The organism is Novosphingobium rosa NBRC 15208, assembly GCF_001598555.1.
In the GTDB taxonomy this organism is placed as follows: Bacteria; Pseudomonadota; Alphaproteobacteria; order Sphingomonadales; family Sphingomonadaceae; genus Novosphingobium; species Novosphingobium rosa.
Genome location: NZ_BCZE01000024.1, coordinates 1 through 57671, shown reverse-complemented (window position 1 = coordinate 57671; position 57671 = coordinate 1). Strand labels below are relative to the sequence as shown.

The window sequence follows — 57671 nt, the reverse complement described above, 5'->3', positions numbered from 1 at the left end:
GCATCCGCGATGCCGCCGCCACAGGTCAACCGGCCGCGAACGCAGGCCAGACCATCGCCGCTGCGCAGCAAGTCCTCCATGGCGGGGGTCATGCGCAGAACATGCCCGCCTTCGCCCAGCAGCAGGCAAGGTTCCTGCCGCTTCGTGAGCAAGCCATCCCAATAGGCTGCCGTCAGCTTTTGATTGTGAAGGAAACCAAGTTCGAGCGCGCGATGCATGTCGGGCAACAGCCTTTCCATGATCCGGCGCGACAGGTCAGGCGTGACCCCGTCCTTGACATCGCGATGGACCGACAGGGCCACCACATGGCTGCCGCCGTTCAACCGGGCCGCCGCCGTGACATAATGCCTGATCAGAGCATTGGAGGCTTGCCATGCGAAATATTCTTTCGTGGCGGAATTCTCCAGATCGACATGATCGGTGTCTGTGTAGACTTTTGACCCGCGCAGGCCGGTCACGAAGGAAACCTGCGGATCGAAGCGCCAGATCTCTTCATCGCGATAGCGCGCCACCGCCTGAACATTGTCATGCAGTTGCGTCTGATGTTGCACACGGCCTGAAGCATCCACGACATGGAGCGCACCGCAGGCCCCGCCAAGCAGCTGCGCTGTGCGCCAGACCCAATCTTCCCAGAGCGTGTCGTCAAGCGCGGCCGCATAGGCGCCCGTCACCAGATCCTGAATGATGTCATCCATGCGCCCCCCGGTCACAACAGATTGCCTATGGGGTTTTTATACGCATGAATTGCAAAACATCAATGCTGCATTGCAATAATCTCGAAACATTCTACATGTAATTATTGCGACTATTTGGCACATTTAATGACATGTATTAGAAAATATATTCCCTTCACGAGTCTTTAAATATTTTGTTGATGGAATATTGTTGCGAATTTACTTCGATATGGGTGCAACGGCGCCCGGAGGTGACGGGCGCCGTTGCTTTCAGACGAAAACCGCCAGGGCAAATGGCGGAAGGCTTCGCCTGTAACTGAACTCATTCGATCCCGCAGTCACAGCCCGCAGTCAAACAGGGCGCATGCTCCGTGATCGCCGGGCCAGATCCCGCTCTCAACGGGTCGAGGAAACGTCCGCTCCCTTCGCCATAACAACAGCGAGACGTTGATCGACTTGCGCCCGCGCCGCCGCACGGCACTGGGCAATCTCTTCCGCTTCCTGCTCGCCTCCACTTGATTGCGTTCCGGCGAAAGAACCGCAGACCGCTTCCAACGCGGCAGCAATCCGCTGATGCAGCCTGCGTCTGCCCTCCGGCCGAGACAGATCGAGATCGCTATAATGTATGCTGCGCTCATGGCTTTCAGGCTGCGTGGCCGAAGCAGGCACCGCCCCCAGAGCGGCCACCATCGCTACGAGGACCAGCCCGGAAACACCACGCAAAGTCATGATACACGCTCCTTGGGCGACAAGCGGTTGATGGACCGAAAGCTGATCAATTTGGCTTATGGCTGGTCGGCGCAGGTGCATTGTAGGCATATTGCGTCGTTGCTTTCGCAGCCGCCAAAGCCTGTTGATGGAAGGCATCGACCTGAAGACGGCCTTGAGACAGAGCCTTGTAGACACAGGCATTACGCTGGATCGGGATTCCATCGACATCGACAACGCCGGCACAAACCGCGTGAGCGGCAAGGACGACTTGTCTGTGCGCCTGGTGCATCCCTTCCGGTGTTGTCAGATCGATGCCGGCAAGATTGATCTCCTTGCGCGGCGCCTGGTCCTCAGGATCGATGTCCCGGGCAAAGGAAGAGGATGTCGCAACATGCAGGGCAAGCACAAAGATCGCGGCGCGCGCCGCTGAACGGAAGGTTCGGCTCATGATTGCTCTCCTGAGAGATCGCACAGGGGATGAGGATGTCTCCGCCGCCCCCTGGCCAGTGCCTTGCAATCTAGCGGCCTTTACGCAGAGACATAATAATCAACTTTGATGGTTTTCTTTAACATTTATGACCGAGATCATCGCCCCCATGGCACGAATCAGTCGCAATCTCCTCCTGCCGGACGCAATCCGCGACACCTTGGCAAGACAGGATCCCGGAACGCCCTAGAAACGGCTGAGCAGGCGAACCATGTCCGCCTGGCGCGAGCAGCTCGTTTTCGCCAGAATGCGGCGCAGATGAATGCGCGCGGTGGGATTGGCAATCTCCATGGAAAAGGCGGCGCTGTCGACCGAATGTCCCTGCATCAGCAGAGCAGCCATTTCAGCCTCACGCGCGCTCAGACCGAAAGCTCCCTGCCAGCGCTCGGCACGCGCCGGCCGGCTCACGGCGGGATCGATCAATGTGAGCAGCGCTGCGGCCTCGCAGGGCGCAAACATCCGGATCGGCCTGGGCAAAGGTATGGCATTCACCAGATAGGATGCCCTGCCCGAGCGCCGCCTGATCGGCACCGTCCCCCCTTCCGGAAACTGCCGCGCCAGCACCCGGCCCAGCAGCAGGGCCAGTCGGTCCTGGCTGGGCGGATCTTGAGCCACAAGGCGCCCGTCCTGCAAGTCGAGACCATCACCTGCCAGCAGGATCGTTTCCGCAGCAGGCACGGCGCGCAGCAGTTGCCCACGCTCATCGAGCAGCACGGCAGGCTCCGCCCGGTCCGTCAGAACCCCGTCCCAATAGGCCGAAGCCAGCTTTTCCCCATGCAACAGGCTCAATTCCAGCGAACGTTCCAGATGCGGCAGCAAGGTCTCCATCAGGCGCCGGTTCTCATCCGGAGTCACCCCATCATCGGTCTTGCGATGCACCGATACCCCGCCGACATAACGGCCCTTTCTCAGAATGCTCACCCCCGACAGATAATGGCGCACATTGCCCACTGACGTTTGCCAGCGCAGGTAATCCTGGGTCGTGGTCTGAGACAGATCGAGATGATCGAGGTCCGTATAGACTTGCGACCTCTGCAAATGTGACACGTAATCGATCTGCGGATCGATATCACCGATGCATTCATCGATATAGCGCTCCACAATCCTTGCGCTGTCATGCCGCAGAATTCTCTGGCGAATGATGCCTTGCTGGCGATCGATGACATGGAAACTCATGGCGCGGCCATCGAACACATTACGGACACGATCCGCCCAATGCTCCCACCGCTCCGGTTCATAGACGGCGACATAGGCCTCCTCAGCCAGCCTTGCCAAATCCTCCACGCGTGACAAATCGCCCCCCTCTTTGACAATCGAATGCTGCAACGCCCCCCGGCATTGCAACATCCTATGACCACAAACTCCTTAGAGACACCCATGGAAATGCGAAAGTACTTCAGTGATATTTTACATAAACGCCGCAACAGGACAAAATAACCGAATCTCCGGAATAAATAACCTTTATTTTACATAAATATTTCCGGATAGGTTAACGACATAGCTCAAAAAACCCGATTCCAACCCATGCAAATCGTTATATTACAAACAAACCTCTCTCCAGCCTCACGACTTTGACGCCATCTATACTCCAACTGGATGATAGGCCTGAAAGACCCGCCAGCCCTATGCCCTTGCCGGCAACACGGCAGGCACGATCATGGCACCAATACCCAGGATCATGTCCTATTTCGTGGTGTAGCCTGGGGCACGAGCCACGATGAACTCTGGCAAGGCTGGGTTTGTCAGGCTGGCACGGCGACCGGCAGCGTGACGATGGCACCATCGATGACTTGGGCGACACTTTCCAGCGTCATGTAGCGCCCGCGCTGGACCGCCCACTCGTCGTTCATGTCGAGCAGGACGGCGTCGATCAGGCGGGAGATGCTGGCCTCGTTGGGAAAGATGCCGACGGCGTCGGCGCGACGTTTGATCTCTTTGTTGATCCTTTCGAGTGGGTTGGTGCTGTGCAGCTTGATCCGGTGCGAGGCCGGGAAGTGCATGTAAGCAAGCACATCGTCCTCGCTGCCATCCATCAGCGCGGCCAACTTGGGTACACCGGGTCGTAACTGGTCGGCGACCTTGCGCCATTGCGCCGTGGCATCCTCGGCACCTTCCTGCGCGAAGGCAGTGGCGATGAAGGCGGAGACGACGCGGCGCCCACCCTTGCCGGCATGGCCAGCGCATGGCAGGCGAAGTGGACGCGGCAGCGTTGCCGGGTCGCACTGAAGACGCGCGAGACCGCCGCCTTGATGCCTTCGTGGCTGTCGGAGATGACCAGTTTCACCCAGCGCAGGCCCCGGCGGGCCAGGTTGCGCAGGAATTCGGTCCAGAACGTCTCTGCCTCCGACGCGCCGATCGTCATGCCCAGAATCTCGCGCCGTCCCGCGCTGTTGGCGCCGACCGCGACGATCACCGCGACCGACACGACACGGCCAGCCTCGCGCACTTTGAGGTCGGTCGCATCGAGCCAAACGTATGGCCAGTCGCCTTCGAGCGGGCGATTGAGGAACGCTTCGATGCGCCCATCGATATCCTGGCATAGGCAGCTCACTTGGCTCTAGGACATGCCGGTGCCGCCCATCGCCTTGACCAGATCATCAACCGTGCGCGTCGAAACACCGTTGATCCAGGCCTCCTGGATCAACGCGACCAGCGCCTTCTCCACCATCCGGCACGGTTCCAGAAAGCTCGGGAAGTAGCTGCCGGTGCGAAGCCGCGGGACGCGCAATTCGACCGCCCCGGCGCGCGCGGTCGGTGCTCTTCTCGCCAAACGGCGCACCAGTCTGTGCGCCAACCTCCAGTTCCATCAATCGCTTGGCAGCGCACCCGATCGTCTCGCGCAGAAAATCCGCATCTCCGCTCTTGGCGAGAAGCGCAGTCAGGTCCATCCTGTCTTCGGTCATCGTGAAGTTTCTTGGATCGAGTGTGGTAACAAGTTCACGATGACCGCCCCCGCTGCTGGCCGGGCGCTACAGCGCAATAGCGAAAGCGCTCCATTGTAAGGCCATGCCGAAATACGTCCCCCTTGAGATAGGTACCCCGCTTCAGGCCAGTGCGAGCGACCTAATCGCCTTCAACTGGCGGGACAGAGGAATCTTGGCAGACTTTCTGCTACCGCATGATGGCAAGCATGTGCTTCGAGTTTCTTTCGGCTACCCCTGCATCGTGAACCGCGCCGGCTTTTCCGGAGGCTGTTTGGTTTTAGTTAGGCATCCATGGAGACGTCGTCCAGCATGGCGTAATAGAGTTCTTCGGCCTCGGCAGGTAGTATGTTGCCGATGGGCTCGAGCAGGCGGCGGTGATTGAACCAGTCCACCCATTCGAGCGTGGCAAATTCGACGGCTGCGAAGGATCGCCATGGCCCGCGCCTGTGGACCACCTCAGCTTTGTAGAGCCCGTTGATGGTCTAGCTGCGCTGGCCTTCGGGCGGCCGAAGCATTGTCATAGCTGTCACCCACGCTGCCGACTGAGGGTGCAATGCCCGCCTCTGCCAAGCACTCGGAATAGCGAATAGACACGTAGACGAAGCCTGCCCATGTCGCGACATAAGTGAAGTCTGACACCCAGAGCATGTTGGGCGCCGGGGCATGAAACTGCCGGTTCACATGATCCAACGGACATGGCGCGGCCTTGTTGCTGAGCGTTGTGCGCACGGGCTTGCCCCGGATCACGCCCTGCAGGCCCAGATCACGCATCAGGCGCGCAACGGTGCAGCGGGCGACAGCAACTCCGGATTGCTTCGCTGTGCCACGCGCGCCCGATAGGAGGATGGGGCAATTGGCAGAACCCTGCAGATCGGCTCGACCCCATACTCATCGCGATGCGCACCGCACGTGCGCGGACCTCAGACGCAAATTTGTTCGTCGTTTTGCTCATATCGGCTCCACTTCCTCAGAAGTTGGAGCCTCCGGCAAACCCCGCGCGGTTCAACAGCTTGCTAAATTTGCTCTTCACTGACCAAGCATGCTTGGAGTGATGCGATGTCTCACCCTCAAATTCACACCAATCTAACTTCGGAAGCATGCCAGGATTTATCTTGCCCGCAGCACCAGCGCGGTTTAGGGTTCCAAAACCCACAGATTTCTGCGGGTCTCGGTAAAGTTGAATTGCGTGGTCTGCACTCGGTATTTATTCCATGGATAACAACCAGACCACCACGCTGCGTCGCTTCCGCCCAACCTGTTATGATGTCGCCGAAAAGGCCGGGGTCAGCCAATCCACCGTCTCGCGGGCGCTGGCCGGGCACCATTCCGTCTCGCAGCGGACGCGTGAAAAAGTGGCCGAAATCGCCCGCGCGCTGGGCTATCAGACCGACAGCGTCGCCGCATCGGTGCGCACCGGGCGGATCGACCGGATCGCCGTCATCGTGCTGGCCCGCAAGGACGCCGCGCCGGAACATTGCAACCCGTTCCATCACACGCTGCTGGCGGCGATCTGTCAGGCTGCCTCGGCGCGGGGGCTGGAGACGCTGGTCTCCTTCCAGAGCGACCCCGAAACGCTGTACGGCAGGTATGAGGAAGCGCGCAAGGCCGCCGGGTTGATCGTGATCGGCACCAGCGAGAACCGCGCGGCATGGCGCTATTTTCGCCAGATCGCGCGAAGCGGCACCAACATCGTGGGCTGGGGCACCCCGCATGAGGATATGCGCTGGGTCCGCGCCGACAATGCCATGGGCGGCAGACTGGCGGCGCAGCATCTGCTGGAGGCGGGCTGCCGCACTATCGCCTTTCTGGGCGGCGGCCCCCATGCCCCGCCGCAATTCGCCGAGCGTTTCGCCGCCAGCCATGCCGCTCTGGCCGAGCGGGGGCTGGTGCTGCATGCGCTTGACATGCCCAAGGGCACGTCCCGTCTGCATCAGGGCGAGAAGGCGGGCCGCGCGCTGCTGGCGAAGCTGCCCGCTTGCGACGGGGTGATCGCCGCCAATGACAGTCTGGCGCTGGGCCTGCAGAACGCCCTGCGCGGCGGCGGCGCGCTCGAGCGCATCCGGCTGATCGGTTTCGACGGTTCTTACGAGGCGCGGCATGCCAATCCGCCGATCACCTCGATCGCGCCGGATTTCCAGATCGCGGGCGCCATCCTGCTCGATGCGGTGATGAACCGGCAGGGGGACACCGCGCCGGACCAGCCCAGACCGCCTGTCGGGATCATGATCTGACGGTGTAGCGGGCAGGCGCCGCGGCGCCTGCCCAGCCCGGTCTGATCCCTACCCCTTTCGGGGAGGATTGCGGCTACTTCCAATGACCGGTTGAGCCGAAAGGCAAACTGCGAAACCCTGCCGCCCGGTCGATGCCCGATGGAGGGTGAGGGCGGCAGGAGTCGCACAGGGCACGTCGGCCTGCGCGAGGTGCTGCGATGCAATTGACCTTCATCGGTCTCATTCAGCTGGTGATCGGGGCGTTCATCGTCTTTGGCGGCTCGCTGCGCCATGCCGTCACCTTCATGGTGATCTCCGGCCTGTTCGCGGGCAGCGCCGCCATCGTGCTGCCCGGGCTGGGCGGTTCCTCGATCCCGCCGATCCAGTTCGCCTGCCTGATCGTCTATCTGCGCATTCTGGCGCCGCGCGGCGGCTTTCTGGCCCTGCTGCCCGAAGCGGTGCGCGCCAACCGCTGGCTGGCGCTCTACACCTTCTACGGCGTGGCGACGGCCATGATCGCCCCGCGCCTCTTCGCCAATCAGGTGGATGTGACGCCGCTGCGTTCCGGGGATGCCAGCTCGCTCTTCGCCACGGCGGCGCTGGGGCCTTCCACCCAGAACATCACCACCAGCGTCTATATGCTGGGCACCTGCGCCATCGCCGTGGCGGCCTATCTGGTGGCGCGCCTGCGCGGCGGGGTGGCCACGCTGGTCACCGCCGCCATCGTCGTCAGCTGGCTGCATATCGTGCTGGGGCTGATGACCGCGCTGGCCGCCGGCACGCCGCTCAACGCCGTGTTCGAGGTGATGCGCAACGGCAGCTATGCCCAGCTCGACCAGTCGGTCAGCGGCTTCGTGCGGATCAGGGGCTTCTTCCCCGAAAGCTCCTCCTACGCCGATTTCGCCTTCGCCTATTTCACGCTCAATGCCGAGCTGTGGTATCGCTCGATCTGGCCGCGCGAGACAGGCGCCACCGCGCTGGCGCTGGCCATGCTGCTGGTGATCAGCACCTCGTCCACCGCCTATCTGGCGCTGGCGGCCTATCTGGGCTTCTTTGCCCTGCGCGTCATCATGATGCCGCATCTGGCGCAAATGGGGCGGGTCAAGCAGCTGGTGATGGCCACGCTGGCGGGAGGGCTGCTGATGGCGGTGGCCTGTCTGGTGGTGCCGCAATTGCTCTCCAGCATCTCGGACATGATCCTGCATATGACGGTGGACAAGTCGGGCTCCGACTCGGCGCAGCAGCGCCTGTTCTGGGCGATGCAGGGGCTGGAGGCCTTCAAGGCCTCCTATGGGCTGGGCATCGGGCCGGGCAGTTTCCGCTCGTCGAGTCTGGTCACCTCCATGATCGGCTCGACGGGCCTGGCGGGATGCGGCGCTTTTCTGGCCTATGCCTTTTCGGTGTTTCAACCCACGCGCCATTCCACCTTTGGCGTCAGCCCCGATCTCGGCCTGACCATCGGGGGGGCCTTTGCCACCGCTGCGCTGCTGGCCCTGATCCCGGCCTGCCTGATCGCGCCGAGCGCCGATCTGGGCGCCAATGTCGCGCTGTTCGCCGGGGTGGCTCTGGCGATGCGGCCCATGACAGCGCCGCGCCAGCAGGCAGAGGCGCCGGCATGGCCAGCGCCGCCGGCCGACGAACCGGAGCCCCCGGCCCTGCCTTCGCCCGCGATGAACGGCTAGCCCATGGACACGACCGCGCCCCATTTCAGCGTCATCATCGCCAATTTCAACTATGGCCGCTTCGTGGGTCGCGCCATCGAAAGCGCGCTCGACCTCGACTGGCCGCATATCGAGGTGATCGTCGTCGACGATGGATCGAGCGATGAATCCCGCCCGGTGATCGAGGGGTTCGGCACGCGCATCAAGGCGATCTTCCAGCCCAACAGCGGGCAGAGAGCCGCCAACAACGCCGGTTTCGCCGCCTCACACGGAGACATCGTGGTCTTCCTCGATGCCGACGACATTCTCGATCCCCATTTCGCCCGCGCCGTCGCTTCGGTGTGGCGCAAGGGGGTCAGCAAGGTGCAGGTGCAGATGCAGCGCGTCGATGCACAGGAGCGTTCGCTCGGCTCGATCCTTCCCGCCCTCGCTCAGGCCCCGGCCCCCGATGAGGTCCGCCGCTGGAGCGTGGAGATGACCGAATATCCCACGCCGCCCGGCTCGGGCAACGCCTATGCGCGCGATTTTTTGGAGCTTTTCTTCCCCATCGGCCCCGAGCATGACAGTTCCACCGATTCCACCTGTCTGGCGCTGGCGCCGCTGCTGGGCGATGTGGTGACCGTGCTGCAGCCGCTGGTGTTGTACCGCCAGCATGGCGAGAACGACAGCAACCTCTTCGCTTCCCCCGGCCGTTTCGGGCGCGAGGTGGCGCGGGCCATGTCGCGCCAGCGCAGCGCCGAAAGCATCTGCGACGCCCTGGGCACGCCGCCGCCGGACAAGGCAAGGCTGCGCTCCAGCCGCCATCTGCTGCAATTGCGCGTCGCCTCGCTGCGGATGGACCCTTCGGGGCATCCTCTGCCGGAGGACAACCGCAGAGTGGCGCTGATCGACGCCCTCCATTCGGTAACCCGGCGCGGTTTCGATCCCTTGTCCAAACGGCTGGTCGTCGCCCTCTGGTCCATCGCGACGCTGACAGCGCCCCGCCCGCTGGCCAACCGTCTGGTGCGCTGGCGTTTCCGCGCCGCGCCTTAGAGCGTTTTCAAGCTGGGTGGAATCACCCAGCGACTTGGAAAGCGCGGTAAAACAAGAATCTAGAGCGGTTGATCCGATGCGATCGGATCGTGAACCGCTCTAGACCACCGGAGTGACATCGCCGGGGTAGCTGCGCCTGTCAGGCGGAAAGGCCTGAGGCTGGTCAGGCAAAGAGCGGTCGAAGAAGGCGCGGATGATCTGCGCATGGGCCGATTGCCGCCACGCCAGCGCCTGCCGGTCCTCACCGAAAGCCGCAAAAGGATGCCGCCATGACCAGCCGGGCCAGGCCCCGGACAGATCGTCATGCCCGATGCCGGCGGCATGCAGCCAGACGAAATCCGCCCGGCCAAGGTAGGGAAGGTGGATCGCACGGTCTTTGGCGCAGCCCTGCGCCAGCGCCCTCTGTCCCGGATCGGCGGACTTGAACCAGCCATCGGGCGGAAAATCATCGTCGATGTAGAACAGCAGATAGGGCCGCGTCAGGACGCTGTGCGTGGCCTCGCCGAACAGCCAGCCGTCGAGATTGGCCACCGCCTTGATGCGCGGATCGGCGAGCGCCTGCTCCACCCCGGTCGCCCCGCCGAAGGAAAAGCCCAGAAAGCCGATCCGCGCCGGGTCGATCCGCCCGGCCAGTTCAGGCCGCGCCAGCACCGCATCGAGGATCGCCCTTCCCTTCTCCGCCGCCTTTCGCACCCTGCGCCCGGCCAGCACGAAAGAGATGGCATAGGCCTGCGGCGTCGCCTCATCGAATTGCGCGTGGCGCAGGGCCTTGTCATCCGCGCTTTCTGCGGGGCGGGGCGGATCATGCTCCACATCGTCGAACCCCACCGCGACATAGCCATGGCTGGCGAGATAGGCCAGCTGGCGCGATCCCGTCTCGACCTGCTGCCCCCATCCCGGCGCATAAAGGATCAAGGGCCGAAGGCCCGTCGTCCCCATGGGTTGCCAGACTTCGATACGGTAGGGGCCGTCGCGCGTGGCGATGGTAAAGCGCGCGGTCTGCACCCGCCATGGCCCCAGCGGCATATCGGGCACGCGCCGCCAGCCGAAGGCCAGAGCCACCGCGCATGCGATCAGCAGCGCCGCGCCAACCCATGCCAGGCGCATCTCAAAAGCCCAGCGCTTCCAGCCTGCGACGGATCGCGGGCCCCATCACCGCAGCGCCTTCCGGGCGGAAGATCGTGTCATGATTTCCCGGCACGTCGAGCAGGTCGAACCGCCCCGAGATATGACCCGCCCAGCCGAAGTCATAAGGGAACAGGCGCCCCGGCTGCATCTCCCGGTTGCGGAAGAACAGCACATCGCCGTCATAGGGCTCCAGATCGAACGCTGCCTGGCTGGGCAACAGCACCTCTTCGGGGAACCAGCGGTTGTTGTCCGCCATCGGATCATGCCGGGGGCCCGGCGTGGTCAGGCCCAGCCGCGCCAGCATGGCGGTGATGCGCAGGCGACGCGCCAATCGGTAATTGTCGATCCATTGCGCCATCGTCAGCTCGCCCGAGGCCACGCGCTGACGCAGATCGGCAAAGCTGCGCGCCCGCACCTGCCATGCCCTGATCTGGTGATCGAGAAAGGACATGTTTTCCCGATAACCGGGGCGATAGGTGTCCACCAGCACCACCAGCGGCACCTCTTCGCCCTCCGCGCGCAAGATCCGCGCCGCCTCCAGCGCGAGGGCGCCGAGGATGCACAGGCCGAACAGCACGTAAGGTCCACGAGGCCGCGCCAGCCGGATCATCTCCACCGCATCGCGCGCGTGGTCGGCAAAGTGGCGGCGCGGCAGGGCGACAGGCACCGGCGAGGGGCAGAACTGGATATCGTAAAAGGGATGCCCGCGCTCGATGGCGCGCGCCACCGGATAGAGCAGCGAGGCATTGTTGAGCGCCATGATCGGCACCCTGTCGCCTTCGGAGCGCAGCGGGACGATGCGCTGGCGCAAGGCCTCCAGCCGGGGGTTGCGGGGCGCGGGGCGGATGGCGGCCTGCTGCGGCGTCTTTTCCGGAGCGGGACTGCCCGGGCGGCGTTCATGGGGCTCGAGCACGGCAAGCTGCGCCAGCGGGGCTTGCGGATGCGCCACCGCCCCCTCCATCACCTTGCGCCAGACCGCGAGCAGCGCATCGATGGTGGCGCTGTCATAAAGCGCGCTGGCGCCCTCGCAGGAGAGCCGCCAGCCCTCCTCGCGCCCGACCATGAAGAGGCTGAGATCCCACAGCGCCCCCGCGGAATGGCTGGGGGCCGAAGCGATGCGGAAGCTGCCATACTGGCTGTCGGCATCGCGGGCGGTCGAGATATGGGTGTGCTGCACCACCAGATTGACGCTGTAGAGCGGCCTGTCGTCACCCTTGTCACCCGCCATCTTCGCCACTTCGGCAAAGGGGAGCATCTGGTTCTGCGTTGCCTCAAGCGTCACGCCGCGCACCCGCTCGGCAAAGCTCAGGAAGCTGTCGGCAGGCATCACCGGCAAACGCAGCAGAACGGTGTTGAGCAGCGGCCCGACGATGTTTTCCGCATCGGGATCCTCGCGCCCGGCGGTCTGGGTGCCCAGCACCACCTCGCCCTCGCCCGAAACGAGATGCAGCGCCGCCGCCGCCGCCGCCGTGGTCAGCGAGAAAAGCGTATGGCGGTTGGCGTGAGCCAGATGCTCGAAAGCCGTGGTGAGCGTCCTGGGCAGCAGGATCGAGCGGATCTGCCCCTCGCAATCGCCACGCGGCCCCGGGCGGTCTGGCGCGATGCCGAAATGCGGCAGGTCCGCAAGCTGGCCGCGCCAGTAATCGCGCTGCGCATCCAGCGCGCCGCTGGCCAGCACATCGCTTTGCCACAGCGCATAATCGCCGAACTGCATCGCAACCGGCGCCAGATCGGCGGGCGCTCCCCCGTCCGCCGCCGCCGCCAGCTGGCCCAATTCCTCATCCAGCACATCCACGGACCAGCCATCGATCACCAGCTGATGAAAGGTGAGATGGATATAGGCCAGATCCGCCGCCAGCCTGACGAGCAAGACCCGAAACAGCGGCGCCGCACCCTCCGCCACGGCGAAAGGTCTGCGCGCCTCCGTCACCCCCAGCCGGGCCAGCTCCGCCTCGCGTTGCGGCGCGGGCAGATGCCGCACATCGACCATATCGGGCTTGAACGGCAGCTTGCGCAGCACCTCCTGCACCAGCTGGTCATCCTCCCCCATCCGGAAACGGGTGCGCAGGATCTCGTGGCGGTCGACCAGCTCCTGCAGGGCCTTCGTCACCGCGCCGTCGGAAATGCTCCCTTCGAGGCGACGGCGGAAACTGGCGTTAAGCGCATCGCGGGTCAGCGGGCTGCCCATCTCGCGCCAGATGTGGCGCTGGTTGGCGGTGGCGGGAAAGCGGGCAAGAACCTCGGGTTCGGGCGCGCCGCCGCTCAGGGTGAGGTCGATGGCGTTCATCAGCGAATCTCCCTGTGCAACCCGCGCCGATAGGACGAGAGCGGGACGATAACGGAAGCCGGACGGGGGGCTGCAGCCTCACCGCTGGCCAGCATCGCCGCCACCTCGCCCAGAGTTGGGTTCGCCAGCAGGCTGCGGCTTTCCAGCGGCAGGCCAATGTCTGTCATGCGCGCCACGATGCGGAAAATCTGCAGCGACTCAGCGCCCAGATCGAACAGCGCGTCGCCAGTCGCCACCGAGTCGAGCCCCAGCACATCGGCCCAGATCGCGCCGATCTTCGCCTCGATCTCCAGCAGTTCCACCGCGCGATGCGGCGCGGGACGGGGCGCTTCCTCCACCGCTTCGGCAACAGGGCTGGCCCCCAAGATGGCCAGCAGGGCGCGATCGAGTTTGCCATTGGCGGTCAGCGGCAGTTGCCCGATGGTGCGGATGGTGCGGGGGTGCATCGGCCTGGGGAGCAGGCGGGCGACTTGCGCGCCTGCCTCCTCGATCAATCCGGGGCGCGGCTCCTCGGCCACAACAAAGGCGTGCAGCTGGCGCGTGCCATTGTCACTCTCCACCACCGTCACCGCCGCGTCGGCGATGCCGGGGACGTCGCGCAGCACGCTTTCGATCTCGCCCGGCTCGATGCGGTGGCCGTTGATCTTGACCTGCCCATCGACGCGACCGAGGAATTCCAGCACGCCATCATTGCGCCAGCGCGCCAGATCGCCGGTGCGATAGAGCCTTTCACCCGCCACGAAGGGATGCGGCACGAAGCGCTGCGCCGTCAGGTCGCTCTGGCCCAGATAGCCCAGCGCCAACCCTTCGCCGCCCACCAGCAACTCGCCCACCGCGCCGCGCGGAGCGAGGCGCTGATCGGCATCCATGATGTAGGCCGTGCTATGCGCGATGGCGGTGCCGATGGGCACGGCGCCCCGCCCCCAGCCCTCCGGCGGCAAGGGATAGCAGGCGGAAAATGTGGTGTTTTCCGTGGGTCCGTAACCATTGACGATCCGCGCGTGAGGCAGCGCCGCCTGCGCCTTGCGCAGGTGGGCGGGCGACAGCACATCGCCTCCCGCCAGAATTTGCCGCAAGGGCGTCAGCACCTGCACGCCTTCATCCACCAGCGCATGGAACAGCGCCGCGGTGAACCACGCCGTGGTGACGCCATGTTGCGCAATCGCCTGCCCGATCCGCGCCAGAGAGGGCTTGGCCTCCGCCACCACCGCCAGCGCGCCGCCGTGGAGCAGCGCCCCCCAGATCTCCAGCGTGCTGGCATCGAAGGCCAGCGGGGCGAGATGGAGAAACACCTGATCGGGGCCGAAAGCGATAAATTGCTGATCGCTCACCAGCCGCACCACCGCGCGATGCGGCACGACCACGCCCTTGGGCTGGCCCGTCGATCCGGAGGTGTACATGATGTAGGCCGGATCATCCGCCGAGACATTCACCTCGGGCGCGGTGGCGGGCTGATCGTCCGCCAGAGCGGCAAGAGCCGTGAAGGGCAAGATTGCCACCTCGCCGCCAAGTTCTTGCGCGGCCTCTTCACCTCCGGGGCCGATCAGCGCGAGCGCCGCCTTGGCATCGCGCAAAATATGCAGCTGGCGCGCCGCCGGGAAAGCCGGATCGAGCGGGACATAGGCCGCCCCCGCCTTCAGCACGCCCAGGATCGCCGCGATGGTGTCCATCGAACGGTCGGCCAGCAGGGCGACACTATCCCCCTTGCCGATCCCGCGCGCCGCCAGCGCCCGCGCCAGCCGGTTCGCGCGCCCATCGAGTTCGGCATAGCTCAGGGCATCCCCCTCGCAGACCACGGCCTGATGCGCGCCATGCCGGGCCACCGCTGCAGCAAAATGCTTCGGCAGGGTGGCGTCATCGGGCAGGCGCGGCATGGTTTCGCCCTGCGCCAGCAACCAGCGGCGCTCCTCCTCGCCCAGCAGATCCAGCGCGCCGATCGCGGTGCCCGGATCGGCGACCAGCGCGCGCAGCACTTGGCGCAGATTGTCCACCCAACGCGCGATGGTCGCTTCGTCAAAGAGGTCGGTGGCGTAATCGACATCGATCCTCAGGCCCTTCGTCGATTCCACCATGTTGAAAAACAGGTCGAAATTGCTCGCGGCCTTGGGATTGGGCAGCAACTGCGCCTTGGCGCCCGCGAAATCGATGTCCTCGCCCAGCCGCTCCAGATTGAACTGCACATCGCAGAGCGGCGTGCGGTTGGGATCGCGCGGCAGGCCCAGCGCGCGCACCAGCGCGCCATAGGTATAGTCCTGATGATCGAAGGCCTCCATCAGGATGGCGCCGACCGAGCGCAGATGCTCGCCCAGCGGGGCCGCCATGGAGAAGGGCGCGCGCAGCGGCAGGAAATTGACGCAATGCCCCGCCAGCGCCTTGCCCTCGACCAGCGACTGCCCCGCCATCGGGCAGCCGATCACCACATCCTCGCGCTCGGCCAGACGGCCCAGCGTCACCTGCAGGGCCCCGAGCAGCGTGGCGAACAGCGTGCAGCCCAGCTTCGCCCCGGCCTTGCGCGCATCGCGCATCAGCGCGGCATCGATCGAGGCGGTCATGGTGGCGCCGTTGAAGCTCTTGACTGCCGGGCGCGGCCGGTCGCCACGCAGATCGAGCGATGGGGGAAGCGTGGCATAGGTGTCGCGCCACCAGCCCTCATTGGCCGCCTTGGCGCCGGTGTCCCGCGCCTTGGCCAGGGCGTAATCGGCGAAGGACTGCACCGGGTCTAGCACCGGCGCGCTGCCCGTCACACGGGCGCGATAGAAGGCCGCCACCTCCTGCGCGAAGAGATTGGCCGTCCAGCCGTCAAAGACGATATGATGCGCCGTGACGATCAGCGCCGCGCCGCCATCCTCCTTCAGGAACAGGCAGGCGCGGATCAGCGGCCCTGCGGCCAGATCGAAAGGCGTTGCGGCTTCTTCGGCCTTGCAGGCGGCGATCATCGCGTCGTCGGCGCTTTCGATCACCGGCAGTGTGATGGTCAGGCCCGGAGCGATGGACAGCACCGTGCGCCCTGCCGGCACCGTGCCGCGCAGGGCATCATGCCGCGCGACGACATCGTCGATGGCGCCCTTCAGCCGTTCTGGATCGACCGCCCCGTCAAAGGCCAGCGTGATGGATTCATTGTAGGCGCAAGAGGCCTGCTCCCCCATCTGCGCCGAGAGCAGGATTTCCAGCTGCGGCTCGGTCAGCGGCACCTCGCGCGGTTCGGTGGAGGGGGGCACGTGCCCCTCGGTGACCAGAATGCCCGCCGTCTGAAGCAGATCGATGGTCTGGCGCGTAGCCTCGAAAATCTGCTCGATGTCCTCGTCGCTGTGCGCGGTGGTGAGGAAACAGGGATAGCCGTCCAGCACATGCACGCCCAGCAGGCGCATGTTGTAATGGAACAGCGCCCCCAGCTTATCCGCCCCGGAGAGATTGAGCATAAACCAGCTGGAATAGGTCTCGATGCGCGAGGGCACCCCCTTGCTGGCAAACAGCGCATTCATCCGCGCGACCAGCGCGGCGGTGCGGGCGGTCAACCGTTCCTGCAGCTGCGGCCCCTCGGCGTCCAGATGATCCAGCACCGCGCGGCAAGCGGCCATCACCAGCGGATGGCGCACGAAGGTTCCGGCAAAGAAGGTCGGGGCCACTTCAGGCGCGCTGTCGTCGCCGAAATTCCAGCCGCCGCCGTCGAGCGCGTCCATAAACCGCGCCGCGCCCGCCAGAATGCCCACCGGCATGCCGCCGCCCACCACCTTGCCATAGGTGGCCATATCGGCGCTGATGCCCAGCACCGCCTGCATGCCGCCGGGATGGGTGCGGAAGCCGGTCACCACTTCGTCGAAGACCAGCGCCGAGCCGCTGTCAGCGGTCAGCGCACGCAGGTCGCGCAGGAAGTCGAAGGGCAGCAGTTCGGGATGGCGGCTCTGCACCGGCTCGACGATCACCGCCGCCACATCATCGGCATGGTCGCGGATCCAGTCCAGCGCCTCGGGCGTGCCATAGGGCAGCACCACCATATTGCTGAGCGACTCTTGCGGAATGCCCGGGGCGATGGGGAAGGCCCGCCCCGGCTTGCTGCCCGCCTTCACCAGCACCTCGTCGAACTGGCCGTGATAGTCATTGTTGAAGACCACCACCGTCTCGCGCCCGGTGACGCAGCGGGCAAGGCGCATCGCCGCCATCACCGCCTCGGATCCGGTGTTGCAGAAGGTGACCCGCTCCATGGCGACCATGCGGGCGAATTGCGCCGCCACCACGCCCGCCAGCGGCGTCTGCGGGCCGATGGCAAAGCCTTCCTCCAGCTGGCGCGCCACGGCGGCCTGCACGAAATCGGGCGCATGGCCAAAGGCGGTCTGCCCATAGCCGTTCACCAGATCGACATAGGCATTGCCGTCGACATCCCAGATTTTCGATCCCTTGGACCGCTGCGCCACCACAGGGAAGACCATGTCCTTCCACACCGCGCGGAAGCCGGAGACCGAGCGCGGATCGGCGAAATAGGGGCGGTGCTGGGCCGTTTGCGCCATGGAACCGGGCATTTGGGCATGGGTGCGCGCGACCATCTGCGCGATCAGGGCCAGTTGGCTGTCAGTGACTGGCGCGGCGGGGGCCTTGCTGTTGAAGGGCCGGAAGCGGCTGGGCGCGTCATGGGCCGGTTCCGGCGAGGCCGCCACCGCCTGAGGCGCCGGGGTCGGTGCCGGAGTCAGGGCCGGAGCCGCAACCGGCGGCGCAGGCAAGGGCGCGGCGACGGTGCTGCCCTGCCCCTGCATCAGCGCCAGTTGCTGGGCGATCACCGCCTGCATCGCGGACAGCTGCGCCTGAAAGGTCGCGGCCATGCCCGTCGCGCCATCGCTCACCGCTGCGGGCATCGCCATGGCGGGCATGGCGATAGCAGGGGCCGCCTCGGCGACGACCGGGGCCACGGGCGCGGCCTGTTGCGGATCGGGCGGGCAGTTCTCGTCCAGATACAGCGCCAGCGCGGCAAGCGTGGTGATGTCGGACAGCAGCTGGCGGAACACCAGGCTGACGCCGAACGCCCGCTGCACCTTGGCCGCCACCTGGCCCAGGAACAGCGAATCGAACCCCAGTTCCAGAAAGGGCGTGTTACGGTCGGCCTCGCCGATCACCTCGCCGGAAAGGTCTTCGAACAGGGCGGTCAGGGTGCTGGTCAGGCGGGCAAGGCGGCCGGTGTCGGCCACAGGGGCAGTGCTGGTCATCGCTTGCTCACTTTCAAGGGTTTGAAGCTGGGGCGTGCCGGTCCGGGCGACGGGCGCCTCGATCCAGTGCAGCTGCCGCCGGAAGGGATAGGAGGGCAGCGCCACACGGCGTGCCTGATCGCCATAGAGGCCCGCCAGATCGACCGGCGCGCCCAGCGTCCAGAGCCGGGCGAGCGCCTCATGGAAACTCTGCACATCCCGGTCCGCCGCAACGGCATCGGGCAGCGAGGTGATGGCGGCGCGATAGCCATCGCGCGCCAGTCCCTGCGTGGCGAAGGTGGTCAGGGCGCGGCCCGGCCCCACTTCCAGCAGGATGGGCGGCGTATCGCCTGCCACCCCCTGACCTGCCACCTGCTGCAGCGCATCGGCGAAACGCACCGGCTGGCGGCAGTGGCGCGCCCAATAGGCCGCATCGGAAGCCTTGGAGACCCATTCGCCCGAAACGCTGGAGACATAGGGGATGGCCGGATCGACGAAACGCATCCCCTCGGCGAAGGTCTGCAGGCCCTCGACCACCGGGTCCATCATGCGCGAGTGAAAGGCATGCGAGGTGTGCAGACGGCGGGAGTCAATCCCGGCCTCTTGCAGCCTTGCCTCCAAGGCCGCGACGGCCTCGAAAGGCCCGGCAGCCACGCAGAGCTCCGGAGCATTGGCGGCGGCAAGGTCCAGATCATCGCCCAGCAGCGGCAGCAGCCGCGCCTCGGTGGCGCGGACGGCCAGCATCGCGCCCTCCGGCGCATTCTGCATCAGCGCCGCGCGCCGGGCGATCAGGGCCAGGCCGTCCTCGAAACGCATCACGCCGGCCAGACAGGCGGCCACCAGCTCGCCCACGCTGTGGCCGATCATCGCATCCGGCCTGATACCCTTGGCCATGAACAGCTGCGCCAGCGCATATTGCACAAGGAACAGCGCGGGCTGGGCAAAGACCGTCGAGCGGATGGGGTGCGGCGCATCATCGTCGCCGCTGGCCGTGGCATAGAGCAGATCGCGGATATCGAGCCCCAGCGACGGTTTCAGCGCGCCCGCGCCCCGATCGATCCAGAGGCGGAAGACGGGCTCGCCCTGATAGAGGCCCCGCGCCATTTGCGGATATTGCGAGCCCTGCCCCGGGAACATGAAGATCACCGGCGCGGTGTCCTTCGCCTGCCCTTTCAGCCCCTTGGCGGCGAAGGCGGACAAGCGCTCGGCGGCCTCCTGCGTCGACGCGGCAACGACAGCGCCGCGCGCTGCGCGCAGGCTGCGCCCCTGATCCAGCGTGAAGGCCACATCGCCCAGCGGCAGATCGGGATGGGCGCGCAGATGATCGGCCAGCTCGCCCGCCATGGCCTCCAGCGCTTCGGGATTGGCGGCGGAGAGAGGCAGGATCTGCATCCCGTCGCCAACACCGGTCGCGCCCCCACGGTGGGCGACAGGCGGCGCTTCCTCCAGCACGACATGGACATTGGTGCCCCCCACGCCAAAGGAGCTGACGCCCGCGCGGTGCGGTTCAGGCCCCGGCGCCCAGGGCGTGAGTTCCCGCTCGATGCGGAAGGGGCTGCCCTCCAGCGCGATATGCGGATTGGGCGCGGTGAAACCGGCCAGTGGCGGAATCTGCGCATGGCGCAAGGCCAGCGCCGCGCGGATCAGCCCCGTCACCCCGGCGGCGGCATCGAGATGGCCATTGTTGGCCTTGGCCGAGCCCAGCGCGCAGCCTCCCGGCGTTGCCGTCTGACCAAAGGCGCGCATCAGCCCGTCGAACTCGATGGGATCGCCCAGCGGCGTGGCGGTGCCATGCAGTTCGACATAGCCGATGCTCTCAGGCGCAACATCGGCCTGCGCCAAGGCGGCGGCGATGGCCTTGGCCTGCCCCTCGGCGCTGGGGGCGGTGAAGCCGATCTTGCTCGCGCCATCATTGTTGACGCCGGCGCCCCGGATCACGGCATGGATCTCGTCGCGGTCGGCCAGAGCATCCTCCAGCCGCTTGAGCATCACCACCCCCGCGCCCGAACCGAAGACCGTGCCACACGCCGCCGCATCGAAGGGGCGACAGCTGCCATCGCGCGATCCCATGCCGCCATCCTGCCAGAGATAGCCGCGCTTCTGGGGGAAGGTGATGGAGACGCCGCCCGCCAGCGCCGCATCGCACTGATAGGTCAGCAGGCTCTGACAAGCCTGCGCCACGGCCAGCAGCGAGGTCGAGCAGGCGCTCTGCACCGTCATCGCGGGGCCGCGCAGATCGAGCTTGTAGGCCACGCGGCTGGCCAGCACCTCGGGCAGCGATCCCACCAGCGTGGGCATGTCACCCAACTGATAGGTGCTGGCGAAACGGTCGACCGCAACGCGGTCGCCCAGCACATGGCGCATCAGATAGGTGGGCATGCTGGCCCCGGCGAAGACGCCGATCAGGCCGGGATAGCGCCTGGGGTCGATGCCCGCCTGATCCAGCGCTTCCTGCGCGATTTCCAGAAAGATGCGGTGCTGGGGATCGGTCAGCGCCGCTTCGCGCGGGTGCATGCCGAAAAACGGCGCATCGAACAGGCCGACATCCTCCAGCACGGCGCGGGCCCGCACGAAAGCGGGATCCTCGCGCGTGGCGGCATCGAAGGAATCCTCCAGCTCATCTTGAGAGAAATGCGAGATCGAGATCGTGCCACGCCGCTGATTCTCCCAGAATTCGGCAATCGAGCGCGCGCCCGGAAAACGCCCGCTCATGCCGACGATGGCGATGGCGTCGCTGCCTGCCGCTTCGTTCTGGTCAGACAGATCCTCGTCCACGTGTTGCATGCCTGCCCCCTGTTGTTCTCCTAGGATGCTCTGGCCCGGCGCAGCGTTGCCCCACGCTGGCGCCGGGCCCGCTCACGCGCGGCATCCGTCAAGGTTTGCGATGGTGCAGCCGGGGCCCCCCCCAGATGCTCGGCGATGGCGCGGATGGTGGGCCGCGCGAAAAGGTCTGTGATGGCGATTCTTGCGCCCGTCAGATGTTCGAGTTCGGCATGAACCCGCATCCATTGCAGCGAGGTGCCGCCCAGATCAAAAAAGGCCTGATCCAGACCGATCTGCCCGGTGCCCAGCACCTGCTGCCAGATCGCCAGAATGCGGGTCTGCAGATCATCGCCACGGGCGGCGGGCGCCGGGGTTTCCGCACAAAGCCCCAGCAGCGCCGCGCGATCCACCTTGCCATTGGGCGTCAGCGGGAGAGCCGCCAGAGCCACGATCCGCGCGGGGCGCATATGGGCGGGCAATTGCTCGCGCAGGCGCGCCGTGGCGGTCTGCGCGATGGCATCCGCCTGCCCGCAACCCACGGCGATAAAGGCCAGAATGCGTTTGGCATCGATCACCACGCAGGCATCGGCCACGCCCTCGCCACCACGCAGCGCCGCCTCGATCTCGCCGGGTTCGACGCGTTTGCCGTCGATCTTCACCTGACGGTCGATGCGGCCAAGGAAATCGATCTGCCCATCCGGCAGCGCGCGAACCAGATCGCCGGTCAGATAAACCCGCTGCGCGATGGGCGCGGGGGCCTGAACGAAACGTTCCGCCGTCAGGGCCTCCTGCCCCAGATAGCCCAGCGCCAGACCATCGCCCCCCGCCGCCAGTTGCCCCTGCTCTCCCGGCGCGACCGGGCGCAGCGCCTCGTCGACGACAAAGACCTGCGTGCCCGCGATGGCCCGCCCGATGGGAACGCGCCCGCCCGTCCATGTCGCGCGGTCGATGGTGGCGCAGCAGGTGAAGGTGGTGTTCTCGGTGGGACCATAGCCGTTGATCAGGCGGCCGCCCGGCACGGCGGCCAGAAAACGCCCGACATGATCGGGCGACAGCACATCGCCGCCAGCCAGCAGCTGGGTCAGCCCGGCCAGCGCCTCGATCCGGCGGTCGACCATCAGATGGAACAGGCCTGCCGTCAACCAGGCCGTGGTGACCTGCTCGCCCGTCAGCACCTCGGCAATGCTGTCGAGCGAAGCGCGCGCCTGGGGCACCACCGCCAGCCGGGCGCCATGCAGCAAAGCGCCCCAGATCTCGAAGGTGCTGGCATCGAAGGCCAGTGGCGCCAGATGGAGAATCGCCTGCTGAGGCCCCAGATCGCAATAGTCCTGCCCCACCACCAGCCGCGCCACGCCGCGATGCGGCACGACCACGCCCTTGGGCCTGCCGGTGGAGCCGCTGGTGTACATCACATAGGCCGGGTCTTCGGACCGGCAGGATGTGCGATCCGGCGCGGGGCCTGCCGGCGCATCGTCGCTGTCACCCAGCAGCCAGACGGGCGCGCCTGCCCCCATCCCGGCCAGCCTTGGCTGCATGGCGGCCTCCGCAAGCAGCAGGGCCGGGGCGGCATCGGCCAGCATATGGGCCAGCTGCGCATCGGGATAGGCCGGATCCAGCGGGACATAGGCCGCCCCCGCGCGCAAGATCGCCACAATCGCCACCAGCGCCTGCAGCGAGCGGCCCGCGCAGAGCGCGACGAAAGCGCCGCGCCCGATCCCGGCCCGCGCCAGCCGCCGCGCCAGAACGCCGGAGCGGTGCTCCAGCTCACGATAGGTCAGGGGGGCAAGGCCGGGCTCGCTGGCGGCGATGCGGTCGGCATGGCGCAGGGCGGCGCGCTCGAACAGGTCGGCCAGATGGGCGCCGACCGGCGGCGCGCCGCCCTCCGCTCCGGCGGCGGGCCCGGTGTGACGTCTATCGAACATGGTTTCGCTCAACATACCATCGCCCTGTCGTCCTGAATGCGCCATCTCACGGCTGTATCGACATCCTCCCAGCGCGACCCGGAAGCTCAAGCGAAGGCACGCGTCGCCCGCGAACGGGCCACCCGCACCGGGCGGCAGCGCGCGCATGCAACGATGCCCGTCATCCTCCCGCCCCCGACGCATTCGCGCCACTTTAGAACCACTCTATGGCTTCGGAGGCCCGGCGGCAGGTACTATTAGGGAGGGTATCGCGGATTGATCGTCATACCCCTATCGGAGCAGGCGCTAAGCCCGATGCGCCCTTGCAGCAAAGGCCCAAGCCACGAATTCTAGAGGGCGATCAGCGGCCCGCGCCGAGGCTGGCCGATGGACACGATGATGCCGACACATGGAAAATCGCAACTGTTGCCGGATCATGCCGCCGCCTGGGCGCTTGACGGCCTTGGCATCGACAGCGGGGGTCTCGACAGCGCGACACCGGTCCGGCTGCGCAGGCTGCACGATCCCGCCAGCCCCGGTACGCGCTGGCCGCTGAAGGACGACCTCTGGCTATGGTTCGGGGCGCAGACGGGTTCGCAAGCCGATCTGGCCGCTTGCCTCTCCGACGCGGAACGCGACCGCGCAGCCCGCTTCCGCTTCGCGCAGGACAGGTGGAGCTATACATCCGCCCATGCCGGGCTGCGCCAGCTGCTGGGCCGCCTGCTGGACGAAGCCCCGCACCGCATCACCCTCCACACGCTGCCCGGCGGCAAACCCGGGCTGTGCCCGGTGCGCTACACCGCGCGCCGCGCCGCCGCGCTGCAGTTCAGCATCAGCCACAGCCGGGGGCTGGTCGCCGTGGCGGTCTCGGGCAGCCCGGTGGGCGTCGATGTCGAACCCATCCGCCCGCTGGCCGATATGGAGCACATGATCGCCCGCTTTATGGCTCCCGGCGTTCTGACCGCCTTCAGGGCCATGCGCAGCCCGCAGGACCGGATGGCGCTGTTCTACCGCAACTGGACCCTGGGCGAAGCGCTGGTGAAGGCCATGGGCGAGGTGATCGGTGAAGGCTTCGGCCACTTCGCCTTCACCCCGTCCGATCCGGCCCTGCTGACCGCCATCCCGCCCCTCTGGGGGCCGGTGGAGCGCTGGCGTCTCGGCCAGATCGAGGTCGGGGCGGAAAGCCGGGCGCGGGCCGCCTGAGCCTGTCATGACCAGCCAGACCGACACCCCCGGCCTGCATGACAAGGTGGCGAAAGGCAGCCTGTTCCTGCTGGTCAACCGGTTGGCCATCAAGGCGATGGATGTCGCGATGCTGATGGTGCTGACCCGGCTGCTGATGCCCGCCGATTTCGGACGGGTCGCCATTGCGCTCTCGACCGTCCAGATCATCGAGACCGTGCTGGATTTGCCGACTGGCGTCGCCCTGCTGCGGATCACGCCGGTCACCCGCACCCATCTCGATACGGCTTTCACCATCACCCTGCTGCGCGGGCTGGCGATCATGGTGCTGATGATGGCGGCGGCGGTGCCGCTGGCGCGGTTCTATGCGGACGATCATCTGGTGGCGCTGATCTGCGCCCTCTCGATCGTGCCCCTGCTGCGCAGCGCGCGCAGCCCGCGGATGTTTTTCCTCTTCAAGGCGCTGCGCTTCGGCCCCGAGGCCAATGCCGATCTTGCGGGCAAGGTCGCGGCGCTGCTGCTCTCGGTAAGCATCGGGCTCATCACCCACAGCTATTGGGCGATTGCGGCGGGGGCCATCGCCGCGCCGCTCTACACCGCGCTGTTTTCCTATGCGCTCTGCCCCTATTGGCCCCGGCTCACCCTGCACCATCGTCTGCTGTTCTACCGCTATATGGGCTGGGGCCTGGCCGGGCAGCTGTGCAGCGCGCTCAACTGGCAGACCGACCGTTTCGTGCTGGGCAAAATGGTCAGCCATGAGTCGCTGGGCCTGTTCACCACCGCGCGCGATTTCGCCGGAACCGCTTTCAAGATCGTGCTGGACACGCTGATGCGCCCGGTGCTGGCCGGGCTTTCAGCCTCAAACAGCGATCCGCAGCGCATGACACGCGCCTATGGCAAGGTGCTCTCCGCCACCATGGCGGTGGCCCTGCCGGTGGGGCTGGGGCAGGCGCTGCTGGCGCCACAGATCGTGGCGGTGCTGCTGGGCGCGCGATGGGCGGCGGCGACGCCGATCTTCGCGCTGGTGTCGCTGGCGCTGATCCCCGCCTTCTTCTCCAGCGTGACGACCAATCTGTTCTACGCCATGGGGCGGCCCGATCTGGTGTTCCAGCGCAATTTCCTCGACCTGCTTTTCCGATTTCCCGTGACGATCCTGGGCATTGCCACGCTGGGGCTGCAAGGCGCGGTCTATGCGCTGATCGCGGCGGAGCTGCTGCTGGCGGGCATCTGCCAGCGCTCGGTCGGGCGGTTGCTGGGGCTTTCGGTGCCATGGGCGCTCGCCCGGATCTGGCGCAGTCTGGTGAGCGGCGCGGTGATGGCGTTGGTGTTGATGCTGGCCCTGCGCCAGTTTCCCCCGGCCCCCGGCATGCTGCCCGCGCTGCGCTCCATGCTGGCGCTGGTGCCGCTGGGCGGCGCCAGCTATGCGGGCGCTCATCTGCTGGCATGGGCCTTGAGCGGGCAGCCCGAGGCCATCGAGGCGCAGGCCATCGAGTTCGTCACCCGCCGCCTTGCGCGAGGCCGGGCTCCGGCCTCGATCTAGTCCGACTTGCGCTGGTAGACGTGGATGTAATCGACCCAGAGCATCGATGGATCAGGCGTATCCTTGATCGGCCAGCCCGAGCCCAGCGCCAGATCGACCAGCGGATAGAAGCAGCTGCTGTAGCTGGGCGGCGCGGGCACCCGCCAGCGCTCCACGCGATCGAGGTAGAAGCGCACCTCGGTGGGGGTCACCTCCGCGCCATAGGTGTGGAACTGCGTCGAAAGGCTGCCCGACGGCACGGCGATGATGGTGCGGCCCCCTTCATCGGGCTGACCGAGCTGGGACTTCCAGACATGCCATGTCGAAATGAACTGGCTGTTGTCGCGCCCGTAATATTCCATCACGTCGATTTCCGCCGAGCCCTTCGACTTGTCGCGCCCGATCAGCCAGAAGGAGGGCCAGACGCCCGGGCCCGGCGGCAGTTTCATCCGCGCTTCGAAGTAGCCATATTGCTGACAGAAGCCCCGGTCCTTGCTGTCCACGGCGGAGAGCAGGCCGGAAAACCAGCGGCCAGACGCATTTTTGCGGGCCTCGATCCGCAGCACGCCGTCCTTGATCGTGAAGGGAAAGCCGGGCTCGGGATCGGCAAAGACCGCATCGCCGAAATCGCCCGACCAGGGCGTATGCGCGATCCAGCGGCTATGGCCATCGCCCCTTGGACTGACGCTCAGATCGTCGAAATTCTCCTCGAAGGTCAGGCTATAATGCGACAAGTCGAGGGGGGGCGACGGCGCGGAATACGCGATGTTGCCAGACAGCAGGAAGGGCGCCGTCGCCAGCAGGGCGACGGCGCGCGTCACGGATCGCGGCATCATTGCGGCACGGCCCCTTCCGGCACATGCGCCCGTTCCGCCGGCCGCCCCAGTCCGCGTGCCTCGCGATAGATATCAAGGGTTTCGCGGGCCATTCGCTCGACGGTCCAATGCGCCTTGCCGTCCTGCGCGGCCTGCCTCAGCCGGGCCAGTTCAGCGCTATCCCCCACCACCGCCCGCAAGGCCTCAGCCAGATCGGCGCTGCTGCCAGGCGTGAACAGCCGCCCGCTCTGACCGAAGTCCAGAATCTCCGGATTGCCGCCGACATGGCTGGCGATGCAGGCGCAGCCCATCTGCCGCGCCTCGATCAGCGCCAGCGAGCAGGGCTCGGCCAGCGAGGCCAGCACGAAGACATCGGCCCCCGCCAGCACGCTGAGCGGATCGGCCAGATAGCCCATGAAATGGATGGCGTCGCCCTGCCCGCTCGCCGCCGCGCGTTCTTCAAGCGCGGCGCGCGCCGGGCCTGCGCCGACGATGTAGAGATGCGCCTGCGGGCCGCCCTCACGCAGCTGCGCGAAGGCGTCGATCAGCGTGTCGATGCCCTTGCGCGGATGCAACCCGGCCACGGTGACGATGGCCGGATGCTGCAGCCTGGCGGCCTCCAGCGGAGTGGGCGCCCGGCGCGCGCCATCCACCGTGCCGTTGTGCACCACGCGCAGCTTGCGGGCCGGTATGCCTTTTTCCTGCATCTCGCGCCGCACCGCATCGCTGACCGCGATAACCAGATCGCCCAGCCCCATCAGGCGGCTCTGGCGGTCGAAGGAATTGTGCAGCGTGGTGATCAGCCGGTAACCGCCCAGCGGCTCGAGCAGGCGCGCCAGAATCGCGCTGGCCACCATATGCGCATGCACGATATCGGGCTTTGTGCGCCGCAGCACAATGGCCAGATCGCGCAGCATGGCGATGGCCTGCAACGCGCCGCCCTCGGGCATCTCGATGAAGGTCACCCCGTGCCGGGCCAGAACCGGCGCGAAATGGCCCGCCCCCGCCACGAACAGCACCTCATGCCCCAGCCGCGCCTGCTCGCAGGCCAGATCGACCGCCACCTCGACATGGCCATTGGCTTTGCGGGAATGTTTGAGGAGATGGACAATCCGCACGACGCGCTGGTCTCCTAAATGAGGGCGGGGGGCGCCCTGCTGGTTGCAGCTGCAGCATATCCTTGCCGCCCCGGCCGGGCATGTGCGCAAAGGGATGATGCCCCTCTGCTTTGCCACCGCGCCTACTCCTTAGGCTTTACCCCCTATCTTTGCCTCGGAACCGGCGGCTAATCATTCGAGATAGGTGCTAACTCGACTTTCCTCGGAGGCGGCGTCGCATTACACTGGCGGCGCGCATCCATGATCGAACACCTCATCCCACGGAACCGGCAACTCGTCCGGTGCAATGTAAAATCGTGGTTGGCACCTGAGACAAAGTTGGCAAAGTTGCGCCACCATCCCGGCGAACGATGCCCGGACTGGCAGAAAAAACACCTGGCCAATGTCCTTGGCCAAAGAATGGGTCGGCCCAACGAGAAAGGATAGAAACTTGCCGCCAACCGATCAAAGTCCGATCGATTTTTCGGATTTTTCCGAAGTCGCGCAGGTCTTTACCGACAGCTATGCGCGGCTGATCCACAATGGCTCGCCCGCCACCGAAATCGCCCGGGCCATGCTGGGGGCCACGCTGAACGTCTATGAGATGTTTGGCCTGCGGGCTGAACTGCCCGGCCTGTTCCGCAACCTTGCCGATGAAATCGAAATGGACACCAAACTGAACTGAAAGACTCACGCCAGCGAGTCTGCGGCGCACCGGCCGCCTGCTCCCCCTTTCGGCTATATCCTTAAGTTTTCTTCCGGGCCGCGCCGCTTCCCGATAAGCTCCATAAACGCCGCGATGACCTGATCGCCGATGGAGCAAGCACCCCGATCATGCGCATTCACGTGATCTTTGCGACAACCGGCAGAGCCGAGGTTCTCGGCAAGGTGATCCGGCGCCTGACGGATCAGACCCGCCTCCCCGATGGCGTGCTGGTGGTGGGCACCTGCCCCGCCGATGTCGCGGGCGTGGAGGGCGCATATCCCCATCTCCAGATCCTGCTCACCGCAAAAGGCCTGTGTCACCAGCGCAATGCCGGGCTGGCCGCGCTGGGCGACAAGGGCGATGTGGTGGTCTTCTTCGACGATGATTTCGTGCCCGCCCATGACTTTCTGGAGCAGGTCGAGGCGCTGATGACCGCCGATACCGGCATCGTTGGCCTCACCGGCCAACTGGTGCGCGATGGCGCGCAGACCGGGTCTCTGGGCTTCGAGGAGGCTGTCCACCAGCTCGACGTGCAGCAGGAGCGCCCCCCTGCGGGAGAGGCGCGCACGGCCTGGCTCTATGGCTGCAACATGGCGATCCGCCTCAGCGCCAATCCGCAGCTGCGTTTCGACGAGGCCTTGCCGCTCTATGGCTGGCAGGAGGATGTCGATTTCAGCAGCAGGCTGGCGCAGCATGGCAGGCTCTACCGCACGGCGGCGCTGACCGGCATCCATCTGGGCGTGCGCGGCGGGCGCACGTCCGGGCTGCGGCTGGGCTATTCGCAGATCGCCAATGTCATCTATCTGCGGCGCAAGGGGACGATCCGCTTCCTGCATGGCTGGCGCATTCTGACCTGCAATGTTTTGGCCAATGTGGCGGGCAGCCTGACCCCCAGCCCTCCGGTCGACCGGCGCGGACGGCTGAAAGGCAACTTGCTGGCGATGCGCGACCTGACCAGCGGCAGGATTGATCCGCGCCGGGTTCTGGGGCTGTGACAGGGCCTGCGCGCCCGATGCGCGCGAACAAGACCGCGCGCCCGATGCGCGCATGCGATGCCGAGCGGCGATGACCGCGCTGCTGATCAATGGCCGCTTCCTCAGCAGGCCTGCAACCGGCGTCGACCGGGTGGCGATCGAACTGGTCCGCGCGCTGCAAAAACGCCGCAGAGCGGGAGCCGCCATCGCCCTGTCAATCGCGGTTCCCGCCGATGCGCCCGGCGACGGGGCGATCCGCGCATGCCTCAACCTCGATGCCGAATGCCCGATCCTGCGCTCGCGCCATCGGGGCTATGGCTGGGAGCAGATCGAGCTGGCCCTGCTCCAGCGGGAGGCTGTGCTGCTCAGCCTTTGCAACATGGGGCCGGTGCTGCGGCGGCGGCAACTGGTGCTGATGCATGATGCCCAGGTCCATGATGTGCCGGACAGCTACAGCCCGGCCTTCCGCCATGCCTATCGCCTGCTGCAGCCGCTTCTGGCCCGCCGGGCGCAGCATATTGCGACGGTTTCGGACCATTCTGCCGAACGTTTGCGACATCACGGCGTCGGCAGTGGGCGCGCCTTCGATGTTCTTCCCAACGGCATCGACCATATTGACCCGATCACCCCGGATGACACGATCCTGCCCCGCCTTGGCCTGCGGCCGGGCGGCTACCTGCTGGCCATCGGCGCCAAGGCCCGGCACAAGAATATCCCCATGCTGCTGGAGGCCCATGCCGCCCTGCCCGCGCCGCGCCTGCCGCTGGTGCTGGTGGGCGGCGGTGAGGCGGCCTCCGGGCAGGATGTGATCGCGACAGGGCGGGTCAGCGACGGCGAACTCAAGGCGCTCTACCGCCACGCCCGGCTGTTCCTGCTGCCCTCGCTGACCGAAGGTTTCGGCCTGCCCGCGCTGGAGGCGATGGCCTGCGGCTGCCCGGTGCTGAGTTCGGACGGCGGCGCCCTGCGCGAAACCTGCGGCGAGGCGGCGGCCTACTGCCCACCGCTCGACAGGCCGGGCTGGACCGCCCGCATCTGCGATCTGGCCAGCTCTACGCCGAAGCTGGAAGCCATGCGTCGGGCCGGACTGGCCCATGCGGCCCGGTTCCGCTGGGACAGTGCTGCGGGACGCCTGCTGCAGCTGGTGGAAAGCGCGAAGCAACCTGTGGAGCGGGCTGATACGCAGGCTATTGTTGCGCGGGGGTAGAATTTAGGAAATCAGGAAGAAAAGATGCGAGGGTCATAACCCTCGCGCTCCCTTTAGTGTCTTCGTTGCGCTTCTGGTTCGGCCAAAGCGCTTAGTTTGCAGCGCCGCAGGCATGAACGAGATGTTGCGCCAGGCTGGCGCGTTTGTCTCAATCCATTTGATTGCCTGCGGCGCAGCGACGTTGTTCTAACGCTGAACCTTTAGCGCTCACGTAGAAACTAAAGGGAGCGCGAGGGCGATGGCCCTCGCATTTCGCCTTTCCCTTCTGCTCTCTCTAATGAATCTGCGTAAACCGCCGGATCTTCCGATCAAAACGCGCCGCCGAAAACCGGTCTGCCTGCTCCACGGCATGGCGCGGATCGAAATCACGCAGGAAATGCTCCATGCGGCTGACGGCCTCTATCAGATCCTCGACCTCCTGCCGCTCGAACAACACGCCGGTGCGGTCGGGCACGACGCTGTCGAGCAGCCCGCCGCGCCCCAGCCCCACCACCGGCCTGCCCGAGGCCATGGCTTCCACCGGCGTCAGGCCGAAATCCTCTTCCGCCGTCATCACCAGCGCCCGCGCTCGCGCATAGGTCTGGCGCAACGTTGCGAAGTCGAGATTGCTGACGAAGCGGATGTTCGGCCTGGCCCGCGCCTTCAGCGCCTTGGCCATGCCGCCGCTGCCCACCATCACCAAGGGCAGACCATTGGCGTTGAAGGCGTCCACGGCCAGATCCGGGCGCTTGTAGGGCACCATCTGGCCGACCCAGAGGTAGAAATCGTCGATCTCGGAGGAGGGGCTGAACAGGCTGGTTTCCACCGGCGGGTGGATCACCTCGGCCTCGCGCCGCCAGAACTTGCGGATGCGCTGCTGGATAAAGCTTGAATTGGCGGCGAAATGATCGACCCGCGCGCTGGAGCTGACGTCCCATTCGCGCAGCCGGTGATACATCGTCGGCATCGCCATGCGGGCCAGCAGGTTCGCCTCCTTGCGGTACTGGTGATAGTGATCCCAGATGTAGCGCATGGGGGAGTGGCAATAGCAGAAGTGCTTGGCATTGGGCGCGGTGATCACGCCCTTGGCCGGCCCTGCCTCGCTGCTGATGACGATGTCATAACCGGAGAGGTCAAGCTCTTCCAGCGCCATCGGCATCAGCGGCAGGTAATATTGATAGAATTTCCGCGCATAGGGCAGACGGTTGATGAAGCTGGTGCGGACCGTCGCCGCCCTGATCCGCGCGGACACCGCCGCGGGATCATAGACATGGGTGAGGATATCGGCGTCGGGATAGAGGCCCAGCAACCGCTCGATCACCCGCTCTCCCCCGCGCATCGCCACCAGCCAGTAATGAACGATCGCGACCCGGGGCTTCGAAACGCCGCGCGGAAGGATCGCCGGGGTTCCGACAGCATCGGCGACAAAACCGGGGGCGAGCAGGTTCATGTGTAATACTCGCTGTATTTGTTGTAGTAAAAGGCGGGATCTTCACGCGTGAAATAGGCGCGCTTGGTCAGATCGACCTGATTGAGCGCCACCCCCACGACATTGACGAGGTTCTTGGGCAGGCGCCCGCGCGCCGTGCGAATGGCGAAGGAGGAGGTCTCCCGCCATTTGGCGACCATCACCACGGCATCGGCCCGCGTGGCCAGCGTGCGGGTCGCGGCGATGGGCAGGATCGGCGGCAGATCGAGGATGATCCGGTCGAACTTGCCGCGCATCGCTTCCAGCAATTGGGTGAAGAGCGGCCCCGTCAGCAACCTTTCCGAATCCGCCGAATTGGCGCCCAGCGGGATCACGCAGAGCATGCGGTCCTGAATCAGATGGTCGATCTCCAGCGCGGCCGTACCATCCAGAATCTCGATCAGCCCGGGATGATCCGGGCCGACGTTGAACTGGCGGCTGATGCCCCTGCGGCGCATGTCGCAATCGATCAGTAGGGTGCGCGCGCCGCCCTCGGCCAGCACATGGGCCAGACAGCAAGAGGTCATCGTCTTGCCCTCGCCCGGCAGCGCCGAGGTCAGCGCGATCACCTGCGCCCTGCCCGCCGTGGACTGATCGATGGCCGTGCCCAGCACCCTGAAGGCCTCGGTGAAGGCGGAACGGGGACTGTCCTGCACCGCCGAGAGCGCCGGCGGCCTTTCGGCATGAACCGAGGAGAGCAGGGGAATCGAGGCCAGATAGTTCTCGGCCAGATTGTGCTCGACGTCATAAGCCGTCGTCACGCCCAGGAACAGCGCGTCGGTGATGTAGGCGCCCACCACGCCGACACCCAGACCGATCACCGTCGCCAGCGCGATCACCAGCGGAATGTTGGGCGACAGCGGCTTTTTCGGTTCGGAGGCCAGCGAGAGGATGCGCGCCATCGGGCGCTCGCTGCCCTCGGCGGCCAGCAGCTGCTTGTAGCTGCTCAGATAGGTGTCATAGATGCCCTGCGAGGCATTGGCGGCGCGTTCCAGCCCGCTCAGCCCCACCATGGCGGCATTGTTGTCGGCCAGCTTGGCCCGCGCGCCCTCAAGGCTGGCGTCAAGCGAGGAGAGCCGCTCCTGCGAGACATTGCGCTTGGCTTGCAGGTTGGACATCACCCGGCCGATTTCCGCCTGAATGCGGCTGCGCACCTCCTGCAGCTGGTTCTTGCTCTGGATCAGCGCGGGATGGTTGGGGCCATAGCGCGACTCCAGATTGGCGACCTGCCCCGCCAGTTGCCCTTCCTGCGTGCGCAGGCTGGAGATCACCGGCGAATCGAGCGCCTCCCCCACATCGTCGCCGGATGAGCCCTGACGCAATTGCTGGATCGCCGTATCGAGCCGCGCCCGATCCTCGACCGCGGCGGCGCGGGCCTTGCTGACCTCCAGATTATAGGCGGAAATCTCCTGCTCGGCCACCGAGGCGCCCGAGGTGCTGAGCAGATTATGCGCGATGCGATAATGCTGCAAAGCCTCGGTGTCCGACTGGGCCTGAACACGCAGCTTTTCCAGCCGCCCCTCCACCTGCTTGCGCAGGCGCAGGTTGCGCTCCTGTTCGGCGGTGACCTGCCATTGCGAATATTGCCTTGCATATTCGTTCACCACCAACTGCGCCTCACGCGCGGAGGGCGCGTCATAGCTGATGGTCAGCGCATAGGTCTGGTTGTTCCGCTTGGCCGCGACACGGTGCATCAGAATGTCGTAAACCGCCTGCGACGGCATCATGGTACCGACAGGCAGCGCCTGCGCCACCCGCGCGGCCATATCCTGCGACTCGATGATGGCCGTCTGCGTATCGACCAGCTGCGTCTCGGGCACGCTCGCCGTCGTGTCATCCGGGCCATTGCCGGGCGACTGTTTGGCAGTGTCCAGCACCATCACCGTCGCCTCGGCGCGCCAGGTCTTGTGCGAGAAGAAGCTGAAGGCCCCGCCCGCCAGCAGGCCAAGCGCCGCGCAGCCCAGAATGATCCCGAGCCGTCGGCGCAGAAAGCTGACCGTGCCGACCAGATCGAGCCGGTCCGAAACGGCGATCGCCTGATCGCCCAGCGTGGCGATCGCGGCTGTTTCCGCAGGTTTGGCAACAAGGTCTCGCGAGTTGCTCATGGTTTCCCTCCGTTGCTCGGTTCCGTGGCATGGGGGTGGCGATGCATTGGCGTCACAGCACGATCCTCACACCCAAAGAGCCGGAAAAGCCGCTGTAGGAACGCCCGGAGGCGCCCCCCCATTGCTGGCGCCAGCCTGCCTGCGCCAGCAGGCCGACATTGCGCGTCAGCCGGTAATGCGCCCCGGTGCCCGCCTCGACCCGGCGGTCGGAGCGCGGCAGGCCGCGATAGTCTTCCTGCGTGTAGGCGGCATGGGCATCGATCAGCACCCGGTCGCCCAGCGCGCGCTGGCCCTTGAGATCGAAGGTGCTGCGCACGATCGCCGGTGAATTCGACAGGGGGCTGGCATCGACGTCGCGCCGCCCGGTGGCCGTCACGCGCCACATCGGGGTCGGCGTCCAATTGGCCGCCAGCTTGTAGCTGAGGCCGCTGACGGGCTGGGTGCCCGGCGTCTGGAAGGTCTGCCGCATATAGCCGATGGCCGCCTCGGCATCGATGACCGAGGTCACCGCCATATGCAGCCCTACCAGCGCGGCATAGCCGCTGGAATCGCGCGCATAGCCAAGGTTCCGCGCATAGGCAACCTGGTTGACGCTCAACTCCGTATAGAGGCGCAAGGCGGGGGACAGCCGATATTGCGTCTCCAGCTTGCCCTGCCGGACCGTGACGTTACGATAGGACAGATCGAGGGGCACGCCCTGCACCGCCGCCTTGAGATAATCCTGCGTGCGCAGCGATCCCTCGAGAGCGACCTCCAGAATGCCGCCGCTGCGCTCGAGCCGGCCATGGAACTGCCGCCTGTTGTAAAGCACCGGATGGTCGGTGGCGAATTGGCTGAACTGATCGCCGGCGGTGCCGCGCATCTCATAGTCACGCGCCAGTTCGCCATCGGCGCTCACGGTTATTCTCTCGCCAAGATCGAGCCGGCCACGCGCCGCGCCATGATAGATCGAGGTGTTTTCCGCGCCGGTTCTTGCATAACGCAGCAAAGTTCCCCCCGCTGACAGTTCGGCCATGTGGCGCGCGGATCGTGTGCCCAGAAAAACATCGGATTGCAGAATACCGATGACGTCGGACCGCCTGTCGGTGTCGACATTGTAGATGTTGGAATTGCCCTGCGCCTGAAGCGTGGTCTCATTGCGCAACACCAGCTTGTTGCCCAGCGGCACGCCGGGGCTGTTTTCAGGGTCGAACATCTCCGTGGGCGTGAGCACCTTGGCCGTCTGCGCGCTGGCGACGCGCGGCAAGGCTAGCATCGCCAGCAGCAGCGTGGCGCGTGCAACCAGCGACGGCGCGCGACGCCGAGCCTTGCCGGACATCACATGGATCACGCGGTGGACGGCGATCTCCCGCCGTTCCTCGCCCGCTGTGAGCATGACGACCAGCAAACGGACCAACTGCCAGACCTCGGCCAGACGACCCGATGGAAGCGGTTTGGGCAGGGCGCACCGCGTGATCATGGCAGGTTTGTCGCTGTGGTCCGGCAGGCGGATGACCGCCCGAGGCGTCGCCGCATTCCGGCGGAACCAGCCGCCGCCCTTGCGGAAGGCCTTGCGGGCCGCCATCAGCATGCCCCCTTGCGCGTCAGCACGGCAGGGACGGTGCAGATCAGCAGTTTCCAGTCGAACAGGAAGGAGCGGCGGCGCAGATAGAGCCGGTCTGCAGCGACCCTGCGGCGATAGGATGTGTCGCTGCGCCCGCTGACCTGCCAAACCCCCGTCAGCCCGGGCCTGCACTGCAGATAGCAGCCCGCATGACGGCCATAGCGCTCCAGCTCCTCCTCCACGATCGGGCGGGGGCCGACCAGCGTCATCGTGCCATTGATCAGGTTGAACAGCTGGGGCAGCTCATCAAGGCTGCTTTTACGCAGGAAGGCGCCGAACCAGGTTACCCGCGGATCGCGGGTCAGCTTGCGGTTGTGCAGCCATTCACGGCGCAAGCCGGGATTGTCTCTGAGCAATGCCTCGAGTCGGCTCTCGGCATGGCGATGCATCGAGCGCAGCTTGTAGCACTGGAACGATTTTCCATGGCGACCAATGCGGGTATGGGCAAAAACGGGCGGCCCGCCATCGCTCAGCGCGATGATGAGCGCCAGCATCAGCATCAAGGGCAGGCACAGCACCAGCAAGGCCAGGGCGACACCCACATCCCGCAATCGCGCCAGCCATTCCGCCGGTGAGACCTGCTCCGGCGCCGGGTCGCGCAGGGTCGGCTGACAGGGGACCAGCGCCACCCCGCTCCACGACTGGGTCGCGGCTTTCGCGATCACCGGAGGGCGAGGCTGACTGCGAGTGCCCGGCCAGTCCAGAACGGGCCGCTCCTCGTCAAGGACGATCAGCTTTTCGACCGGCGAAGGCGGCGACCACAACAACAGGATGGGCGAAGCCGCGATCGCCGTCGGGCCGCCATCTTGCACATCTGTTCGTGAGGCCAGCATGGGATGTCCCATCACCAATCGCATGAAGGAAATCAGGCTTTGACAGTGCCCGAACGGCGCCGTCCCCCCTGAGACGATGACCCAGACGATTTCCCAATTTCCCATGCCGCACAACCGAGCATCCGATGTAGAGACGCCTACTCAAAGTGGTTAACCAGAGCTTGCCATCTGCGCCGCCGCCCTCACTCAGAATAGCGATTTCGGGTGACCACCAGCCCGACTATGATGCCGGAGACACCTATTGCCAGCCGGTCCCTGGCCTGAGGAGACGGCGCATGAAAAGCATCGCCAGACTGTTGCATTCCCGCTCACGCCAGGCCGTCATGGCCAGTTGTCTCGGTCTGGCCGGGATCACGGCCCTGTGCGGGCTGGTGGCCAGCCCGGTCGGCGCCAGTTCGGTGCGGACGACGGTGGCGCAGCTCAATCAGGATTTGCGTACAGGCTATCAGATCGGCGCGGGCGACCGCCTGCGGATCACCGTCTTCGACGAGCCGACTCTGACGAATGAGTATGTCGTGAACGAAAGCGGCGCGGTGGCCTTCCCGCTGATCGATGAGGTGCCGGCGGACCAGCTGACGACATCCCAGTTAGCCGGCAAGCTTGCCGAGAAACTGAAGGCCGGCGGTTATGTGCTGACGCCCAAAGTCGCGGTCGAGATCCTCAAGCACCGGCCCTTTTACATTCTGGGCGAGGTCAGCAAGCCGGGTGAGTATCCCTATACCGGCGATCTCACCCTCGCCCAGGCGGTGGCGACCGCCGGAGGATACACCGCACGGGCTGACACGCGCACCATCAAGATCCAGCGCCGGTCAGACGAACAGCCCGTCCAGGTCAAGCTGGATGCTCCGCTGCGGATTGCCCCCGGCGACACGATCATCATCCGTCAGGCATTTTTCTAACAAGATTCCATAATAAAAATGCCGATCCTGCATCGAAAAAACCTTCAGCCCTGATTGCGATGTTACATCGTTTTATGAAACATCATAAAGAGTAAGCCGCCCGGCAAGCAACGGCCACATCATGGCTTGTTACGGCTGAGTCCAAAGGCTTTTCTCTGAAACATCGATGATACCCACTATAGCCTGACCGGCTGCATCATCATGATCGCGGCGCTATTCGTTCACGACTGTCCTGTTTTGGGATGGCCGACACCCCCCGAAAACACTATCCGAAAGGAGTAGATTTTCCATATAATCATTTGTTTTTTATGGGAATTAAGGACTGGTATATAGTTAACAATGCGTAACCACAAGTTGGTTGATTTCAATTAGCTGATGCAGCATCCTCGACGAAACAGGGATGTTCGGAGTCGCACCGAACAAGCATGCCGATAAGTGATGGCATGACCAAGATTCCATGATGGGCCTGGTGGAGATACGAAATCGGGGAAAGAACATGCGAACAGATGTCTGCATTGTCAGCGAGTATGAAATATCTCGCGAAGGATTAAAAAACATCCTCAAGTCAGAGGGCTTCAGGATCGTCGACATGTTCGCGACTGTCTCCGAGGCAGTCAGCTCCAGTCTTCCTCAAGATGCATTCATCGTCCTCGATGGCTGTCCGGTTGCTGAACAGGCAGGGTTGGTCAAGGATCTCTTGTCCCACTTCAAGACTTCGCTGGTCACCGTTCTGTCCGAACGCTTTGATGTCAACGCGATGATGGCCTGCTTTCAGAACGGCGCCAAAGGCTACATCGTCCGTTCGATGAAAGCCCTGCCGATGACGACCTCGCTTCGGCTGGCCGCGATGGGCGAAAGGGTTATTCCTTCCGATCTGGTCGATTTGTTCAATCGGCAACCACTCGGCGATTTGCAGGGCAGTGAACAGACCGCCAACGCCTTTTCAGGCCATGAGGCGGCGCATAGCGGCAGCGACATGGCCAGCTCGGTCATGGATCAAACCCCGCTTTCCCCCCGTGAGCGTGACGTGCTGCGCTGCCTGATGGCGGGCTACTCGAACAAGCTGATCGCCCGGCGGCTGGTGGTATGCGAAGCGACCGTCAAGGTTCATGTGAAGGCGATCCTGCGTAAACTCAACGTCAACAACCGGACACAGGCGGCCATCTGGGCCAGTTCGCGCGGGATTTCGGAGGCTCATCTCGCGCCCTGATGCGCGATTTCCGACAGATGGAAACGCCCCTTTCCGGAGCATCTCTGCCACGGAAGATGGCCGGTGCTGTCAGGATGATCTGGATGACGGAAGCTGCGGCTTTCTGATCCAAGCCCATCAAGCGGCATTTCGCACGGCACTCAAGGGGTCGAAGCTTGACCACGCTGCAGCGTTCGGCGAGATCGAGTGATCTTATGTCGCTCTGATTGCCCGTTTCAAATGCTGGTCTTGCGTGAGAGGCAATATTCCGCCTCAAAACTTTCAGGAAAAACCTTGACCGTCTGATTGGTCAATTCCGGCAGCGCCGAATGATCTTGATCCATTCCACACATATCCAGGAATGTCTTCAAGAAGGCTTTTGGCTTCATCTGCGTTTCCTGAGCACGATGACGAAGTCAAAAACCTTCTCAAACCGTGATGAATTCAGGAAGGAACATTGATCATTCCGTAAAATACCCCGCAGGCGACCATATGCGCGCTGTTCCTTGCGTGCATCTTCAAGCGCATATTCTCGATATAGCGCTCCACGGTGCGAGGCGCCAGGCTGACATGCCGGGCGATTTCCTTGGCCGACATCCCCAATGCAACGCATTCGAGAATTTCACACTCCCTCGCCGTCAGATGCGGCTGAGCGTCCAACAATTGAGATACGATCATAGTCCTCCCCCATTCTTAATGTTAACCAATCGATGAATAATGGAAATCAATGCACCCCGGCGGTCTGGAGAATCCAGAGGTGCAGCCTGTTCGCTTCAAGCGAAATCACGCCAGTCAATTGGAGTAACAACTTAGGTGCTAACACGTTCCAAAAACAAAAGATACAGTTAAGTATTTTAACCATATCTTTGAAATTGCTCAAGTTGCCCCATGCAAAATATGCATGACGGAATTTCCGTGCGATTCGCTCCCGTAGTAGAGTCGTTCACAGGCGCATAGCCTGCCTTCCGGCATGACCGATTCTCGGTCGGAGGGGCAGCGGATATGGAGAAGTCCTTTTCAACACTGGCGCGTGTTGATCGGCACACAACGATCTTTCTCGCCGGCTCTCGCGCCACGCATTGGGCGGTGGTGACGACCGGAATCGTCGCCGAATGCAAGATTTCCATCGACGGCGACCGGCGGCTGACAGGGTTTCGCCTGCCCGGCGAGGCCTTCGGGGTGGAAATCGAGCGCTACAGCGTCACGTCCGAGGCGCTGACCGATTGTGTGATCTCGCTGCTGCCCACCAATGCTCCGGCGGCCAATGGCAGGCTTCTTGCGGCCATGGCCCGGCAATTGAAGCGTGTGCGCAACGATCATCTTCTGACAACATTTCGTTCCGTTCCCGAAAGGATCGCCGCTTTTCTGGTCGATCTTGCCGATCGCGGGCTTGGGGACTGTTTTCGTTTCCCGATGGCAAGATCAGACATCGCCGATTTTCTTGGCACCACCGAACCGACCATCAGCCGCGCCCTGGCGGAGCTGGAGCGTCGCGGCGCCATCAAGCGGCGCCCCGGCGGCAAGATCGAGATCATGGATCGCGCATCCCTGACACAGGCGACCTCAGGCGAAGCCAACTCGAACCCCTTCAATCCCGAGCGAGAAATCTCCCATGCGTAACATCCGACTGGCTCTCGCGCTGACAGGCGCGGCCTGGCCCGCCTTGATGACAGGCTCCGCTCATGCCGCCGAAACCGGCCCGTCTCTGGAACCTGCACCCGGCGACCGACCGGCAGCGACCGCCTCCCGCTATGCCTCAACCGAGGCCGATATTGCGGAGCTGCGGGCAAAGCTGGACGAGCAACGCGCCATTCTCGATGCGCAGGCGCAGGAAATTCATGCGCTGGAAGCCCGGTTGAGAGCCGTCAACCCCCCTATCGCCGCTGCTCCGGCGCCAACCGATATGGCCACCTCCCCCGAACAGGTGGCGCTGCTCGACCAGCGGGCCATGGGCGCGGATCCCCAGACCGCTGCCGGACAGACCGTCGGTCAAGCCCCGGCGCCCGATGAAAGCCATTCACTCAACACCAAGACAGCCTCGATCCCGCCCGGACAAGGCGTGCTGACGCCCTCGGGTCATTTCTCGATCGAGCCGACATTTGAATATGCCGCATCGGCCAACAACCGCCTGACCTTCAGCGGCGTCGAGCTGATCCCCGGCTTGCAATTGGGCGCGATCAGCGCCTCGACAGCCCAGCGCGATACGTTCTTTTTCTCGCCCACCTTCCGCTATGGCATCAACAGCCGCTTTGAGGTCGAAGTCACCGTTCCTCTTCTCTACCGCCATGACAATATTCAGGTGGTTCAGCAGCGCGATGAGCAAATCGTCCGCACGCTGGATTTGCGGCAAAAGGCGCTGGGCGACGTTGAAGTGGGGCTACGCTATCAGCTCAATCCAGCCAAGGGCCCGGACAAGCCGATCTGGATTCTCAGCCTGCACGTCAAGAGCAACACGGGCATTGGACCCTATGATGTGGGTTATGACAATTTCGGCATCGCCACCGGCCTTGCCACCGGCTCGGGATTCTGGGGGGTCGAGCCGGGGGTGAGCTTCCTGCTGCCCTCCGATCCGGTCGTGATTTATGGCAGCTTGAACTATCTCCACCAGTTCAAGCGCAATCTCAACAAGGATGTCGGCGGGTCACTGGTGCAGGAAGTCCGCCCGGGCGAGGCCATTCTGGGCAACATCGGCTTCGGCTTCTCGCTCAATCCCCGCTTTTCCTTCTCGCTGGGCTACAGCCACAGCTATATCATGCCAACCATGACCTATATTGGCAGCGGACCACAATATTCGACAGGTCAGCAAATCGGAACGCTGGATCTTGGCATGTCCTACCGGCTGACCAGCAAGACATCGATGAATCTGAACTTCCAGTTCGGTGTCACGCCCGATGCGCCCAATCTCAACGTGACCTTGCGCATTCCCTTCAGTCTTTGAAACAAGACAAGGGCGCTTTCACCATCCGTGAAAACGCCCTTTTTATGTCCGATGACCGGGAATGATCGCGACGCAAGCCGCTGCGATCAGTGGATGCCGGCCATCCCCACCGCCGCGCCCAGCGTCCGCCCAAGGCTGGCGGCAAGATTAGCGCTGCTGTAGCCAGCATAACCCGCGATCCCCACGGTGGCATTGATCGTCTGGTTGGCGTTCACCCCGGAGGCCGTGTTGATCAGCACATTTTGCAGGCCATTGGCCGCGTTCTGATAGATCAGTGTCTGACCGCTGTTGGTGATATAGGCCTGCCCTCCCGACGAACTCATGCCGAAGGTGCCGCCCGCGGTGACCACCGCTTGCAGGCTCGCCTCGCTGGCCGGTGTCAGCGTCATGGTGGAGGTCGTCGAACTGGCGCCGGAGGTGGTCCAGTTCAACGTGGTGGCCATAACCAGCTGTCCGTTGAGATAGGTGTTGAGCTGGGCGCCCAGAGAGATGCTCACGCCCTGCAGCTCGAAGCCGCCGCGCAGCATGTCCAGATCCTCGTCGGACAGGCCTTTGCTATGGGTGAAGGCCGGCGGCCCTTCCGTCGGCGTGGTGTCGGCCGAAGCAGTCGCGGCGAGCGCCGCTGTGGAGGGTGATACAAAGAGGGCAGCCAGGCTGATCAGCCAACGCATGACACACTCCTTCAGCCATGACCGATCATGGCGCAATGCCCGCAGGATTGTCGATCACCAACGCGGGTGTAAGCTGGTAGATCGGAGGCAAATTGGTGGTGACATCACCGATCCAGCGATCGTGAAGCGCCCATAGCGGCGCTGTCGCCCATTTGGTCCATTCGATGGGGGCGTTGTAGGACACGTTCTGCGCCTTGGGCTGCTTGACGATGACCAGAACCACCCCTTTCCACTCCTTGGCGAAATCGGCGATGGGCACCTGCAGCAGGCCACGAATGGGGTCGCCGATCAACACGGCCTGGTCATGAACGCCCTTGACCACCACGAAATGGCGAAAGCCCCTGGTCTCGATCAGCACGATCATCGGCTGGTTCGCCTGACGCATCTCATCCATGCTGATGCTGTAGCCCTGAGCCTCGAAGCCGCGCGATTCCAGATAGCGCTTCATATCCAGCAGCGAGAAGCCGGACTGGACGATCTTCTTCTGGTCGCCTGCGCTCCACATCACGGAAAAAGCGTCATTTTCCGTGGTCGGCAGGCCATAGCTGTAGGTCAGCATCGTGGCCAGAGCCGCCGAGCCGCAGCTGAAATCATAACGCTGCCGCACGATGGTGCGAAAGGGAATGTCGCGCCAGCTCATCACCTGAACCTGCGCCGGCCCCTGCATTGTATACCCGACCGAAATTTGCGCATGGGCACCGGAAGCCCCGGTAAAGGGCATCGCAAGCATCACGCCTGCCACCATGGCGCGCAGCAAGCCGCGCCTCAGGACCATCGCCCGCATCATCGCACACTCCCAAACCTCTCTGCCGGATCAGCGATCCGCTCAGGGCGTGACGTTCACCGTCACATTCATTGCGCTTTGCAACTGCGACATCGCCCCGGTGTTGATCGTGATGTTGCCCAGACCGTTGAAATTGGAGAGCGCCGATTGGGAGATGTTGACGGCGCCAGCCGTGTAATTGCCAATGGTGCTGTTGCCGGAAGAAATGGCGTTCAGCGTCTGGTTGCCCACCACGATGCCGCCACTGCCGCGAAGATCGCCAAGCGCGGCGTTGTCCAGCGTTTTTCCCTGAAGCCCGGCAGGTTCGGCGACAGCAGGCGTTGCGACGGCCTCAGTCCGGGCAACCGGAAGCTGAAGGGCCGGAGCCTGCGCTGTTTGCGACACATCGGCCTGCGGTGCGTCTGTCGGCGTTTCCGGCGCGGTCGCGCAGGCAGAGCCGATTCCGACGCATCCCATCCCGGCTGCTGCCAGAGCAAGGGTCACGTTACGAAGTGTCATTGCATGTCTCCTTGACGGAGGTGGCGGAAATGGCCGGGCCCGAAGGCCCGACCATCTTGCATCATCAGAAGTTGATCGTGCCCTGAGAGGCGATGTTGGTCGCCGACTGGGTGCTGGAACCCATGCCCGTGCTCCAGGCCTGGTTCAGAATGCCGGCAAAGGCGGCGAAGCCCGAGCCGTTGATGTTGTTCGAACCGCTGGAGAAGGACACGGTCCGGCCGCTGGTGGTGACCGGCGCGGCGGTGGCCGTCAGATCCTGCGTGGCGACCAGACGCCAGTTGCCGTTCCGCTGCGAGCTGTCGGTGTTGTACGAACCGCTGGTGTTGCCCGAATTGAGCGCCAGATTGTTGGTGTGCGACGAATTGTCGGTGCTGGTCGAGCTGTTGTAGGAATCGACCGTGGCCGTCTTGTTGCTGGTGCTGGTGTTGTTCGACGCGACCGTGGCGGTCTTGTTCGTCGTGGTGTTCGTCGTGTCATTCGTGGTGCGGTTGTAGGTGGTGTTGGTGGTGTTGTTCGAAGCGAGCGTATCGCTGCGGCTCGAAGTGTTGTTCGACGCCACCGTATCCGACCGGTTCGACGTGTTGTTCGAGGCCAGCGTGTCCGTGCTGGTCGACGAATTGGTCGAATTGTTGGTGTTGTACGAACCCAGCGCGGTCGAACGAGTCGACTGATGATTCGAATTGTCGGTGCTGCTGGTGTTGGTGCTGTCGTTGGTGTTCGTGGTGTTGTACGAATTGACCGGCACGGTTGCATCAACGCTCACGCTGGTCGTCGCGCCATTGTGGTCGCCAGCCGAGCCGGTTGCACCCGACGATTGAGCGAATGCCGGGCCAGCGAGAGCCAGAGCCGATACCGCCGTAGCGGCCAAGAGGATTTTACACACCATTTCACTTCTCCTCGGAGCGCCCCCAAAGCTGCGCTGGTGGGCAACAGTCGCATTGTCACGACTGACGAAGAAATAGAGCATGTCGGAGGTCTTTCTCTTGCTTTCCGACAATTTTGACGGTCAATTGTATTACCTTGGGGATACCCTACGTAAATTCCGACAGATTTATGAACAAATTTTATCACCTATTCATATTTTTATTTATGACCCTTACGTAACAACCCCCTTTGCCACCTTGACCGATGTTATCGTACGGAAAGCCATCTCGCGCACCCCGAGTCGCAGCAAGCGCGGCAGGGTGAGAGTCGCCATCCAGGATGACCACAGGTTTGTCCCAGGACACAGAACCTGCCTCAGCAAAAAAGATGGCGCACATGGGCGCGGGGTCGCCAAGCCGGCGCGCACCCTGGTACAAACCCGCAGCCCATGCGGCCACGAAAGGCACTGGAACAACAAGGCCCGACAGCCGTTTAAGCACATCGAGCAAGCCCGACACCTCCGTGCCTCGCGCAGATTCACCCGCGAATCACCTTGCCCTTGCGAAGCGGCGGGACAGCGCCCGTTAAGGCCAACTTAAACTTGCCCTGCTATCCGGGCGGCCCGTTGAGCCCTGGCCGGATTTGCCACCTTGTCCAAACCTGTTTCCAGACGTACTGCCTTGGCGGCAATCGGCGCGATGCCCCTGGCTCTGCGCTTTTCGGACAGCAGCATGGCTTCCTCGGCTTTCTCTCGCGACAATGGGCGCGATGCCGGCCAGCGCCGCTATGGCGCGGCGGTGCGCCCCGACCAGTTGGTCGATGACACGCCCCTGCTCACCGCCATCAGGCGCTGCGACATTCTTGTGCCTGAATATCACGGCCAGTGGAGCGCGGTGGAATGGCGCAAGGGTGAGCCGTGGTACGGCAATTATGATGCCATCGTGAATTTTGCCGAAACCCACGGCATGGCGGTGCGCGGCCACGCGCTGATCTGGGAAAAGATGACCCCGGACTGGGCCCGCGCCGAAATGCTGGAAAAGCGCGACTGGCGCACGGTGACACGGCATTTCGCCGATCTGCTGCCGCGCTACAGCGGCCGCATTGCCGACTGGATCGTCGTCAATGAGATGATCGATACCGAGGATGGCGAGAACGGCCTGCGCCGCACCAGCTTTCAGCGGGCCTATGGCAAGGATTATGTCGCCATGGCGCTGCTGACGGCCAATGGCCTCGATCCGCAGGCCCGGCTGATGATCAACGACTACGCTCTCTGCTATGACAATCCGGTGGATGAAGCGCGGCGCAACGCCTTGCTTCGGCTGGTCGAAAACTTGAAGGCGCGCGGCATTCCGCTGCACAGCGTCGGGCTACAGGGCCATCTCGAACTGGCCAAGGGGGCGATCCCGCAGGCGAGGCTCGCGCGGTTCATGGCTGATCTGGCGGATACGGGCGTGAAGCTGGCCGTCACCGAACTCGATGCGATCGAGGCTGACCGCCACCGCCCTCTGGCCGAACGTGATGCCGCCGTGGCGGATCACACCCAGTCCTTCCTCGATGTGGCGATGGACCAACCCGCTGTGGAAAGCATCGTGACCTGGGGCCTGAGCGACCGGCACAGCTGGCTGCAGGAAAACGCGCCCGATACGCTGGCCGCTGTCTCTCACGCCCCCATCGACGGCAAAAGGCTGAACCGCGGCCTGCCCTTCGACGCAGATATGAAGCCCAAGAGGATGCAGGTGGTGCTGAACGACGCCATGCGCATCCAGCGCGCCTGACGGTTAAAGAACCAGACCTTTCTCGCGCAGTTCCGACAGGCTCTTTTCGGATTTATCGACCGGCTTTTCGGCTGATTTCACCCAGTCGATCAGCTCCGCCATGCCCGCCTCGAAATCGACCTGCGGGGTCACACCGAATGTGTCGCGCAATTTCGAGATATCGCCGAAGCAGTGGCGAATGTCACCGACGCGATATTCATGCAGAATCTGCGGCGCGATGTTCTTGTGCAGCAGGCGCGCCAGCACGCAGGCCATATCATGGATGGCGATCGGATGATCGCTGCCGACATTGAATACATCCCACAGGGGCTTGTCGCTTTCCAGCACGGTGGCGAAGGCATGGGCGACATCGCGCACATGGACGAAATCGCGCATCTGCTCGCCATCCTCGAAGACCAGCGGGGCGCTATCGTTCAGCAGGCGTGAGATGAAGATCGCCGCCACGCCGGTGTAGGGATTGCTGAGCGCCTGCCGCGAGCCATAGGCGTTGAACAGACGCAGAGCGACCGTGGGAATATCCAGCGCCCGGCCAACCGCCAGGAACATCTCCTCGTGATCGCGTTTGTTCACCGCATAGATCGAGGTCGGTCGCAGCAATTTTGTTTCGCGCGTGGGGATCGGGATCAGCCTTTGGCCGTCCGGCCCCGTCACATCCCATTGGCGCTGCTGCAACTGCGCACGCGTGCGCGTCTGCGGGATGACGCGATGGCCCTGAACATCGGCATATTCGCCTTCGCCATAAATCGACATGGAGGAGGCCACCGCCATGCGCTCCACCGTGTGCTTGCCCTTGGACAGAACCTCCAGCATCATCGCCGCGCACATCACATTGTTGCGCGTATAATCGACAATGTTGGTCATGCTCTGCCCGACCCCCACCGAGGCGGCCAGATGGACAAGATGCGTCACCCCATCGAGCGCCGCTTCAAACGCGCCATCGTCGAGCAGATTGGCATGGATGCGCCCTGCCGCCGGATTGAGGTAGATCGGCCAGCCATCGGCATCGCATTGCGCATCGCCATGCACCTGCGGCAGCAGCGCATCGAAGACGGTGACGCGAAAGCCACGCTCCAGCAGCAGATCGACAAGGTGAGAGCCTATAAAGCCCGCTCCGCCGGTGACAAGCACATGCTTTTCCATGAAATAGCCCTCCCAGACTTATCGTGCTTGCGCTGGCGCGCTCGATGCCACGTGTTCCGATGCGACGATGTCGCGTACGATATCATTGTTGGCGTTGATCTTGATCGTGCGCTCCCACACCAGCCCGGCGTCCTTGCGGTACATGCGCCAGCCCTTCCAGAGCGGGATCATCCAGACCAGCCAGAAGATCATCAGCGAGATGGGATTGACCCGGATCAGATACCACAGCCGCTTGAGCCGCGAAGGCAGGACCAGCGCCGTCCGCCGCCAGGTGATGACATATTGCCCCAACAGCAGCAGCGCGAAACACAGCACATTGAAAGCGGAGAGATAGACCGTCCAGTGCGGCAAGGGACTGGTGCCCTTCGCCCATTCGACCAGCGCCCAGATGCCGATGGGAATGCCCACCGAATTGAACCAGAAGGACAGGCAGGGCAGGAAGTTGAGCCAGGCCTTGAAGCGCTCGAACCGGCTGAAGCCCATCTCCTTGAGCGGCGTATCGAGCGACTGAAAGAAGCCTGCGACCCAGCGCTTGCGCTGCGTGATGCCATTGCTCAGCGTTTCCGGCACTTCCTCGACCAGCGGCGCCTCGATCAGCCCCAGCGTCTTGCCATTTTTCCAGAAGCGCATGCCGACTTCCGGGTCCTCAATGGTCATCCACGGGTGGAAGCCGCCCAGCTCCTTCAGATCGGAGGCCTTGAAAAACAGGCCCTTGCCCAGAACCCAATAGGGATGATGACCGTTGGCGGTCAGGTGGCCATATTTGTTGGCATCCCAGCAGAGGTGATCGAAGGCGAACCAACTGGCGGGCATCGTATCCAGCAGATTGCCCGCGATGTTGCTGGCCTGCAGCACATCGAAATGCCGCATGCCGACAGCCGCGGCCTGAAAGTGATTGGCGGGCGGAGCGCTGTCGGCATCGATGTAATCGACCAGAAAATCGCCTTTGAACGGATTGTTGGCATAGGTCGTGTAGAAGGCATAGATCAGTTGGCGCGTCTTCTTGGGGGGAAGATCGCGGACACCGGCGCGCGGCCCCTTGTGGAACCAATAGGCCTTCTCATTCGCCTGCCAGTCATCCCACACGACATTCCAGCGCGGATCGCTTGTCGGCGGCACCGGCATCACGCTAAGGAAGGGAAACTCCCCGGCCAGTCGTTGCAGGCTCTCGACGGTTGGCAGGTCATTGTCATTGGGGATGGCGATGATCCTGAATTTGTCCGTCGGATAGTGAAGATTGGCCAGAGATACGAAGGTGGTGCGCATCGTCGATTCAAGTTCGCGCAGAACCGGGTAGAACAGGACGATATCGGGATAATCGTCCTGCGCGACATCCTGCAGCTCTTCCATATCGACACGATTGATCGGGCGAGTGATGAAATAAAGCTCGATCATCATGGTGCAGAAGTAAGCCAGCTGAGCAATGATAAACAACACTATCAGAACCAGATTAATCATGCTCATGACACCCACTCCTGACACAGGCACAAGCCATGCGCCCATCCCACACTTGCATCACATCGCCATATGGCGTCCCACATGGGACGGCATGACCGCCAGAAAGTCCGGCGGGATCGCCTCATCAAGCTGTCTGCGGAAATAGCTGATGGTCTTTTCCAGACCGCTCACCAGATCCACCTTCGGCGACCAGCCCAGCAGAGCCTGCGCACGCGAAATATCCGGGCGGCGGCGACGCGGGTCATCAATCGGCAAGGGCTTGTAGGCGATGGAAGATCCCGACCCGACCATCTTCACGATCAGAGTCGCCAGCTCACCAACCGTATATTCTCCGGGATTTCCGATATTCATGGGCCCGGAAGCATTGTCATCGGCGGCCATCAAAAGTTGAATCCCGTCGATCAGATCATCGACATAACAGAAGGACCGTGTCTGGCTGCCATCGCCATAAATGGTGATTTTCTCACCACGCAGCGCCTGGACGATAAAATTGGACACCACGCGCCCATCATCGGGCTGCATGCGCGGCCCATAGGTGTTGAAAATGCGCACGAGCCTGACATTCAGCCCGGATTGGGCAGCATATTCCATCAGCAGGGTTTCAGCGAAGCGCTTCCCCTCGTCATAGCAGGAGCGCGGGCCGATGGTGTTGACATTCCCATGATAGGATTCATGCTGCGGATGGACCTCCGGATCGCCGTAGATCTCCGAGGTCGAGGTGTGAAACACCCGCGCATTGTCGCGCGCGGCACGCTCCAGCATGTTCAGCACGCCAAGCGAGCAAACCTTCATCGTCGCCACCGGATCTTCCTGATAATGGACAGGCGAAGCGGGACAGGCCAGATTGTAGATCTCGTCGAAACGCGGCAAATCCGGCAAGGGATGGACGAGATCATGCGTCACGATCGTCAACCGGTTGCTGCGCAGCAAAGGCGCCAGATTGGCGCGGCGACCGGACTGGAAATTGTCCAGACAGTACACCTGATGCCCCTGACCGAGCAGCCGTTCAGCCAGATGCGAGCCCAGAAAACCGGCTCCTCCAGTGATCAGCACGGTCTTTTCGCGTTTGCTCATCCTTGTCGCCATGGCGCTCCCCCGCAAGTTCAGGCGTTCCGTCAAACGGTGGACGATGCTGCACCCGGCACCTTCCATAGCCTTGCCTCAGAATTTGTACCAAAAACCAACCACCGGACCACGTTGTCGCAGTGAATTTCTTCCAGAAACGGTGCCAGTGTATCCAGCCTGTAGAGAAATTCTTGGAGTCAGATCGTAAACAACGCTGGCATAGACATCGGTGTAACGATAAGACTGGTTGAAGACACCCCGCCCGCGACCATCCGACACCGTTGTGTAAGCGGAGGCGAGCAGCATCAGGCGCGGCGCGACATGGGCTCCCACCGTGGCGTCGATATGGAACTCATTGGGCGGATCGCCCGCACGCAACCGATATCCGGTATCGAGCGTGACAAAGGCAGACCCCGCCATATAACCGCCCGACGCGCGAAGATCATATTGCATGTTTTTGTCATTGACCTGAGGCGCCGGATAGTTGCGTGCGGTTCCCGGTATTCTCACCAGTCCTTGCACCGACAAGATCCAGTGATCGCTCTTGGCCAGTCGATACCGTCCACCGACATCGGTATAGCCAAGGCCGCTGGAATCATTGCCGCCTTTAAGACTGACGTTGCCAAGGCTTGGCGTCACCAGAACGGTAAGATTATCCGTTACCCCATATTCGCCCATAATATAGAACTGATTCTGGTCATATTCCTGGATCGGAGCTGTGTTGCCATTTGCGTCAAATCCTTTCGGACTTTGCGTGAAAATGCCGCTCACAATCACCCGCCCTTGCCCTTGCTGCTGGGTAAATGGATCTGCGTGAACAGGCTCCACAAAAAGCATGAAAAGGCCAAAGGCCGACACGATTGCCTTGAGATAAGCCATCCCATTTACCCCGAGACCGAATAGCAGAAGCCGTGATTGATCTGGCTTTTATAACAAGTTGCTATTTTATAAGAAAATTCTATCCCGCCCGGCGTGAAAGGCGGCAGGAAAAATCCACACACCGTTCAGGCCGAATTTTGCTGACGATCCAGCATTAGCCCATCATTTTATAGGCTTTCCACTGGGGCGAAACGGCAATTGGGTCACGTATTTTCCGCCATTGAATTGAGCGGAATCCCGAATCGGGAAAGCGGCTTATCCAGCCGGATTCAAGATGACTCAGTTTTTGACCAGAGAGGCGGCTGAATAAGATTGACCCGGCGATTCCGTGCTGACCCATCGCGTCAAATCGCCAGGCCAAAGGCCACCTTCCCCCTCGGTCGAAAGGTGGTGCAACAGCCGCAAGGAGATCATTTCATATCCTTGGGCCAGACAAATAACCGACCAAATTTCTAAAAGTAATATCCCACAAGAATCAGCATGGATGTCTTGATCTTGCCATCCCCTCCTTGCGCTGCGCCTGAAATAAACTGGCCCGCACCAACATAGGGATCATTGCGCCCGAAAATCATCTCGATCCAGACGCGCAGGCGTCCGCTTGCCTTGTCAGTCCAGAACCCGCCTAGGGTGAGACGCTCGCTGTCGTCAAAGCCGGGCGCACTCTTTACGAACCGGCCATAATTGGCATAGGCTGTAAGCGTGACCGGAAGGCGCCCCATATCGATCTTGCGGCCCAGTTCGCTCTGCAACAAGGCGCCCTTCGTGGCGATGTTGAAGGATGAATCGTAATCGCCAACCGTGATGAGATCGTCGCGCCCACCGTTCCGGGGATCGATATCCTGACGCGCGGCAAGCATTCGCAGATGCCACGGACCGACCTCAAGCTTGCCACTTAAAGCAAATGAATGGCGATATCCGTCGCGCCCGGTGTCATAATTGTGGATGGCGGAGATCCATGCTGATCCATTCAAGGTCAACTTGGCTTTGCCCGTCATCGGCACTGTATACTGCGCGCGGCCCACGACCATGTTGCGCTCGGCGCTTTGCGTCGCATTGGGAGCATAGGAGTCCCCTTTGATGGAGTTGATCGTGTAACATGCACTGTCCTTGCTGATGCCGAAGGCATTGGGCGCCGTGGTCGGAAAATAACCGAAATCAAGCGCAAGGTTCTTCTGTTTATGCGATACAGTGACGCCAACATCGTAGACCTCCTCCATGCCATAAACGAAGCCGAGCGAGTTGAAGAAGGTCGTCCCCCACCAGCGCTCATCGAAGGGCACAGGCTGAAGACCGACGGTGATCTCGCGCCCGGCATCGCGGGCCAGCTGCTTGAGCCGGATCGCCGCCGACAGGCCCGCCGGGCCACAGCGCACGATGACGACATCATAGGCCATCCATTCGCGATCGCTCACTGTCCTGCTCCGTTTGCCTTGTTCTTCAAGCCCTCCCCATGCCGGATTCCCCAAGCCGAAGCGCAGAACGTTGACGCCACCGAAGCGAAAGAGCGCGCCGCCGCTAGATCCGGCCGGCCAGCGCCTGCACCAGAACCTTCAGGCCTTCAGGCGTCTGCGGATTGCGGTCGGGCCGCCTTTTATCGGCGGGGCGGTCGCAACGGACAGGGCCGGGGCGCATCATAAAAACCGCTTCGGGCGCGGTCTGGACAAGATAGGTCATATGTCCTCTCCAAAGAGCTGGCCAAATCTGGTTGGTCCTGATGCCGATGATGAAATAGGGGGTGAATGACGTAAAGTTCTGATTTACCAATGTTCACATTGGAAAGATCAAATTCGGGATCGACCGCGGCCTCTCGACAAAACTCCAGACAGCCGCATAGGGATCATCTTGCGGATGCTGTGCCATGACAGGGAGTTTCCATCTTGCCCAAGACGAAGATCCACCTGATCGGCAACACCTCCGATTTTGACATTCGCCTGCTGCGGGTCTTTCGCGCGGTGGTGGCGGCGGGCGGTTTTGCGGCGGCGGCGGTGGAGCTGAACGTCACCCGGTCGGTGGTCAGCACCAGCATCGCCGATCTGGAACAGCGCATGGGGCTGCGGCTGTGCCACCGTGGGCGCGCCGGCTTTTCCCTGACCGAGGCCGGCGTCAGCGTGCATGAGCAGACCCTGCGGCTCTTCGCCCAGCTCGATGCCTTTCAGAGCAGCATCGCCGAACTGCACAGCTCGCCGCGCGGCACCTTGCGGCTGGGCATCACCGACAATCTGATCTGCATTCCCGAAATGAACATCGTCAACTCGCTGCGGCTGTTTCGCAGCGCCGCGCCTCAGGTGCGGATCGACATCACCACCCTGCCCGCCAATGAGATCGAGAAAGCCATCCTCAACGGCGGCATCGATGTCGGCGTCATTCCGCAGGAGCAGAAGCTCGACGGGCTGGACTATATCCATCTCTACGACGAACCCTCGGGTCTCTATTGCGGCCAGCATCATCCGGCTTTCGCGCGGCCCGATACCGAACTGTCCCGCGACGAGATCGAGCGGATGGATTGCGTGGGGCTCAACTATCCCCTGCCCGAGCGGATCGCCGCGACCTATCGCCGGCATGAGCTGGCGGCGCGGGTCGGCGATACCGAAGGGGTGGCCTTCCTCATCATGACCGGGCATTTCATCGGCTATCTCCCGGTCAATTATGCCGAGCGCTGGCGCGAGAAAGGCGCGATGCGGCAGCTGCTGCCTCAGGCCTTCGGCTTCACCCGCCATTTCTCCGCCGTCACGCGTGAGGTGGCGCATCGCAACAAGGTGCTGAACGCCTATCTGGAGGCGCTCGGCGAGGTGTCCTAAACCACCGGCAGCGGCTTGGCGGCGGCAGGCACGACGGCCCGGTGCTGCCTGACGATGCCGATGATGATGATCGCCAGGGTCAGCGTGCCCGTCGCGGCGATCTCTCCGCGATGCTCGGGCAGGAAGGCCATGGTGATGAGCGCGCCGCAGATGAACAGGATCGTCGCCCAGGTCAGATAGGGATAGAACCACATCCGGCAGACGATGGGCCCGCCCCGGCGCAGCAATGCGCGGCGCCCGCGCAGCTGGCTGACGGCGATCACCAGATAGACCAGCAGGGCAATCGCGCCGGAGGTGGCGATCAGGAAGTTGAACACGGAGGCCGGGGCCAGAAAGTTGATCGCCGTGGTCGCCAGACCGACCAGCGTGCTGGCGATCACCGCCGCGCGCGGCACGCCGCCGCCCGAGGTACGCCCGACGCGCTTTGGCGCATCCCCGCGATGGCTGAGCGAAAACAGCATGCGCGAGGAGATGTAGATCGCCGAATTGAGGCAGCTTGCCACCGAGGCGACGATCACCCCATCGATCAGCAGCTTGGCGTTGCCGATGCCCAGCACCTCCAGCGTGCGCTGATAGGCGCCATGGGTGGGCAGCAGCGGATCGTTCCACGGCACCACCGAGATGACGATGAGGATCGACCCCAGATAGAAAATGCAGATGCGCCAGATCACCGAACGCGTGGCGCTGGCGATCTGCTTTTCCGGATTGGCGGATTCCGCCGCCGCAATGGTCACCGCCTCGGTGCCGATGAAGCTGAACATGGTCGTCAGCAGCGCGCCGACCACCGCGCCGAAACCATTGGGCATGAAGCCGCCGTGCCGCGCCGTCAGCGCCACCACGCCCGCGGCATGAAAGCCGGGGATCAGGCCCATAATGGCGCAGAAACCGAAAGCGATGAAGGCCAGAATGGCGACCACCTTGATCATGGCGAACCAGAACTCGAACTCGCCATATTTGCCCACGCTGAGCAGGTTGGTGAGCGTGAGCAAGGCCGTCATGCCGAAGGCGAACTGCCAGATAGGAATGGAGGGGACATAGGAATTGAGAATGGCGCCCCCCGCCAGCGCCTCCCATGGGATCAGCAGCACCCAGAACCACCAGTAGAGCCAGCCGATCGTGAAACCGGCCCAGGGGCCGATGGCCCGCTCGGCATAGGTGGAAAACGAGCCGGTGTCCGGCGAGGCGACCGCCATTTCGCCCAGCATCCGCATGATCATGATGACCAGCACGCCGGTCGAGGCATAGGCCAGGATCGTGGCCGGGCCGGCGCTGGCGATGGCATGGCCCGAGGCGACGAACAGCCCCGCCCCGATGATGCCCGCAATCGAGATCATCGAGACATGGCGCTGCTTGAAGCCGGTGCTTAACTGGGAACCGCTGCCCCCTGAGGGGGATATCTCGACCATGAAACAGGCCTCCGATCGGTGGGAACGACGCTCTGCGGCACGCGCAACCGGTCCGAGCCGGAACCGCGCCAGCGTCATGAAAGGCAAAGCGGCGCGAAGGGCGCGCCTGCTCGGCCACAAAGATCGTTTCGACTGCCCTGCGGCAGCGTGGCGACCGCTGTTATCGGGAGTCCTGCCTCGCGTGTTTTGCCCATCTGGCCGCATCGGTCATGGCGCCTCTCCTCTTCCTTGGGCCGATTGTGATTCGGCTTCGGGAAGGATCATGCGCCCAAGCAGCCGACTCGTAACAGTCACGCTATTCCGATGTTCATGCGCGAACATACAAACCTATTTCCGCCCATTTTCCTTGTATCTCTCCTGTCGCAAATCTTCTGAAAGCAGGATCGACATGCAGGCAGCCGCATCCCCCTTGAAACGTCCGGCGCACCACATGGCCATCGCGGCATGACGCCGGGCGATGCCGCGCGGGGCATGGCCGGGCGGGCCAGCCTCAATGTGGCCATCGTGCTGGCGGAAAACTTCACGCTTTCAGCCTTTTCGCTGTTCATCGACCATATCCGCCTCGCCGCCGACGAGGGCGACGGCAGCCGCCAGCGCAACGCCCGCTGGTCGGTGCTGTCGGCGGGGCAGCGCAGCATCCGCTCCAGCTGCGGGCTGGATGTCAGCGCCACGGCGGGCTTCGGCGATCCCGCGCAATATGACTATATCGTGGTGGTGGGCGGTTTGCTGCGCACCGAAAACCCCATCGGCGACGAGGCCGCCAGCTTCGTGCTGCGCGGCGCTCAGGCGGGCGTCACGCTGGTGGGGCTCTGCACCGGCACGTTCATCCTGTGCCGTCTTGGCCTGATGCGCGGGCGGCGCTGCTGCATCAGCTGGTATCACCATCAGGACTTTATCGAGGAATTCCCCGACCATATGGCCGTGGCCGACCGCCTGTTCATGGCCGATGGCAAGCGCATCACCTGCGCGGGCGGCGCGGGCACCGCCGATCTGGCCGCGCATCTGATCGAGGCGCATCTTGGCCGTTCCGCCGCGCAAAAGGCCAGCCAGGTGCTGATGTTCGACCGTTCGCGGCGGGGCAATGAAAGCCAGCCCCACCCCCCCATCGTGGCCGATGCCGCCAAGGGCAAGATCGCCCGCGCCATGCTGCTGATGGAGCAGAACATGGCCGATCCCGTCTCGATCGAGGCGCTGTCCGCCCAGCTCAGCATGTCCAAGCGGCAGCTGGAGCGCCTGTTTCACGATACGGTCGGCACCGGCCCCGCCGCCGTCTATCGCGATATCCGCCTGCGCTACGCCTCATGGCTGCTGGCCACCACCACCCGCTCGATCACCGCCATCGCGCAAGAGGCCGGCTTTGCCGACTGCGCCCACTTCTCACGCATCTACAAGCTGCGCCACGGCGTGCCGCCCACGGCGCATCGCCGGGATCAGCCTCAGGCGGCTGTGGGGGAACTGGCCGGGCAACGGGTTTATGGGTGAGGGTTTTAAAGGAGGAAGGGAAGGTGCGAGGGGGTTACCCCCTCGCGCTCCCATGACGTCTTCCGACGCCACGGCAGTGGCGCCGAAACCAGGCGCTACGGCTCTCCACCTGCACACCAAAAAAACACCGCAGGCAGTTTCCATGATCCAGCGCTGTGCAAGGGCTTAAAGCCTGCGGCGCTGCAAGCTATGCGCCTTGGCCGAACCCGAGGCGCAAGGTAGACAGTAAAGGGAGCGCGAGGGCGATGGCCCTCCCATTGCCTTCTTCTTCAATCCGGAGCGGAGACCGGAAGCCCCCGCTCCGGCACCTGACGCTGCCCGCCCCAGGCCCGTCAGGCAGCCGCGGGCCTGTCAGACCACCACCGGTTCCGGCAGGCTCACGATCCGCGATGCGTGACCTTTCTCACCCAGAAAGGCGATCAGATCGTAGAAGGGCACGGCGATGGTCGCCGTGTTGCGCAGCGGGTGGACGGCGATCCGCGCCGCATCCCTGAAGCTTTCGTCGAAGACCAGGCTCACGCTTTCCGGCGCGGCGTTGACCACGGCCAGCGGCGTCACCGCGCCGGGCGTCACGCCCAGCAGGCGCTCCATATCGTCCGCCTTGCCGAAGGAGAACTTGCCTGCTCCCAGCACCTGCGCGAAGGCTTTCAGATCGGCGCGGCGCTCGCTGGGCAGCACGATCAGCCAGAAATGGCCGCTCTTGTCCTTCAGGAACAGGTTCTTGGTGTGGGCGCCGGGCAGGGCTTCATGGATCGCCGCGCTTTCCTCGACGGTGAAGACCGCCGGATGCTCCAGCTTGTCCAGAGCCACGCCGCGCTGCTCGAAGTCGCGATAGATTTCGTCTTCCGTCATGATCAATTCCATCAGCATTCGGGGAAATTCACGGCAAGGCCACCCTGAGAGGTTTCCTTGTATTTGGCATGCATGTCGCTGCCGGTGCGCATCATGGTCTCGATCACCTGATCGAGCGAGACGATATGCTTGCCATCGCCCCGCAGCGAGAGCGAGGCGGCATTGATGGCTTTCACCGCGCCGAAGGCGTTGCGCTCGATGCAGGGCACCTGCACCAGCCCGGCGATGGGATCGCAGGTCATGCCGAGGTGATGCTCCATGGCGATTTCGGCGGCGTTTTCGGCCTGCTGGTTGCTGGCGCCCATGACGGTCGCCATGCCCGCCGCCGCCATGGCGCTGGCCGTGCCGACCTCGCCCTGACAGCCCACTTCCGCGCCGGAGATCGAGGCGTTGAGCTTGGTCAGCACGCCGATGGCGCTGGCTGCCAGCAGGAAGTCATGCATGCCCGCCCGGTTCGCCTCGGGCCAGAAATCGCGGTAATAGCGCAGCACAGCGGGCACCACGCCCGCCGCGCCATTGGTGGGCGCGGTGACGAT

Annotated in this window: 44 protein-coding genes and 2 pseudogenes (1 of these 46 running past the window's edge); 15 read left to right on the top strand and 31 right to left on the bottom strand. The window is 63.8% G+C overall.

From position 1 onward, the window contains the following. The 6 genes and pseudogenes from SR3_RS09875 to SR3_RS09850 form a co-directional block, all read right to left on the bottom strand. Nucleotides 1-695 carry the 5' portion of a helix-turn-helix transcriptional regulator gene (locus SR3_RS09875; protein ID WP_068084577.1) on the bottom strand. 403 nt of this gene lie to the left of the window's left edge, so 695 of the gene's 1098 nt are visible here — the first part of the coding sequence; it begins with the start codon at nt 693-695; its stop codon lies beyond the left edge, outside the window. 375 nt (nt 696-1070) lie between these two features. After that, nucleotides 1071-1403: a UrcA family protein gene (locus SR3_RS31820; protein ID WP_068084574.1), complete on the bottom strand. Its 333-nt coding sequence runs from the start codon at nt 1401-1403 to the stop codon at nt 1071-1073. A gap of 46 nt (nt 1404-1449) precedes the next feature. Then, nucleotides 1450-1833, bottom strand: a complete 384-nt coding sequence (locus SR3_RS30525; protein ID WP_084455307.1) for a UrcA family protein — start codon at nt 1831-1833, stop codon at nt 1450-1452. Between the two features lie 225 nt (nt 1834-2058). Next, nucleotides 2059-3156: a helix-turn-helix transcriptional regulator gene (locus SR3_RS09860; RefSeq protein WP_245653857.1), complete on the bottom strand. Its 1098-nt coding sequence runs from the start codon at nt 3154-3156 to the stop codon at nt 2059-2061. A 458-nt stretch (nt 3157-3614) separates the two neighbouring features. After that, nucleotides 3615-4775 (bottom strand): annotated as a pseudogene (locus SR3_RS09855) (IS256 family transposase). 302 nt (nt 4776-5077) lie between these two features. After that, a pseudogene (locus tag SR3_RS09850) lies at nt 5078-5695 on the bottom strand (IS3 family transposase); the annotation flags it as partial. A gap of 312 nt (nt 5696-6007) precedes the next feature. On the opposite strand from SR3_RS09850, the gene SR3_RS09845 reads away from it, so the two are divergent. The 3 genes from SR3_RS09845 (at nt 6008) to SR3_RS09835 (ending at nt 9699) form a co-directional block, all read left to right on the top strand. Next, nucleotides 6008-7027 (top strand): LacI family DNA-binding transcriptional regulator, encoded by a 1020-nt coding sequence (locus tag SR3_RS09845; protein WP_068084565.1) that lies wholly within the window; start codon nt 6008-6010, stop codon nt 7025-7027. Nucleotides 7028-7224: 197 nt separating this feature from the next. After that, complete coding sequence (locus SR3_RS09840) at nt 7225-8688, top strand: O-antigen ligase family protein (protein ID WP_068084562.1); 1464 nt, start codon at nt 7225-7227, stop codon at nt 8686-8688. Nucleotides 8689-8691: 3 nt separating this feature from the next. After that, nucleotides 8692-9699 carry a glycosyltransferase family 2 protein gene (locus SR3_RS09835; RefSeq protein WP_068084560.1) on the top strand — a complete coding sequence of 336 codons (1008 nt, stop codon included), beginning with the start codon at nt 8692-8694 and terminating at the stop codon, nt 9697-9699. A gap of 99 nt (nt 9700-9798) precedes the next feature. Here the strand turns inward: SR3_RS09835 and SR3_RS09830 are convergent, their stop codons facing one another. Genes SR3_RS09830 through SR3_RS09815 form a run of 4 tightly spaced genes read right to left on the bottom strand, consistent with a single transcriptional unit; the run spans nt 9799 to nt 22973 of the window. Continuing rightward, on the bottom strand, nt 9799-10806 hold the full coding sequence (locus SR3_RS09830; RefSeq protein WP_068084558.1) for an alpha/beta hydrolase family protein: 1008 nt from the start codon (nt 10804-10806) through the stop codon (nt 9799-9801). Between the two features lies 1 nt (nt 10807). Continuing rightward, nucleotides 10808-13114 carry a condensation domain-containing protein gene (locus SR3_RS09825; protein ID WP_068084555.1) on the bottom strand — a complete coding sequence of 769 codons (2307 nt, stop codon included), beginning with the start codon at nt 13112-13114 and terminating at the stop codon, nt 10808-10810. Next, nucleotides 13114-21072 (bottom strand): hybrid non-ribosomal peptide synthetase/type I polyketide synthase, encoded by a 7959-nt coding sequence (locus tag SR3_RS09820; protein WP_068084552.1) that lies wholly within the window; start codon nt 21070-21072, stop codon nt 13114-13116. The genes SR3_RS09825 and SR3_RS09820 overlap by 1 nt, the downstream gene beginning before the upstream one ends. A 20-nt stretch (nt 21073-21092) precedes the next feature. Next, nucleotides 21093-22973 carry a non-ribosomal peptide synthetase gene (locus SR3_RS09815; RefSeq protein WP_169805603.1) on the bottom strand — a complete coding sequence of 627 codons (1881 nt, stop codon included), beginning with the start codon at nt 22971-22973 and terminating at the stop codon, nt 21093-21095. Between the two features lie 375 nt (nt 22974-23348). Here SR3_RS09815 and SR3_RS09810 point away from each other — a divergent pair, with 375 nt between their 5' ends. Both SR3_RS09810 and SR3_RS09805 read left to right on the top strand, forming a co-directional pair. Continuing rightward, entirely contained in the window at nt 23349-24155 is an 807-nt protein-coding gene (locus tag SR3_RS09810) for a 4'-phosphopantetheinyl transferase family protein (RefSeq protein WP_169805602.1), read from the top strand. Nucleotides 24156-24162: 7 nt separating this feature from the next. Continuing rightward, a complete protein-coding gene (locus SR3_RS09805; RefSeq protein WP_068084543.1) occupies nt 24163-25674 on the top strand; it encodes an oligosaccharide flippase family protein in 1512 nt (503 codons plus the stop codon). On the opposite strand, the gene SR3_RS09800 is transcribed toward SR3_RS09805, so the two are convergent. Together SR3_RS09800 and SR3_RS09795 are read right to left on the bottom strand one after the other, a co-directional pair. After that, complete coding sequence (locus SR3_RS09800) at nt 25671-26489, bottom strand: glycoside hydrolase family 16 protein (RefSeq protein WP_084455305.1); 819 nt, start codon at nt 26487-26489, stop codon at nt 25671-25673. The genes SR3_RS09805 and SR3_RS09800 overlap by 4 nt on opposite strands. Then, nucleotides 26486-27586: a glycosyltransferase family 4 protein gene (locus SR3_RS09795; protein WP_068084539.1), complete on the bottom strand. Its 1101-nt coding sequence runs from the start codon at nt 27584-27586 to the stop codon at nt 26486-26488. The genes SR3_RS09800 and SR3_RS09795 overlap by 4 nt, the downstream gene beginning before the upstream one ends. A 430-nt stretch (nt 27587-28016) precedes the next feature. Between SR3_RS09795 and SR3_RS09790 the strand changes: the two genes are divergently transcribed. The 3 genes from SR3_RS09790 (at nt 28017) to SR3_RS09780 (ending at nt 30449) form a co-directional block, all read left to right on the top strand. Next, nucleotides 28017-28250 (top strand): hypothetical protein, encoded by a 234-nt coding sequence (locus SR3_RS09790; protein ID WP_068084537.1) that lies wholly within the window; start codon nt 28017-28019, stop codon nt 28248-28250. A 161-nt stretch (nt 28251-28411) separates the two neighbouring features. Next, the gene (locus SR3_RS09785) at nt 28412-29266 is read left to right on the top strand and encodes a glycosyltransferase family 2 protein (protein WP_245653851.1); all 855 of its coding nucleotides are present in this window, start codon (nt 28412-28414) and stop codon (nt 29264-29266) included. A gap of 70 nt (nt 29267-29336) precedes the next feature. Next, nucleotides 29337-30449, top strand: coding sequence for a glycosyltransferase family 4 protein (locus tag SR3_RS09780; RefSeq protein WP_169805601.1), 1113 nt, complete (start codon nt 29337-29339; stop codon nt 30447-30449). A gap of 274 nt (nt 30450-30723) precedes the next feature. On the opposite strand, the gene SR3_RS09775 is transcribed toward SR3_RS09780, so the two are convergent. The 4 genes from SR3_RS09775 to SR3_RS09760 all read right to left on the bottom strand — a co-directional run bounded on the left by SR3_RS09775 (nt 30724) and on the right by SR3_RS09760 (nt 36437). Continuing rightward, on the bottom strand, nt 30724-31767 hold the full coding sequence (locus SR3_RS09775; RefSeq protein ID WP_245653856.1) for a glycosyltransferase: 1044 nt from the start codon (nt 31765-31767) through the stop codon (nt 30724-30726). A 107-nt stretch (nt 31768-31874) separates the two neighbouring features. After that, nucleotides 31875-34001 carry a GumC family protein gene (locus tag SR3_RS09770; protein WP_068084525.1) on the bottom strand — a complete coding sequence of 709 codons (2127 nt, stop codon included), beginning with the start codon at nt 33999-34001 and terminating at the stop codon, nt 31875-31877. Nucleotides 34002-34053: 52 nt separating this feature from the next. Further along, entirely contained in the window at nt 34054-35565 is a 1512-nt protein-coding gene (locus tag SR3_RS09765) for an outer membrane beta-barrel protein (RefSeq protein WP_245653850.1), read from the bottom strand. Next, nucleotides 35565-36437 (bottom strand): sugar transferase, encoded by an 873-nt coding sequence (locus tag SR3_RS09760; RefSeq protein ID WP_084455300.1) that lies wholly within the window; start codon nt 36435-36437, stop codon nt 35565-35567. The genes SR3_RS09765 and SR3_RS09760 overlap by 1 nt, the downstream gene beginning before the upstream one ends. Before the next feature lie 275 nt (nt 36438-36712). On the opposite strand from SR3_RS09760, the gene SR3_RS09755 reads away from it, so the two are divergent. Both SR3_RS09755 and SR3_RS09750 read left to right on the top strand, forming a co-directional pair. Next, entirely contained in the window at nt 36713-37336 is a 624-nt protein-coding gene (locus tag SR3_RS09755; protein ID WP_068084522.1) for a polysaccharide biosynthesis/export family protein, read from the top strand. 457 nt (nt 37337-37793) lie between these two features. Beyond that, nucleotides 37794-38546 carry a LuxR C-terminal-related transcriptional regulator gene (locus SR3_RS09750; protein WP_245653849.1) on the top strand — a complete coding sequence of 251 codons (753 nt, stop codon included), beginning with the start codon at nt 37794-37796 and terminating at the stop codon, nt 38544-38546. Nucleotides 38547-38761: 215 nt separating this feature from the next. Here the strand turns inward: SR3_RS09750 and SR3_RS31245 are convergent, their stop codons facing one another. Both SR3_RS31245 and SR3_RS09745 read right to left on the bottom strand, forming a co-directional pair. Further along, nucleotides 38762-38914 (bottom strand): hypothetical protein, encoded by a 153-nt coding sequence (locus SR3_RS31245; protein ID WP_157098756.1) that lies wholly within the window; start codon nt 38912-38914, stop codon nt 38762-38764. A gap of 55 nt (nt 38915-38969) precedes the next feature. Further along, on the bottom strand, nt 38970-39203 hold the full coding sequence (locus SR3_RS09745; RefSeq protein WP_068084518.1) for a helix-turn-helix domain-containing protein: 234 nt from the start codon (nt 39201-39203) through the stop codon (nt 38970-38972). A gap of 324 nt (nt 39204-39527) precedes the next feature. Here SR3_RS09745 and SR3_RS09740 point away from each other — a divergent pair, with 324 nt between their 5' ends. After that, complete coding sequence (locus tag SR3_RS09740; protein ID WP_068084515.1) at nt 39528-40145, top strand: Crp/Fnr family transcriptional regulator; 618 nt, start codon at nt 39528-39530, stop codon at nt 40143-40145. Next, nucleotides 40138-41463: a transporter gene (locus SR3_RS09735; RefSeq protein WP_068084512.1), complete on the top strand. Its 1326-nt coding sequence runs from the start codon at nt 40138-40140 to the stop codon at nt 41461-41463. The genes SR3_RS09740 and SR3_RS09735 overlap by 8 nt, the downstream gene beginning before the upstream one ends. An 86-nt stretch (nt 41464-41549) precedes the next feature. On the opposite strand, the gene SR3_RS09730 is transcribed toward SR3_RS09735, so the two are convergent. From SR3_RS09730 to SR3_RS09715, 4 genes are all read right to left on the bottom strand, one after another. Further along, entirely contained in the window at nt 41550-42134 is a 585-nt protein-coding gene (locus SR3_RS09730) for a hypothetical protein (RefSeq protein ID WP_068084509.1), read from the bottom strand. Between the two features lie 25 nt (nt 42135-42159). Beyond that, complete coding sequence (locus tag SR3_RS09725) at nt 42160-42909, bottom strand: C39 family peptidase (RefSeq protein WP_068084506.1); 750 nt, start codon at nt 42907-42909, stop codon at nt 42160-42162. 51 nt (nt 42910-42960) lie between these two features. Continuing rightward, nucleotides 42961-43416, bottom strand: a complete 456-nt coding sequence (locus SR3_RS09720) for a hypothetical protein (RefSeq protein WP_157098755.1) — start codon at nt 43414-43416, stop codon at nt 42961-42963. 64 nt (nt 43417-43480) lie between these two features. Continuing rightward, nucleotides 43481-44179, bottom strand: coding sequence for a hypothetical protein (locus SR3_RS09715; RefSeq protein WP_068084500.1), 699 nt, complete (start codon nt 44177-44179; stop codon nt 43481-43483). 832 nt (nt 44180-45011) lie between these two features. Here SR3_RS09715 and SR3_RS09710 point away from each other — a divergent pair. After that, nucleotides 45012-46055 (top strand): endo-1,4-beta-xylanase, encoded by a 1044-nt coding sequence (locus tag SR3_RS09710; RefSeq protein ID WP_169805600.1) that lies wholly within the window; start codon nt 45012-45014, stop codon nt 46053-46055. Between the two features lie 3 nt (nt 46056-46058). Here the strand turns inward: SR3_RS09710 and SR3_RS09705 are convergent, their stop codons facing one another. From SR3_RS09705 to SR3_RS31240, 6 genes are all read right to left on the bottom strand, one after another. After that, nucleotides 46059-47195: an NAD-dependent epimerase/dehydratase family protein gene (locus tag SR3_RS09705; RefSeq protein WP_068084495.1), complete on the bottom strand. Its 1137-nt coding sequence runs from the start codon at nt 47193-47195 to the stop codon at nt 46059-46061. An 18-nt stretch (nt 47196-47213) separates the two neighbouring features. Next, on the bottom strand, nt 47214-48659 hold the full coding sequence (locus SR3_RS09700; protein WP_157098753.1) for a glycosyltransferase: 1446 nt from the start codon (nt 48657-48659) through the stop codon (nt 47214-47216). Between the two features lie 51 nt (nt 48660-48710). Continuing rightward, nucleotides 48711-49727 carry a UDP-glucuronic acid decarboxylase family protein gene (locus SR3_RS09695; RefSeq protein WP_245653848.1) on the bottom strand — a complete coding sequence of 339 codons (1017 nt, stop codon included), beginning with the start codon at nt 49725-49727 and terminating at the stop codon, nt 48711-48713. An 87-nt stretch (nt 49728-49814) separates the two neighbouring features. Then, nucleotides 49815-50597: a transporter gene (locus SR3_RS09690; protein ID WP_068084492.1), complete on the bottom strand. Its 783-nt coding sequence runs from the start codon at nt 50595-50597 to the stop codon at nt 49815-49817. A gap of 452 nt (nt 50598-51049) precedes the next feature. Beyond that, nucleotides 51050-52009: a hypothetical protein gene (locus SR3_RS09685; RefSeq protein WP_068084489.1), complete on the bottom strand. Its 960-nt coding sequence runs from the start codon at nt 52007-52009 to the stop codon at nt 51050-51052. Nucleotides 52010-52112: 103 nt separating this feature from the next. Beyond that, a complete protein-coding gene (locus SR3_RS31240; protein WP_157098751.1) occupies nt 52113-52271 on the bottom strand; it encodes a hypothetical protein in 159 nt (52 codons plus the stop codon). Between the two features lie 203 nt (nt 52272-52474). On the opposite strand from SR3_RS31240, the gene SR3_RS09680 reads away from it, so the two are divergent. After that, the gene (locus tag SR3_RS09680; protein WP_084455293.1) at nt 52475-53395 is read left to right on the top strand and encodes a LysR family transcriptional regulator; all 921 of its coding nucleotides are present in this window, start codon (nt 52475-52477) and stop codon (nt 53393-53395) included. Here SR3_RS09680 and SR3_RS09675 read toward each other — a convergent pair. Beyond that, nucleotides 53392-54801 carry an amino acid permease gene (locus SR3_RS09675; RefSeq protein ID WP_068084483.1) on the bottom strand — a complete coding sequence of 470 codons (1410 nt, stop codon included), beginning with the start codon at nt 54799-54801 and terminating at the stop codon, nt 53392-53394. The two genes, SR3_RS09680 and SR3_RS09675, sit on opposite strands and share 4 nt — an antisense overlap. A gap of 444 nt (nt 54802-55245) precedes the next feature. Here SR3_RS09675 and SR3_RS09670 point away from each other — a divergent pair, with 444 nt between their 5' ends. Beyond that, on the top strand, nt 55246-56283 hold the full coding sequence (locus tag SR3_RS09670; RefSeq protein WP_068084480.1) for a GlxA family transcriptional regulator: 1038 nt from the start codon (nt 55246-55248) through the stop codon (nt 56281-56283). Nucleotides 56284-56634: 351 nt separating this feature from the next. On the opposite strand, the gene SR3_RS09665 is transcribed toward SR3_RS09670, so the two are convergent. Then, entirely contained in the window at nt 56635-57135 is a 501-nt protein-coding gene (locus tag SR3_RS09665; protein ID WP_084455319.1) for a prolyl-tRNA synthetase associated domain-containing protein, read from the bottom strand. An 11-nt stretch (nt 57136-57146) separates the two neighbouring features. After that, nucleotides 57147-57671 (bottom strand): L-serine ammonia-lyase, iron-sulfur-dependent, subunit alpha (locus SR3_RS09660; protein WP_174549140.1); only part of this gene is annotated, 525 nt, incomplete at its 5' end.

Excerpts from the sequence above, each read along its gene's own strand:
- SR3_RS09730 (WP_068084509.1), bottom strand. The coding sequence starts at position 42,134 with ATGCGTTGGCTGATCAGCCTGGCTGCCCTCTTTGTATCACCCTCCACA.
- SR3_RS09740 (WP_068084515.1), top strand. The coding sequence starts at position 39,528 with ATGGAGAAGTCCTTTTCAACACTGGCGCGTGTTGATCGGCACACAACG.
- SR3_RS09720 (WP_157098755.1), bottom strand. The coding sequence starts at position 43,416 with ATGACACTTCGTAACGTGACCCTTGCTCTGGCAGCAGCCGGGATGGGA.
- SR3_RS09815 (WP_169805603.1), bottom strand. The coding sequence starts at position 22,973 with ATGTTCGATAGACGTCACACCGGGCCCGCCGCCGGAGCGGAGGGCGGC.
- SR3_RS09760 (WP_084455300.1), bottom strand. The coding sequence starts at position 36,437 with ATGCTGGCCTCACGAACAGATGTGCAAGATGGCGGCCCGACGGCGATC.
- SR3_RS09735 (WP_068084512.1), top strand. The coding sequence starts at position 40,138 with ATGCGTAACATCCGACTGGCTCTCGCGCTGACAGGCGCGGCCTGGCCC.
- SR3_RS09695 (WP_245653848.1), bottom strand. The coding sequence starts at position 49,727 with ATGAGCAAACGCGAAAAGACCGTGCTGATCACTGGAGGAGCCGGTTTT.
- SR3_RS09780 (WP_169805601.1), top strand. The coding sequence starts at position 29,337 with ATGACCGCGCTGCTGATCAATGGCCGCTTCCTCAGCAGGCCTGCAACC.
- SR3_RS09710 (WP_169805600.1), top strand. The coding sequence starts at position 45,012 with ATGGCTTCCTCGGCTTTCTCTCGCGACAATGGGCGCGATGCCGGCCAG.
- SR3_RS31245 (WP_157098756.1), bottom strand. The coding sequence starts at position 38,914 with ATGAAGCCAAAAGCCTTCTTGAAGACATTCCTGGATATGTGTGGAATG.
- SR3_RS09700 (WP_157098753.1), bottom strand. The coding sequence starts at position 48,659 with ATGAGCATGATTAATCTGGTTCTGATAGTGTTGTTTATCATTGCTCAG.
- SR3_RS09830 (WP_068084558.1), bottom strand. The coding sequence starts at position 10,806 with ATGCGCCTGGCATGGGTTGGCGCGGCGCTGCTGATCGCATGCGCGGTG.
- SR3_RS09810 (WP_169805602.1), top strand. The coding sequence starts at position 23,349 with ATGATGCCGACACATGGAAAATCGCAACTGTTGCCGGATCATGCCGCC.
- SR3_RS09705 (WP_068084495.1), bottom strand. The coding sequence starts at position 47,195 with ATGGAAAAGCATGTGCTTGTCACCGGCGGAGCGGGCTTTATAGGCTCT.
- SR3_RS09800 (WP_084455305.1), bottom strand. The coding sequence starts at position 26,489 with ATGATGCCGCGATCCGTGACGCGCGCCGTCGCCCTGCTGGCGACGGCG.
- SR3_RS09820 (WP_068084552.1), bottom strand. The coding sequence starts at position 21,072 with ATGCAACACGTGGACGAGGATCTGTCTGACCAGAACGAAGCGGCAGGC.
- SR3_RS09690 (WP_068084492.1), bottom strand. The coding sequence starts at position 50,597 with ATGGCTTATCTCAAGGCAATCGTGTCGGCCTTTGGCCTTTTCATGCTT.
- SR3_RS09835 (WP_068084560.1), top strand. The coding sequence starts at position 8,692 with ATGGACACGACCGCGCCCCATTTCAGCGTCATCATCGCCAATTTCAAC.
- SR3_RS09750 (WP_245653849.1), top strand. The coding sequence starts at position 37,794 with ATGATGGGCCTGGTGGAGATACGAAATCGGGGAAAGAACATGCGAACA.
- SR3_RS09725 (WP_068084506.1), bottom strand. The coding sequence starts at position 42,909 with ATGGTCCTGAGGCGCGGCTTGCTGCGCGCCATGGTGGCAGGCGTGATG.
- SR3_RS31240 (WP_157098751.1), bottom strand. The coding sequence starts at position 52,271 with ATGACCTATCTTGTCCAGACCGCGCCCGAAGCGGTTTTTATGATGCGC.
- SR3_RS09845 (WP_068084565.1), top strand. The coding sequence starts at position 6,008 with ATGGATAACAACCAGACCACCACGCTGCGTCGCTTCCGCCCAACCTGT.
- SR3_RS09755 (WP_068084522.1), top strand. The coding sequence starts at position 36,713 with ATGAAAAGCATCGCCAGACTGTTGCATTCCCGCTCACGCCAGGCCGTC.
- SR3_RS09775 (WP_245653856.1), bottom strand. The coding sequence starts at position 31,767 with ATGCGCGGGGGAGAGCGGGTGATCGAGCGGTTGCTGGGCCTCTATCCC.
- SR3_RS09770 (WP_068084525.1), bottom strand. The coding sequence starts at position 34,001 with ATGAGCAACTCGCGAGACCTTGTTGCCAAACCTGCGGAAACAGCCGCG.
- SR3_RS31820 (WP_068084574.1), bottom strand. The coding sequence starts at position 1,403 with ATGACTTTGCGTGGTGTTTCCGGGCTGGTCCTCGTAGCGATGGTGGCC.
- SR3_RS09840 (WP_068084562.1), top strand. The coding sequence starts at position 7,225 with ATGCAATTGACCTTCATCGGTCTCATTCAGCTGGTGATCGGGGCGTTC.
- SR3_RS30525 (WP_084455307.1), bottom strand. The coding sequence starts at position 1,833 with ATGAGCCGAACCTTCCGTTCAGCGGCGCGCGCCGCGATCTTTGTGCTT.
- SR3_RS09675 (WP_068084483.1), bottom strand. The coding sequence starts at position 54,801 with ATGGTCGAGATATCCCCCTCAGGGGGCAGCGGTTCCCAGTTAAGCACC.
- SR3_RS09825 (WP_068084555.1), bottom strand. The coding sequence starts at position 13,114 with ATGAACGCCATCGACCTCACCCTGAGCGGCGGCGCGCCCGAACCCGAG.
- SR3_RS09665 (WP_084455319.1), bottom strand. The coding sequence starts at position 57,135 with ATGACGGAAGACGAAATCTATCGCGACTTCGAGCAGCGCGGCGTGGCT.
- SR3_RS09765 (WP_245653850.1), bottom strand. The coding sequence starts at position 35,565 with ATGGCGGCCCGCAAGGCCTTCCGCAAGGGCGGCGGCTGGTTCCGCCGG.
- SR3_RS09805 (WP_068084543.1), top strand. The coding sequence starts at position 24,163 with ATGACCAGCCAGACCGACACCCCCGGCCTGCATGACAAGGTGGCGAAA.
- SR3_RS09670 (WP_068084480.1), top strand. The coding sequence starts at position 55,246 with ATGACGCCGGGCGATGCCGCGCGGGGCATGGCCGGGCGGGCCAGCCTC.
- SR3_RS09745 (WP_068084518.1), bottom strand. The coding sequence starts at position 39,203 with ATGATCGTATCTCAATTGTTGGACGCTCAGCCGCATCTGACGGCGAGG.